The organism is Mesorhizobium sp. M0960 (assembly GCF_040319055.1).
Classification (GTDB): domain Bacteria; phylum Pseudomonadota; class Alphaproteobacteria; order Rhizobiales; family Rhizobiaceae; genus Mesorhizobium.
Map to the genome: position 1 here is coordinate 1 of NZ_JAMYNN010000002.1, position 54895 is coordinate 54895.

At 63.3% G+C, this 54895-nt stretch carries 56 protein-coding genes, 1 tRNA gene and 1 pseudogene (1 of these 58 cut by a window edge); 28 read left to right on the forward strand and 30 right to left on the reverse strand.

The window, feature by feature from the left end:
* Positions 1-589, reverse strand: a pseudogene (locus NKH63_RS04940) (helix-turn-helix domain-containing protein); the annotation flags it as partial.
* A gap of 175 nt (positions 590-764) precedes the next feature.
* Here NKH63_RS04940 and NKH63_RS04945 point away from each other — a divergent pair.
* A complete protein-coding gene (locus NKH63_RS04945; RefSeq protein ID WP_352917651.1) occupies positions 765-1565 on the forward strand; it encodes an SDR family NAD(P)-dependent oxidoreductase in 801 nt (266 codons plus the stop codon).
* A gap of 142 nt (positions 1566-1707) precedes the next feature.
* Here the strand turns inward: NKH63_RS04945 and NKH63_RS04950 are convergent, their stop codons facing one another.
* From NKH63_RS04950 to NKH63_RS04965, 4 genes are read right to left on the reverse strand one after another with little or no spacing between them, the layout of a single operon-like run.
* On the reverse strand, positions 1708-2133 hold the full coding sequence (locus NKH63_RS04950) for a DUF1178 family protein (RefSeq protein WP_352483544.1): 426 nt from the start codon (positions 2131-2133) through the stop codon (positions 1708-1710).
* Positions 2130-2996: a carbon-nitrogen hydrolase family protein gene (locus NKH63_RS04955; RefSeq protein WP_352917652.1), complete on the reverse strand. Its 867-nt coding sequence runs from the start codon at positions 2994-2996 to the stop codon at positions 2130-2132. The genes NKH63_RS04950 and NKH63_RS04955 overlap by 4 nt, the downstream gene beginning before the upstream one ends.
* 10 nt (positions 2997-3006) lie before the next feature.
* The gene (gene grxC, locus NKH63_RS04960) at positions 3007-3276 is read right to left on the reverse strand and encodes a glutaredoxin 3 (RefSeq protein ID WP_023721036.1); all 270 of its coding nucleotides are present in this window, start codon (positions 3274-3276) and stop codon (positions 3007-3009) included.
* 37 nt (positions 3277-3313) lie between these two features.
* Positions 3314-4114, reverse strand: a complete 801-nt coding sequence (locus tag NKH63_RS04965) for a ComF family protein (RefSeq protein WP_352917653.1) — start codon at positions 4112-4114, stop codon at positions 3314-3316.
* 54 nt (positions 4115-4168) lie between these two features.
* On the opposite strand from NKH63_RS04965, the gene NKH63_RS04970 reads away from it, so the two are divergent.
* Positions 4169-5041 (forward strand): methyltransferase domain-containing protein, encoded by an 873-nt coding sequence (locus NKH63_RS04970; protein ID WP_023721038.1) that lies wholly within the window; start codon positions 4169-4171, stop codon positions 5039-5041.
* 52 nt (positions 5042-5093) lie between these two features.
* On the opposite strand, the gene NKH63_RS04975 is transcribed toward NKH63_RS04970, so the two are convergent.
* From NKH63_RS04975 to argJ, 5 genes are all read right to left on the reverse strand, one after another.
* Entirely contained in the window at positions 5094-5273 is a 180-nt protein-coding gene (locus NKH63_RS04975; RefSeq protein ID WP_023721039.1) for a Flp family type IVb pilin, read from the reverse strand.
* Between the two features lie 206 nt (positions 5274-5479).
* Positions 5480-5785, reverse strand: a complete 306-nt coding sequence (locus tag NKH63_RS04980; protein ID WP_023721040.1) for a hypothetical protein — start codon at positions 5783-5785, stop codon at positions 5480-5482.
* Positions 5786-5912: 127 nt separating this feature from the next.
* Positions 5913-6335 carry a (deoxy)nucleoside triphosphate pyrophosphohydrolase gene (locus NKH63_RS04985; RefSeq protein ID WP_352917654.1) on the reverse strand — a complete coding sequence of 141 codons (423 nt, stop codon included), beginning with the start codon at positions 6333-6335 and terminating at the stop codon, positions 5913-5915.
* Entirely contained in the window at positions 6332-7111 is a 780-nt protein-coding gene (locus NKH63_RS04990) for a GNAT family N-acetyltransferase (RefSeq protein ID WP_352917655.1), read from the reverse strand. The genes NKH63_RS04985 and NKH63_RS04990 overlap by 4 nt, the downstream gene beginning before the upstream one ends.
* Positions 7111-8352 carry a bifunctional glutamate N-acetyltransferase/amino-acid acetyltransferase ArgJ gene (gene argJ / locus NKH63_RS04995; protein WP_352483539.1) on the reverse strand — a complete coding sequence of 414 codons (1242 nt, stop codon included), beginning with the start codon at positions 8350-8352 and terminating at the stop codon, positions 7111-7113. The genes NKH63_RS04990 and argJ overlap by 1 nt, the downstream gene beginning before the upstream one ends.
* A gap of 180 nt (positions 8353-8532) precedes the next feature.
* Here argJ and NKH63_RS05000 point away from each other — a divergent pair, with 180 nt between their 5' ends.
* Positions 8533-9759 carry a caspase family protein gene (locus NKH63_RS05000; protein ID WP_352895388.1) on the forward strand — a complete coding sequence of 409 codons (1227 nt, stop codon included), beginning with the start codon at positions 8533-8535 and terminating at the stop codon, positions 9757-9759.
* A gap of 3 nt (positions 9760-9762) precedes the next feature.
* Here NKH63_RS05000 and NKH63_RS05005 read toward each other — a convergent pair whose 3' ends face one another.
* The gene (locus NKH63_RS05005) at positions 9763-9999 is read right to left on the reverse strand and encodes a putative antibiotic biosynthesis monooxygenase (RefSeq protein ID WP_352483537.1); all 237 of its coding nucleotides are present in this window, start codon (positions 9997-9999) and stop codon (positions 9763-9765) included.
* 111 nt (positions 10000-10110) lie between these two features.
* Here NKH63_RS05005 and NKH63_RS05010 point away from each other — a divergent pair, with 111 nt between their 5' ends.
* Positions 10111-10767: a TetR/AcrR family transcriptional regulator gene (locus NKH63_RS05010; RefSeq protein WP_352917805.1), complete on the forward strand. Its 657-nt coding sequence runs from the start codon at positions 10111-10113 to the stop codon at positions 10765-10767.
* 43 nt (positions 10768-10810) lie between these two features.
* Here NKH63_RS05010 and NKH63_RS05015 read toward each other — a convergent pair whose 3' ends face one another.
* Entirely contained in the window at positions 10811-11728 is a 918-nt protein-coding gene (locus NKH63_RS05015; protein ID WP_023721047.1) for a peptidylprolyl isomerase, read from the reverse strand.
* A 253-nt stretch (positions 11729-11981) separates the two neighbouring features.
* Between NKH63_RS05015 and secA the strand changes: the two genes are divergently transcribed.
* Positions 11982-14714: a preprotein translocase subunit SecA gene (gene secA / locus NKH63_RS05020; protein WP_023721048.1), complete on the forward strand. Its 2733-nt coding sequence runs from the start codon at positions 11982-11984 to the stop codon at positions 14712-14714.
* A 280-nt stretch (positions 14715-14994) separates the two neighbouring features.
* Here secA and NKH63_RS05025 read toward each other — a convergent pair whose 3' ends face one another.
* Both NKH63_RS05025 and NKH63_RS05030 read right to left on the reverse strand, forming a co-directional pair.
* Entirely contained in the window at positions 14995-15945 is a 951-nt protein-coding gene (locus NKH63_RS05025; protein ID WP_156948167.1) for a 2-hydroxyacid dehydrogenase, read from the reverse strand.
* Between the two features lie 440 nt (positions 15946-16385).
* Complete coding sequence (locus NKH63_RS05030) at positions 16386-16571, reverse strand: hypothetical protein (RefSeq protein WP_031194557.1); 186 nt, start codon at positions 16569-16571, stop codon at positions 16386-16388.
* A gap of 270 nt (positions 16572-16841) precedes the next feature.
* Here NKH63_RS05030 and NKH63_RS05035 point away from each other — a divergent pair, with 270 nt between their 5' ends.
* From NKH63_RS05035 to NKH63_RS05045, 3 genes are all read left to right on the forward strand, one after another.
* A complete protein-coding gene (locus tag NKH63_RS05035) occupies positions 16842-18242 on the forward strand; it encodes a lipopolysaccharide biosynthesis protein (protein WP_352917806.1) in 1401 nt (466 codons plus the stop codon).
* On the forward strand, positions 18242-19522 hold the full coding sequence (locus NKH63_RS05040; protein ID WP_023721052.1) for a GNAT family N-acetyltransferase: 1281 nt from the start codon (positions 18242-18244) through the stop codon (positions 19520-19522). Before NKH63_RS05035 ends, NKH63_RS05040 begins: the two co-directional genes overlap by 1 nt.
* Positions 19523-19736: 214 nt before the next feature.
* Positions 19737-20345, forward strand: a complete 609-nt coding sequence (locus NKH63_RS05045; protein WP_023721053.1) for a hypothetical protein — start codon at positions 19737-19739, stop codon at positions 20343-20345.
* A 221-nt stretch (positions 20346-20566) separates the two neighbouring features.
* Here NKH63_RS05045 and NKH63_RS05050 read toward each other — a convergent pair whose 3' ends face one another.
* Positions 20567-21304 (reverse strand): SDR family NAD(P)-dependent oxidoreductase, encoded by a 738-nt coding sequence (locus tag NKH63_RS05050; protein ID WP_352483536.1) that lies wholly within the window; start codon positions 21302-21304, stop codon positions 20567-20569.
* A 154-nt stretch (positions 21305-21458) separates the two neighbouring features.
* Positions 21459-22274, reverse strand: coding sequence for an antibiotic biosynthesis monooxygenase (locus tag NKH63_RS05055; protein WP_352483535.1), 816 nt, complete (start codon positions 22272-22274; stop codon positions 21459-21461).
* Positions 22275-22421: 147 nt separating this feature from the next.
* Between NKH63_RS05055 and NKH63_RS05060 the strand changes: the two genes are divergently transcribed.
* The 4 genes from NKH63_RS05060 (at position 22422) to NKH63_RS05075 (ending at position 24726) form a co-directional block, all read left to right on the forward strand.
* Entirely contained in the window at positions 22422-22853 is a 432-nt protein-coding gene (locus NKH63_RS05060) for a winged helix-turn-helix transcriptional regulator (protein WP_023721056.1), read from the forward strand.
* A gap of 388 nt (positions 22854-23241) precedes the next feature.
* Positions 23242-23715 carry a hypothetical protein gene (locus tag NKH63_RS05065; RefSeq protein ID WP_352917656.1) on the forward strand — a complete coding sequence of 158 codons (474 nt, stop codon included), beginning with the start codon at positions 23242-23244 and terminating at the stop codon, positions 23713-23715.
* A complete protein-coding gene (locus tag NKH63_RS05070) occupies positions 23648-24181 on the forward strand; it encodes a hypothetical protein (protein ID WP_352917657.1) in 534 nt (177 codons plus the stop codon). The genes NKH63_RS05065 and NKH63_RS05070 overlap by 68 nt, the downstream gene beginning before the upstream one ends.
* Positions 24181-24726: a hypothetical protein gene (locus NKH63_RS05075; protein WP_352917658.1), complete on the forward strand. Its 546-nt coding sequence runs from the start codon at positions 24181-24183 to the stop codon at positions 24724-24726. Before NKH63_RS05070 ends, NKH63_RS05075 begins: the two co-directional genes overlap by 1 nt.
* Here NKH63_RS05075 and NKH63_RS05080 read toward each other — a convergent pair.
* From NKH63_RS05080 to NKH63_RS05095, 4 genes are all read right to left on the reverse strand, one after another.
* Positions 24719-25978 (reverse strand): hypothetical protein, encoded by a 1260-nt coding sequence (locus tag NKH63_RS05080; RefSeq protein ID WP_352917659.1) that lies wholly within the window; start codon positions 25976-25978, stop codon positions 24719-24721. The two genes, NKH63_RS05075 and NKH63_RS05080, sit on opposite strands and share 8 nt — an antisense overlap.
* A gap of 299 nt (positions 25979-26277) precedes the next feature.
* A tRNA-Leu gene (locus tag NKH63_RS05085) sits at positions 26278-26362 on the reverse strand.
* Between the two features lie 158 nt (positions 26363-26520).
* Positions 26521-27054, reverse strand: coding sequence for a CPBP family glutamic-type intramembrane protease (locus tag NKH63_RS05090; RefSeq protein WP_023721061.1), 534 nt, complete (start codon positions 27052-27054; stop codon positions 26521-26523).
* 358 nt (positions 27055-27412) lie between these two features.
* Complete coding sequence (locus tag NKH63_RS05095; protein ID WP_352917660.1) at positions 27413-29272, reverse strand: ABC transporter ATP-binding protein; 1860 nt, start codon at positions 29270-29272, stop codon at positions 27413-27415.
* A gap of 369 nt (positions 29273-29641) precedes the next feature.
* On the opposite strand from NKH63_RS05095, the gene NKH63_RS05100 reads away from it, so the two are divergent.
* Both NKH63_RS05100 and NKH63_RS05105 read left to right on the forward strand, forming a co-directional pair.
* On the forward strand, positions 29642-30229 hold the full coding sequence (locus NKH63_RS05100) for a YqaA family protein (protein ID WP_352483530.1): 588 nt from the start codon (positions 29642-29644) through the stop codon (positions 30227-30229).
* Between the two features lie 29 nt (positions 30230-30258).
* Positions 30259-30777 carry a disulfide bond formation protein B gene (locus NKH63_RS05105; protein WP_352917661.1) on the forward strand — a complete coding sequence of 173 codons (519 nt, stop codon included), beginning with the start codon at positions 30259-30261 and terminating at the stop codon, positions 30775-30777.
* Between the two features lie 230 nt (positions 30778-31007).
* On the opposite strand, the gene NKH63_RS05110 is transcribed toward NKH63_RS05105, so the two are convergent.
* Positions 31008-31565, reverse strand: coding sequence for an HNH endonuclease (locus tag NKH63_RS05110; RefSeq protein WP_023677956.1), 558 nt, complete (start codon positions 31563-31565; stop codon positions 31008-31010).
* 129 nt (positions 31566-31694) lie between these two features.
* Positions 31695-32336, reverse strand: a complete 642-nt coding sequence (locus NKH63_RS05115) for a DNA-3-methyladenine glycosylase family protein (protein ID WP_023721065.1) — start codon at positions 32334-32336, stop codon at positions 31695-31697.
* Between the two features lie 124 nt (positions 32337-32460).
* Here NKH63_RS05115 and gluQRS point away from each other — a divergent pair, with 124 nt between their 5' ends.
* Positions 32461-33336 carry a tRNA glutamyl-Q(34) synthetase GluQRS gene (gluQRS, locus tag NKH63_RS05120; protein ID WP_023721066.1) on the forward strand — a complete coding sequence of 292 codons (876 nt, stop codon included), beginning with the start codon at positions 32461-32463 and terminating at the stop codon, positions 33334-33336.
* 145 nt (positions 33337-33481) lie between these two features.
* Positions 33482-34372 carry a DMT family transporter gene (locus NKH63_RS05125; RefSeq protein ID WP_023721067.1) on the forward strand — a complete coding sequence of 297 codons (891 nt, stop codon included), beginning with the start codon at positions 33482-33484 and terminating at the stop codon, positions 34370-34372.
* Here NKH63_RS05125 and NKH63_RS05130 read toward each other — a convergent pair.
* Complete coding sequence (locus NKH63_RS05130) at positions 34339-35193, reverse strand: YihY/virulence factor BrkB family protein (protein WP_031194564.1); 855 nt, start codon at positions 35191-35193, stop codon at positions 34339-34341. The genes NKH63_RS05125 and NKH63_RS05130 overlap by 34 nt on opposite strands.
* Before the next feature lie 57 nt (positions 35194-35250).
* On the opposite strand from NKH63_RS05130, the gene NKH63_RS05135 reads away from it, so the two are divergent.
* From NKH63_RS05135 to NKH63_RS05165, 7 genes are all read left to right on the forward strand, one after another.
* Positions 35251-36117: an SDR family oxidoreductase gene (locus NKH63_RS05135; protein ID WP_352483565.1), complete on the forward strand. Its 867-nt coding sequence runs from the start codon at positions 35251-35253 to the stop codon at positions 36115-36117.
* A 23-nt stretch (positions 36118-36140) separates the two neighbouring features.
* Positions 36141-36332: a twin transmembrane helix small protein gene (locus tag NKH63_RS05140; protein WP_023677950.1), complete on the forward strand. Its 192-nt coding sequence runs from the start codon at positions 36141-36143 to the stop codon at positions 36330-36332.
* A gap of 29 nt (positions 36333-36361) precedes the next feature.
* Positions 36362-36943, forward strand: coding sequence for a cob(I)yrinic acid a,c-diamide adenosyltransferase (locus NKH63_RS05145; RefSeq protein WP_023721070.1), 582 nt, complete (start codon positions 36362-36364; stop codon positions 36941-36943).
* Between the two features lie 25 nt (positions 36944-36968).
* Positions 36969-37772: a rhomboid family intramembrane serine protease gene (locus tag NKH63_RS05150; protein ID WP_023721071.1), complete on the forward strand. Its 804-nt coding sequence runs from the start codon at positions 36969-36971 to the stop codon at positions 37770-37772.
* A gap of 207 nt (positions 37773-37979) precedes the next feature.
* A complete protein-coding gene (locus tag NKH63_RS05155; RefSeq protein ID WP_023677947.1) occupies positions 37980-38729 on the forward strand; it encodes an electron transfer flavoprotein subunit beta/FixA family protein in 750 nt (249 codons plus the stop codon).
* 21 nt (positions 38730-38750) lie between these two features.
* On the forward strand, positions 38751-39680 hold the full coding sequence (locus NKH63_RS05160; RefSeq protein WP_352917662.1) for an electron transfer flavoprotein subunit alpha/FixB family protein: 930 nt from the start codon (positions 38751-38753) through the stop codon (positions 39678-39680).
* A 114-nt stretch (positions 39681-39794) separates the two neighbouring features.
* Complete coding sequence (locus NKH63_RS05165) at positions 39795-40673, forward strand: 3-hydroxybutyryl-CoA dehydrogenase (RefSeq protein ID WP_023721073.1); 879 nt, start codon at positions 39795-39797, stop codon at positions 40671-40673.
* A gap of 9 nt (positions 40674-40682) precedes the next feature.
* Here the strand turns inward: NKH63_RS05165 and NKH63_RS05170 are convergent, their stop codons facing one another.
* Positions 40683-41321 (reverse strand): NrsF family protein, encoded by a 639-nt coding sequence (locus NKH63_RS05170; protein WP_352917663.1) that lies wholly within the window; start codon positions 41319-41321, stop codon positions 40683-40685.
* Position 41322: 1 nt separating this feature from the next.
* Positions 41323-41865 carry a sigma-70 family RNA polymerase sigma factor gene (locus NKH63_RS05175; protein WP_352917664.1) on the reverse strand — a complete coding sequence of 181 codons (543 nt, stop codon included), beginning with the start codon at positions 41863-41865 and terminating at the stop codon, positions 41323-41325.
* 202 nt (positions 41866-42067) lie between these two features.
* Here NKH63_RS05175 and NKH63_RS05180 point away from each other — a divergent pair, with 202 nt between their 5' ends.
* The 3 genes from NKH63_RS05180 to NKH63_RS05190 all read left to right on the forward strand — a co-directional run bounded on the left by NKH63_RS05180 (position 42068) and on the right by NKH63_RS05190 (position 45907).
* Positions 42068-43075, forward strand: a complete 1008-nt coding sequence (locus NKH63_RS05180) for an iron ABC transporter substrate-binding protein (protein WP_352717286.1) — start codon at positions 42068-42070, stop codon at positions 43073-43075.
* A gap of 169 nt (positions 43076-43244) precedes the next feature.
* Positions 43245-44828, forward strand: coding sequence for an ABC transporter permease (locus NKH63_RS05185; RefSeq protein ID WP_352917665.1), 1584 nt, complete (start codon positions 43245-43247; stop codon positions 44826-44828).
* Positions 44825-45907: an ABC transporter ATP-binding protein gene (locus NKH63_RS05190; protein ID WP_023721080.1), complete on the forward strand. Its 1083-nt coding sequence runs from the start codon at positions 44825-44827 to the stop codon at positions 45905-45907. Before NKH63_RS05185 ends, NKH63_RS05190 begins: the two co-directional genes overlap by 4 nt.
* Positions 45908-45929: 22 nt before the next feature.
* Here the strand turns inward: NKH63_RS05190 and NKH63_RS05195 are convergent, their stop codons facing one another.
* The 4 genes from NKH63_RS05195 to ugpB form a co-directional block, all read right to left on the reverse strand.
* Entirely contained in the window at positions 45930-46997 is a 1068-nt protein-coding gene (locus tag NKH63_RS05195; RefSeq protein ID WP_023721081.1) for a sn-glycerol-3-phosphate import ATP-binding protein UgpC, read from the reverse strand.
* Positions 46998-47004: 7 nt separating this feature from the next.
* Positions 47005-47853 (reverse strand): sn-glycerol-3-phosphate ABC transporter permease UgpE, encoded by an 849-nt coding sequence (gene ugpE / locus NKH63_RS05200; protein ID WP_352917666.1) that lies wholly within the window; start codon positions 47851-47853, stop codon positions 47005-47007.
* 8 nt (positions 47854-47861) lie between these two features.
* Entirely contained in the window at positions 47862-48746 is an 885-nt protein-coding gene (gene ugpA, locus NKH63_RS05205) for a sn-glycerol-3-phosphate ABC transporter permease UgpA (protein ID WP_352483564.1), read from the reverse strand.
* A 185-nt stretch (positions 48747-48931) separates the two neighbouring features.
* A complete protein-coding gene (gene ugpB / locus NKH63_RS05210) occupies positions 48932-50242 on the reverse strand; it encodes a sn-glycerol-3-phosphate ABC transporter substrate-binding protein UgpB (protein ID WP_352641359.1) in 1311 nt (436 codons plus the stop codon).
* 293 nt (positions 50243-50535) lie between these two features.
* Here ugpB and NKH63_RS05215 point away from each other — a divergent pair, with 293 nt between their 5' ends.
* A complete protein-coding gene (locus NKH63_RS05215) occupies positions 50536-52968 on the forward strand; it encodes a bifunctional diguanylate cyclase/phosphodiesterase (RefSeq protein ID WP_352483520.1) in 2433 nt (810 codons plus the stop codon).
* Between the two features lie 2 nt (positions 52969-52970).
* Here NKH63_RS05215 and tlpA read toward each other — a convergent pair whose 3' ends face one another.
* Entirely contained in the window at positions 52971-53654 is a 684-nt protein-coding gene (tlpA, locus tag NKH63_RS05220) for a thiol:disulfide interchange protein TlpA (protein WP_352483519.1), read from the reverse strand.
* Positions 53655-53689: 35 nt separating this feature from the next.
* Between tlpA and argH the strand changes: the two genes are divergently transcribed.
* Positions 53690-54895: the 5' portion of an argininosuccinate lyase gene (argH, locus tag NKH63_RS05225; protein ID WP_352483518.1), read on the forward strand. The gene runs 195 nt beyond the window's last position; 1206 of the gene's 1401 nt are visible here — the first part of the coding sequence; its start codon is at positions 53690-53692; the stop codon falls past the right edge of the window.

The following is a 54895-nucleotide window of genomic DNA, read 5'->3' on the forward strand; positions in this document are numbered from 1 at the left end:
CCCCCCCCACACGGTTGGCGCCCGCCCCCGCTGGGGGCCGGGGGGGGCGGGCGGCGGCGCGCCCGCCCCGGGCCGCCGGGGCTTGGCGGGCGCGCCCAGGACCGGTCCGCAAGCGGCGGATGGCGATGCCGGCGACAGCCAGCTCGTGGGCGGCCCGCGATGCTGGCGGCAGCGGCGAGGGATCGAAGCCGTCCAGCCTGCGCTCGGCTTCGTCTAGATGACCAATCAGCAGCAGGCGCCGAACTTCGAGGTTGCGCGCATGCGCGGCGTTGACGCGGTCGCCATGCTTTTCAAGCGTCGCCCGCGCGGTGTCGAGTGCCTTGGCCGGCCAGGCGAGGTCGCGCGAGACGAGCGCGATCTCGGCCTCGGCGACGATACACCTCGCGCGGGCCACGGCCTCCCTCGGGCTGAATGCGTGCGCCGCCCTCTTGAGAAGAACCTTCGCCCTATTCAGGTCGCCAAGCTGCGCCATCGCGATACCGCGCAACGCAAGGGCCGGCGCATCGTCGCGCAGCGCAACCCGTTTCAAGGCGCCGAGCGGATCGCCCGCCGCGAGCGCATGCGCCGCGGCCGTGATCAGCGAGTCCATCGGAATCCCGTCACACTTGTCACTCCCATGGCTTCGACATCCGGCGCTAAGTCCATCTCACCAACCAGTCGTATCGAGAATGGCGACTGTAGCCAACCTGAGTTGCGGCGCGCCTGAGTTGCGGCGCGATTGTGCACTGAGCTCGAACACAACGATAAGCACTAGGAGAGACGCAATGAAGATCGAAGGTACAACTATCCTGGTGACTGGAGCCAATCGGGGCATCGGTCGGGCACTGGTCGAGGAAGCCCTGAGCAGAGGCGTAAAGCGCGTCTATGCCGCAACCCGCCAAGCCATGGCTCACCCGGACCGGCGTGTGACGTCCCTGACCATGGATGTAACGAACGCTGCGCAGATCCGGGAGGCCGTCGAGAAAATCGATGCTCTCGATATCCTCATCAACAATGCCGGCGTATCGCCCTTCGACGACCTCAGCGACCGTCGCGTGCTCGAACAACAGCTCGCCGTAAACCTCTTCGGCGCGTATGACGTGACCCAGGCTCTGCTGCCGTTGCTGGCCCGGTCGCGGGGAGCCATCGTCAACATTCTGTCGCTGGCCTCTATTGCTGCCGTGCCGTTCAGTCCGGCTTACTCGATCTCGAAGGCGGCCTCGTTCTCACTGTCACAGTCGTTGCGCACCCTCTTGGCCGGACGGGGTGTCAGCGTCCACAGGGTCCTTCCCGGCCCCGTGGACACGGACATGACACGGGGCCTGGACATCCCGAAGGCCTCTCCGGAGTCTGTTGCGCGAGCGATCCTGGACGGCGTGGAGAACGGCGAGGAGGAAATCTTCCCCGATCCCATGTCGGAATCCGTGGCGGAGGGTTGGCGCAGCAGTGCGGTCAAGGCGCTTGAACGCCAGTTTGCAGCCTATGCGGAAGCAAGCCCGTCAAGTGAAGCAAGCCCGTCAAGCAGTGGGCACGAAAGAAGCAGCGAAACGACTACCCGAGAAGCCCATCCTTGCTGCTCGGCATGAAACTGCAGACGCCTGTGCAGGGGGCGGCAGCACCGCCGCCCTCGACGCCGGCGGTCGGCTGTCGCTGGCGACGGCGCCGACCTTCACGGTCATGGCGCGGCCTGGCGGAGATGCCTCGTTATGTCCCGGGCAAGTTGACGGATCAGTTGCGGTCGTCCGGGAAGCTGGGAATAGGCAAGAACTCGACGCCGTCGTCGGCGAGGCTCTTGGCCTCCTCCAGCGTCGCCTCGCCATAGATGCCGCGCGGATCGCTCTCGCCGAAATGGATTTTGCGCGCTTCCTCGGCAAACTTGTCGCCGACATAATCGGCGTTCTCGCGCACCTTCTCGGCCATGGCCTTCAATTGCGCCAGCGCCTGCTTCTGGGCCTCGCCCATGGCGAGCGCGATCTTTTCCTGGTTGCGCCCGGTCGAGACCGCGGGCGCCATCAGCGCCTTGTCGACCTTACGCGAGCCGCAGGCCGGGCAATCGACGAAACCGCGCTTCTTCTGTGTGTCGAAATCGTCGTTGCTGCGGAACCATGCCTCGAATTCGTGCTCGTGCTCGCAGGTCAGGGAAAAGCGGATCAAGAGGCGGCACCCCTGAGCGGCAGCGCGTCCACCGGACCGGCGTTGACGGCAAAATCGCGTGCGTTCTTGAGGTTCGGTATCTTCTTGCGCGCTGCGACCGACTGCGCCGGGTCGATTTCGGCGACGATCACCGCCGGCTCGTCATGCGCTGCTTCGGCGATGATGCGGCCCCAGGGATCGACGATCAGCGAATGGCCATAGGTTTCGCGACCGTCTTCGTGCACTCCGCCTTGCGCGGCGGCGACGACATAGGCGCCGTTCTCGATGGCGCGCGCCCTGAGCAGCACATGCCAATGCGCTTCGCCGGTCTGGCGGGTGAAGGCGGCGGGCACCGCAAGCAGATCGGCGCCGGCCAGCGCCTCGGCGCGGAACAGCTGCGGGAAGCGCAGATCGTAGCAGACGGCAAAGCCCAGCTTCGCGCCATCGATTTCGGTGACGACAGCCTCCGTGCCCGGCTCATAAGCGGCGGATTCGCGCCAGCTCTCGCCATTGTCGAGATCGACGTCGAACATGTGGATCTTGTCATAGGTGGCAATCGTGGCGCCGTCAGGCCCGAACAGAAGTGCGCGGTTGGCGAGCTTGCCGTCGGCGCGCAGAATGGCGGTCGAGCCGATATGCAGGAAGATGCCGAGTTCGTTGGCCAGCTTCCGCGACGTCGAGACGATGACGTCTTTGTCTTCGGAGGTGAACGAAGCGGCCCGGGCTTGGCTGTCGCGGATCAGCGCGCCGGTCATTTCCGGGGTCTGGATGTAGCTCGCGCCCAGGCCTGCCGCCTCGCGCACCAGCCGTTCCAGATCGACCGCATTGCGCTCCGGGCTGGTTCCCGAACGCATCTGGATCGCCGCCGCCTTGAAACCAGTCATCGTCATGTCCTTACCTGGCCGAGCCGTTGGCGAGCAATCTGTCCAGCCGTCCTTCCGCCTCCAATTCGTGGAGATCGTCGGAGCCGCCGACATGCGTGTCGCCGATGAATATCTGCGGAAAGGTGGAACGGCCGTGAGCCCGGGAGATCATCTCCTGGCGCAGCTCCGGCGAGAAGGAGGCGTCGTGCTCGGTGTAGGCGACACCCTTCCTGTCGAGCAGCCGCTTGGCCGCAGTGCAATAGCCGCACATCATCCGCGTGTAGATCGTCACATCGACCATCGGTCAGCAACCCTGCCTCGTTCCGCTGTCATATAGGCTATATAGGCGCCGATTCGTCGGCCCGAAAGTCCCCCGGCAGCACGCGCGCGAAGGTCAGTACGTCGACTGCGCCGGCACCGCCCTTTTTTAACGCCCTGGCGACCGCACGGACCGTGGCGCCGGTGGTGTAGACATCGTCGATCAACAGCACCCGGCGGCCGGCGATTTCGATCTCCGCTTCATCAGGCACTGTGAATGCGGCGCGCACATTTTCCTCGCGTTCCCGCCGCTCCAGCCCGACCTGCTGGCGCGTGAGTTTGACGCGCTTGATGGCTGATGGCGCGAAGGGCCGATCGCCGAGCTGCGCCACCGCCCGCGCCAGTTCCGCCGACTGGTTGAACTGCCGCCTGAAGAAGCGCCGCCAGTGCAGCGGCACCGGCACGACCACGTCGGCCTCGGCGATGAGCTCGGCACCGGCGCGAAGCATCCAGCGCGCCATCCACGGCGCCAGATCGGTGCGGTCCTGGTATTTCAGCCCTTGCACCATCTGGCGGGCCACGCCGGAATAGGCAACCGCCGCGCGCGCGCGCTCGAATGGCGGCGGGTCGGCTATCGCCTCCGCCGACAGGAACCCCTCACCCATATTGTGGGTGAACGGCGTGCCCATCACCGGGCACCATGGCCGTTCCAGCAGCCTGAGTTTCGGCCAGCAGGCGCCGCACAACACGCCGGGTTGCGAGACATGGCGGCGGCAGCCGGGGCAGACCGGCGGGAACAACAGGCGCGCCGGCCAGCCCAATGCCTTGCGGGCAATGCTCTTGATCGCAATACGCTTGATCTCCGGCATGGGATCGGCCACGTGGTTGGTCCTCCGCATCACTATATCAGAGAGCGAAGCACAAGGACCTGCCCATTGCAGCTTGTAATCGACACCTCGCTCTGGCTGGCGCACAAGCGTCGGGCACTGGCCCGCCCTATCGCCGGGGCGGATTTCCTCATGCGGCGGGCGGCCGAGGATCTTGCCGACCGGCTCGGCGCCGTCGAACGCAAGTTCGGCAAGGCGGCCTCATTGTTTTGCCAGACGCCGGCAGCAGCAGAGGTGCTCGCAGAAAGCGGCAAGGTAGCGGAAAACGTGCGCGTCGAGGCCGACGCCGCTTTCCTCGACGGCCGGCCAGGAGTGGTGGCGCCGTTGGAAACCGTGCCATTCGAGCCGGAAAGCCTCGATCTCGCTGTCTCGCTGCTGTCGCTGCAGGCGATGAACGACATTCCCGGCATGCTGGTGCAGATCCGCCGGGCGCTAAAGCCGGACGGGCTTTTCCTCGGCGCCTTCGCGGGCATAGGCACGCTCTCCGAACTGCGCGAAAGCCTGCTTGCCGCCGAGACCGAGCTCTACGGCGGCGCCAGCCCGCGTGTGATCCCGTTCACCGATGTCCGCGACGCCGGCGTGCTGCTGCAGCGCGCCGGCTTGGCGCTGCCGGTTGCCGACGTCGAGACGATTACGGTGCGCTACGATTCCCTCTTTGGCCTGGTCGCCGACCTGCGCGCAATGGGCGAGACCAGCGCGCTTGTCGACCGCAGCAGACGGCCGGGCACCCGAGCGCTGTTCGCGCGCGCCGCCGAAATCTATGCGGAGCGGTTTTCGGACGCCGATGGCCGCGTCAGGGCGAGTTTCTCGGTGGTCTGGATGTCAGGCTGGGCGCCCGATGCCTCTCAGCAAAAACCGCTGAAGCCGGGCTCCGCAAAAATATCGCTGAAGACGATCCTGGAAAACCCCGGCGGCCCCTGAGCATATCCCTGCGCAAAAGCTAGGCGTAGCCCCTGCGCAACAGCCGAGCGAATCACTGCGCAAATGCGTTGGCAAGCCTGCTGCTGTTGTCGCTGAACAGCCACTCGATCGCACCGGCAGCCTGGCCGATGCCTGTGACAATGGCAAGCGACAGCACGGCCACGATCAAACCATATTCGATAGCCGTCGCACCCCTCTCGTCTTCTAAAAATCGTTGCAGCAAGATTTTCATGGGCGCCCATCCCTCTTGCCGGAACCTAGCGCCGACCCGTTAAGAAAGGTTAACGTGACAGGCTTAACGCGCGGTGAAACAGCTGCATTCCAATGCGTGTCGCGCAAAAGTGTGCAGCGGTTTTGCGATAACGACATGCATCGAAACATAAGCGCGTCGCACGAGGCCGGTCGAACGCGACGCGCTTCAGATATCTGTTGAGGACGTCAGCAGTCACCGCTGCTTCTGCCATCGGCCCGAATGACGCAAACCGAACTGGGCAGCGGCTGCAGCACGCTCTTGCGCAGCGTATAGCTGTCGCGCTGGCCGATCGAGCCGGTGCTCATTGTATCAAGCCCATCGCGGGCAAACTGCGATCGGGTCCGGCTGTCGAGGTAGGGTGTCGCGATCAAGGCCAGAGCCACCGCGGCCGAGCCGAACAAAAGGGCGATGCGCAATATTCCCATGCCAGCATTGGCGGCGCCAGGAAGGCGATCGGGCCAAGGCAAATCCCAGTCCTTGTCGAAGCTCATGCAAATCGCTCCCCAGCGGTGGAATCGGCGTAACCGCTTTGCGTCAATTTTTCACGGCCAGATAAATCTTTCATTAACGCTGCTGATATCGCTTCGCGGAGCTGCCCGGTTTACGGGAGATCGGCCGTTACAGCAGATCGATGAGGAACTGGATCAGCGGGGCATCGGCCGGCGGCATTGGAAAATCGCGCATCTGGCGCGGCCGCACCCATTTCAGCACCTGCCGTTCCTTCGGCTGGGCAATGCCGCGGAAGCGACGGCAGACGAACAGCGGCATCAGCAGGTGAAAATCATCGTAGGAATGGCTGGCAAAGGTGAGTGGTGCCAGGCAAGGGATATCGGTCTCGATGCCGATCTCCTCATACAGTTCGCGGATCAGGCATTGTTCCGGCGTTTCGCCGGGCCCGACCTTGCCGCCCGGAAACTCCCATAGGCCGGCGAGTTGCTTGCCTTCGGGCCGCTGCGCCAAAAGCACGCGCCCGTCGGCATCGACTAGCGCGCAGGCCGCAACCAGGAGCAGGCGCTTGCCGACCGTGTCTGAGCCGCTCATGCGCCTTGTGGCCGGCGATAGTGATAGCGATAGACTTCGTCGAATCCGAGCAAACGGTAAAGCGCCAGCGCCGGCGCGTTGTCCGCCTCGACTTGCAGCCAGGCTTCCCGCGCCCCGCGCAGTCGCGCCCATTTCAGCGCCGATCGGATGAGGTGGCGGCCATGGCCCTGGTTGCGCACCGATCTGTCGGTGGCGATCTCGAACAGCCCGGCAAGGTCGCCGTCATGCACGCAGATCAACGTTGCCAGCGGCTCGCTGCCGTTCTCCAGCGCAAACAGCCCGGCCTCCGGCTGGATGGCGCCAATGATCTCCGACAGGCCGGGCCGTAGCGACACGTCCGAACCGCTCACCTTGAGCGCTGCGCCGATGAAACGGCTGATGTCCTTCAACGGAATCTGGTCCATGGCGTCGTCGAGCATGGCGTCCGCCAGCGGCAGCCGCATGACCAGCGACTCCGCGAATGTGCTCCAGCCCTCGCCGTCGAGGTACTTTGAGAGATCCGGCCCAGACAGCGGCGAGACGCGAAAGGTCAGCGGCCTGCCATAGGCGTCGAAGCGACGGCTGGCGCGGCCGATGCGCTCGGCAATGTGCTGGATGTCGCCCGGATCGAGCGGATTGACCGAATTCAGCCGCTTGGCCGGATGGCCGGCCGTCAGCCGCACGACCCAGGTGCCGTCATAATGGAGGGCGGCCGCCGGCCAGGCGCGAAAGCCAGCCGCCTCGTAGCGGCGCACGATCGCCAACACGCTTGCCGGATGTCTGGAAGCCAATGTCATCAGCTCCGATAATCGCCATTGATGGCGACATATTCCTTGGTGAGATCGCAGGTCCACACCGTCGCCTTGCCGCGGCCGATGCCGATATCGGCGCGGATGCGGATCTCGTCGCGCTTCATATACGCCGAAGTCGCCGCTTCGGAATAGGCGGCGTCGCGCTCGCCCTGATATGCCAGGCGGTTGTCGCCGAACCAGATCGACAGAAGGTCGCGGTCGGCCGGTTCGCCGGCCTTGCCGACGGCCATGACGACACGGCCCCAATTGGCGTCCTCGCCGGCGACTGCCGTCTTGACCAGCGGCGAATTGGCGATCGACAGCGCGATGCGCTTGGCCGAGCGGGCCGATTTGGCCCCGGTGACGGTGACCTCGACCTGCTTGCGGGCGCCCTCGCCGTCGCGCACCACCTGTAGCGCCAGCGACTTCAACACCTTGCCGAGGGCACGGCGGAACGCGCCGAGGCGCGCATCCTTGGGGTCGGAAATCGCCGGCGCGCCACGCCTGGCGGCAGCAGCTGTGGCGAACATCAGCAGCGTGTCGCTGGTCGAGGTGTCGCTGTCGACGGTGACCGCGTTGAAGGTCTTGGCCGTGCCGCGCGACAAGAGATCCTGCAGCGCCGGTGCTGCGATCGGCGCATCGGTGGCGATGAAGGAAAGCATCGTCGCCATGTCGGGCGCGATCATCCCCGCGCCCTTGGCGATGCCGTTGATGGTGACGTCGGCATTGCCGAGCTTGACCGTCGCGGTCGCCAGTTTGGGATAGGTGTCGGTGGTCATGATTGCCTTGGCGGCTTCGGTCCATAATTCCGGCTTGCCGTCCTTGATCAGCCCGGCCAGCAGGTGGCTGAACTTACCAGTATCGAGCGGTTCACCGATGACGCCGGTCGAGGCCAGGAACACCTCGCCTGGCGTGCAGCCGGCCGCCTTCGCCGCCGCCTCGCCCGTGAGTGCGGTCGAAGCGCGGCCCTTCTGGCCGGTAAAGGCATTGGCATTGCCGGAATTGACGACCAGAACGCGCGCCTTGCCCGCCGTGAGGTTTTGCCGGCAGAAGTCGACCGGCGCCGAGGGGCATTTCGACCTGGTGAACACCCCGGCGACGGTGGTGCCGGCGTCGAACACCATGGCCAGCAGATCGGTACGGTTCTTGTATTTTATGCCGGCCTCGGCGGTGGCGATGCGCACGCCCTCGATGGTCGGCATCTTGGCATATTTCTTCGGCGCGAGCGGCGAAACCTGTGCGGACATGGAAGACCCCGGGCGGGAAAATCGCGAAAGGAACGCCGGTTTGCCCGATAGCGCGCGTCGGCGCAAGCCGTTTTCACAGCCGTTACGGGTGCCGGACGCCTGACACTGCCTCATGCCGCAAGCAGGGCTGTTGCAAATTTGTTGGCATCGCTGCGGCCGATAGCGCTATGATCCTGCCCCATGGGCAGGCTTGTGGTCTTGGCACTGGCGTTTCTGGGCTTTCTGCTGCTGCGCGCGGATGCGCAGACGGCGCGGCGCGTGGCGCTTGTGGTCGGCAACGGCAGCTACGCCAAAGCCGGCACGCTGGCCAATCCCGTCAACGATGCGCTCGACATTGCCGACAAGCTGCGCGCTATCGGTTTCGAGGTGATCGAAGGCAACGATCTCGGCAAGCGCGAGCTCGAACGCAAGATCGGCGAATTCTCCGATGCGCTGCAAGGCGCCGGTGCCGGGCTGTTCTACTATGCCGGCCATGGCCTGCAGGTCGACGGGCGCAACTTCATCGTGCCGGTCGACGCCAGGCTGGACATGCCGGTCAAGCTGCAGCTCGAGGCGGTGCCGATCGACGAGGTCCTCGACATCATGGAGCAGCAGACCAAGGTCAGCCTGGTCTTCCTCGATGCCTGCCGCAACAACCCGTTTGCCCGAAGCCTCAGCCGCAGCGCCACGACGCGCTCGGCGACGGCTCTCGCCGGCCTCGCCCAGTTCGAGTCGACACGCGGCTCGTTCATCGCCTTCTCGACGGCGCCCGGCGCCGTCGCAATGGACGGGACGGAGCGCAACTCGCCCTTCGCCGCCGCACTTTTGCGGCATATGGCGGAACCCGGACAAAGCATCAACGACATGATGATCGCGGTGCGCCGCGATGTCGTTTCCGCAACACGCGAGGCGCAGCGTCCCTGGGAGCAGGGATCGCTGCTCGAGCGTTTCGAATTCGTGCCGGGCGGAGACAGTGCCCAGCAACCGAAACCGGCCGTCACCCCGGCGCCCGCGTCTGAGGTCGCAGCGCTCGAACGCTCCGTCGGCGACAAGGGCGCCATCGAGCAGTTTCTGCGCCACGACTATCTGGCGCCTGATGCCAAGGCGATGCGCGAGACCGTCAAGCGGCTTTACGGTGCGTCGGCCACCATCTACGGCACGCGCTACGACAGCGAGGCCATCGTCAAGGTCAAGACCGACTGGTTCGCGCAATGGGCGTCGTGGTCGTTCGGTCTTGAGCCCGGCAGCCTTGAGGTGACGCCGCACGGCAAGGACCGCGCCGATGCGGTTTTCGCCATGACCTACGATTATGTGCCGAAGGACCACTCGGCGCAGCGGCTGACCGGCAAGGCACGGGTCATGCTGGAACTCGTGCTGGCCGACGGCGAGTGGCGCGTTGCGTCGGAAACGTCGCAGGCGCTGGAATGAACATCACCGGACCGCTGGGTTAATGAACCCGCGAAACGCCCGCTGCACGCCCGGAATCAGTCCCCAGATCATGATCGAGACCATCAGCGGCGCGATGACCAGTGTACGCTGCCAGATTTGCCACTCCTTGGTCAGCGGAAAAACCATGTACAAAATGGCAGTGATCAGCGGGTAGACGCCGAGCAGCACCAGCAGGGCGAAGCGCAAGCGCGAAAAACGCGTGGCGACAGTCGAGGTCATTGCTGTTCTCCTTATCGTTACGGAACGTTCCGTTACATATGAAACGGATCGTTTCGTTTCGTCAAGGGGCTGTGTATGATGGCTGCTGAGATCATCGGCAAGGAAGACGAGATGGGCGAACCCACCGATCCCGGGCGCAAATCAGCCGGCGCACGGCGCAGCCCCGAAAGCGCCGATGCCATTCTCGATGCCGCCGAAGCGGTACTGGTCGAAGCCGGCTATTCCGGCTTCTCCATCGAGGCGGTGGCGCGGCGGGCGCGCGCCGGAAAACCGACGATCTATCGCTGGTGGCCAAGCAAGGCCGCTCTGCTGCTCGACGTCTACCAGCGGCAAAAGCGTGTCGACAATCCCGACACCGGGAACCTTGAGCAGGACCTCGTCGGCTTCCTGAAGAGCTTGTTTGCGCACTGGCGCGACACATCGTCGGGCAGCGTGTTCAGATCGCTGATTGCCGAGGCGCAGTCGGACGAAAAAGCGGCCGCCGCCCTTGCCGAATACGCGAGAGGCCGTCGTGTCCACACCGGCCAGATGGTCGAACGCGCCAAGGCAAGGGGAGAGGTGGCAGCCGATGTCGATGCCACTGTCGTCGCCGACCTGATCGCCTCGTACGCCTGGACGCATCTTCTGACGAACCGCCTCGACGAGGACGAAGCGACGCTGCACAGGGCGGTCGGCTATGTCTTGAAAGGCATCGTCGCTGGCGATGCCGGCGATGCCACGGCGGTCCGGCGGCGGCGTCGACGCATCATCGTTCGCCCTACCAAATAGAAGCGACAGGGCGGCAGCGCGCCCTGTCGTAGCTCAATCTGGCCTATTTCGCGCTTTCCAGTGCGTCGACCGTCTTCTTCAGGTTGGCATCGGGGATGTCGACCTTGGCGTTGGCGCGCAGCGACTTGACCAGCGCGAAATACTTGTCGCGGATGACCGCCTGGCGGGCCTGGTCCTTGACCTCGTCGAAGGCCGGCGGCTGCTTGGTGCGCTTGTCCTCGACCTTGATGACGTGCCAGCCGAACTGCGACTGTACCGGCTGCTCGGTGTATTTGCCGACCGCCAGCGCAAACGCCGCCTTGTCGAATTCCGGCACCATCTGGCCAGGCCCGAACCAGCCGAGATCGCCGCCGCTGGTCTTGCCGCTCGGATCGCTGGTGTGCTCGTTGGCAAGCTTCTGGAAATCGGCACCGCCGTCGAGCTGCTTGATGATGGCGTCCGCCTCTTCCTTCGTCTTCACGAGGATGTGACGGGCGTGCACCTCGTTGGTGGGCGGCGTGTTGGCGATTTCCTGGTCGTAGCGGGCGCGGACCTCGGCATCGGTAACTTTGTTGACGACGCCCTTCTCGACCATTTCGCCATGCAGCGCGCGCTGCTGCAGGAATGCCATGCGGCGCTGGAAGTCGGGATCCTTGTCGAGGCCGGTGGTCACCGCCTGGGCCGCCATCACGCGGATTTCGATCGCCGCCGACAGCGCCGCGGCGCGGCGCTGCTCGGGCGGAAGCTGCGCGAACTGCTGCGACAGCTCGCCCTCGGCAAGCCCAAGGTCTGCCTCGGTCAGCGTCTGGCCGTTGATGGTGGCGACCACGGCGTTCGGATCGACCGGCTTGGCCGCCGGGGCGGGTGCCGCCGGCTGGGCAGGGGCGGCTTCCTGCGCCATCAACGGCGACAGCGAGAGGGCCGACAGCCCGAATGCCAGACCAAGGCTGGCGAGCGACGCGCGGCGGAACAATACAGACATTACGATTATCTCCAAAGCGGGGTAGCTAGAGCGGAATGGCTTCCAGACCAGCAGGATTGTGGCGGAATTTGGCGCGGTCGACAGGGCGAGCGCGGCGTTGACATCGAATGAGCCCCCTCTTATCTGTCCAACGACTTTGCGTCCAGAACCGTTTTCCGGGCGCTTTTTGCGTTTGTCCGCGTTCACGCGGATTTGATGGGGGCCGGCCGGCGCCCGTCGCAATGACTTGGAATGCTATCGAAAGGGCCATTGGATGGTCAGTCTCGGCGGTCTCGCCCGTAAGGTTTTCGGCTCCTCCAACGATCGTCGGGTCAAATCGACCCGGCCGCGCGTCGAGGCGATCAATGCCATGGAAAACGAGATGCGGGCGCTTTCCGACGCCGAGCTTCAGGCCCGCACCGACAAATTCCGCCAGGACATCGCCAACGGCGCCAGCCTCGACGACCTTCTGGTGCCGGCCTTCGCTACCGTGCGCGAGGCCGCCCGCCGCGTGCTCGGCATGCGGCCGTTCGACGTGCAGCTGATCGGCGGCATGGTGCTGCACAATGGCGGCATCGCCGAGATGCGCACCGGCGAAGGCAAGACGCTGGTGGCGACGCTGCCGGTCTACCTTAACGCGCTCGCCGGCAATGGCGTCCATGTCGTCACCGTCAACGATTACCTGGCCACGCGCGACTCCGAATGGATGGGCCGCGTCTACAAATTCCTCGGCCTCAAGGTCGGCGTCATCGTCCACGGCCTGTCCGACGAGGAGCGCCGCGTCGCCTACGCCGCCGACGTCACCTACGCCACAAACAACGAGCTCGGCTTCGACTATCTGCGCGACAACATGAAATACGAGCGCGCCCAGATGGTGCAGCGCGGTCACAGCTACGCCATCGTCGACGAAGTCGATTCCATCCTGGTCGACGAAGCCCGCACGCCGCTGATCATTTCCGGTCCGCTCGAGGACCGTTCGGAAATGTACAACACCATCGACACCTTCATCATCCAGCTGCAGCCGCAGGACTACGAGATCGACGAGAAGCAGAAGACCTCGATCTTCACCGAAGAAGGCACCGAGAAGCTGGAGAACATGCTGCGCGATGCCGGCCTGCTCAAGGGCGAGTCGCTCTACGACGTCGAGAATGTCGCCATCGTCCATCACGTCAACAACGCGCTGAAGGCGCACCGGCTGTTCCAGAGGGACAAGGACTATATTGTCCGCAACGGCGAGATCGTCATCATCGACGAGTTCACCGGCCGCATGATGCCCGGCCGCCGCTATTCGGAAGGCCTGCACCAGGCGCTCGAGGCCAAGGAGCATGTGGCGATCCAGCCGGAGAACCAGACGCTCGCCTCGGTCACCTTTCAGAACTATTTCCGCCTCTACAAGAAGCTGGCCGGCATGACCGGCACGGCGCTGACCGAGGCCGAGGAATTCGCCAACATCTACAATCTCGACGTCACCGAGATCCCGACCAACCTGCCGGTCATCCGCATTGACGAGGACGACGAGGTCTACCGGACGGTAGAGGAGAAATACAAGGCGATCGTCAAGGAGATCAAGGAAGCCCGCGCCAAGGGCCAGCCGACGCTGGTCGGCACGACTTCCATCGAGAAGTCGGAGCAACTGGCTGAACGCCTGCGCAAGGAAGGTTTCAAGGATTTCGAGGTGCTGAACGCCCGCCACCACGAGCGCGAGGCGGCGATCGTCGCCCAGGCGGGCAAACCGGGCGCCATCACCATCGCCACCAACATGGCCGGCCGCGGCACCGACATCCAGCTCGGCGGCAATGCCGACATGCGCATTGCCGAGGAGCTTGGCGACATGCCGGCCGGCCCCGAGCGCGAGGCCAGGGAAAAGGACATCCGCGACGACATCGCCCGGCTGAAGGAAAAGGCACTCGCCGCCGGCGGTCTTTATGTGCTCGCCACCGAACGCCATGAATCGCGCCGCATCGACAACCAGTTGCGCGGCCGCTCGGGCCGCCAAGGCGATCCCGGCCGCTCGAAATTCTTCCTGTCGCTGCAGGACGACTTGATGCGCATCTTCGGCTCCGAGCGCATGGACGGCATGCTGCAGAAACTCGGCCTCAAGGAAGACGAGGCAATCATCCATCCGTGGATCAACAAGGCGCTGGAAAAGGCGCAGAAGAAGGTCGAGGCGCGCAACTTCGACATCCGCAAGAACCTGTTGAAATATGACGACGTCTCGAACGACCAGCGCAAGGTGGTGTTCGAGCAGCGCATCGAGCTGATGGACGGCGAAGGCTTGTCCGAGACCATCACCGAGATGCGCGAAGGCGTCATCGAGGAGATCGTCGCCAAGAACATTCCCGAAAACGCCTATGCCGAGCAGTGGAACGTCGCCGGGCTCAAGGCCGAGATCGCCGAATTCCTCAATCTCGATCTGCCGGTCGAGGACTGGGTCAAAGAAGAAGGCATTGCCGAGGACGACATCCGCGAGCGCGTCAGCCAGGCTGCCGAAGCCGCCGCCAAGGAGCGCGCCGAGCGCTTCGGCCCCGACGTGATGACCTATGTCGAGCGCTCCGTGGTGCTGCAGACGCTCGACCATCTGTGGCGCGAGCACATCGTCAATCTCGACCATCTGCGCTCGGTCGTCGGCTTCCGCGGCTATGCCCAGCGCGATCCGCTGCAGGAGTACAAGGGCGAGGCGTTCGAGCTGTTCCAGGCGATGCTGGGCAATCTGCGCCAGGCCGTCACCGCGCAATTGATGCGCGTCGAGCTGGTCCGCCAGGCGGCGGACGCGCCGCCGCCCGAGGCCCCTGACATGTTCGGCAGCCATATCGACGGCAGCACCGGCGAAGACGATTTCGACGGCGGCGAGACGGCCGTGCTGGTCCGCCAGGAAAGCAACGCCATCGTCGCCCCCGAAGACCGCGACCCGAAGAACCCGGCAACCTGGGGCAAGGTCGGCCGCAACGAGGCCTGCCCGTGCGGGTCGGGCAAGAAGTACAAGCACTGTCATGGGGCGTTTGCGTAAGGCTGCGCTTTCCTTCTCCCCGTGATGGGGAGAAGGTGCCCTAAGGCGGGGCGGCACGGACGTCTGCGACTAGCCAATCTCCCCACCTGAGGGGGAGATGGCCGGCAGGCCAGAGGGGGGCGGTGTCCCGCCGACACCAAAATACGCATTTCGAATTTTCTGTATCTCGACCGGCGGTGGTGTTTGAGTTTGAAATCTAATAGCCGGGTGACGCACGCGCTGATGTCCGCGCTTCATGAAGATCGGAACCTGCTAAAGTGGGTAAAGACACTACTTTGATTCAATAACCCCGTTCGAGGTCGATCTTGTTGGACAGAGGCTCTCCTCTGGCGACTTGACCGCAGAGATCGGCGGCCTGGTCGATTCCAGAATCCACCCAGAAGCTCGCGACATGAGGTGTGACGGTCACCTTGGGATGAGTCCACAACGGCGATGAAGCCTCCAGCGGTTCACGCTCAAACACGTCAAGACAAGCACCAGAAAGCTGACCTTCGTCGAGAGCGCGGATCAGGTCGGCTTCGTTGACATGCGCGCCCCTGCCGACATTCACAAGGTAGGCACCTCGCTTCATTTTTCCAAAGGCACTCAAGTTCAGTATCCCACGAGTCTCACCAGTCAGGGGAAGTGAACAGATAACGTAGTCCCGACTTGTGAGTGCGCCCGCAAGCTGGGCACGGCCAAAGTAACTGTGTATGCCAGGAAGCGTCTTTTGATGACGAGACCAGACTGCTGTGTCGTAGCCAAAGTCCGCAAACAGCTTTGCGGCCCAGCCACCGATCCGGCCCGCACCAAGCACAACTATTCTTGTCTCGGAGATCTTCCGCGGCGCGATCGGATTCCACAACTTGCGGGCTTGTAGACTCATGTAATCCGCAACATGCCGTTGCTGGCAGAGAACGCGAAGGACGATGTACTGCACCACTTCCGAAGCCTGCTCACGCGTTGCGAGCCTGATGAGCGGAACACTCTTGGGAAAGCTCTGAAGATCAATACCCTCGACACCGGCTCCCAAATAGACGACGGCGCTTAGCCCCGTCATGGCATCAAAAAAGCCAGGACTGGCGCCCTTGTCGATCAGCACAATATCTATGTCACTTTTGTTCCCGGCGTCTGGCCAAAGCCTGAACTCCAGCTGCGGCACACGGGTTTTCAGCTCAGCAGCCCACACTTGTGCATCAATGTAGTCAGGATACTCATTGACCATCAGAACGGTAATGGGCTCGCCTAACACTTCGCCCCTCCCAGATTCAGGTAATCAGGCATCCACCGGATTACCGTTCTGTTGAGACTGAGGTTTGCGCAAACTGGCACCAGTTGCAAGATCAGACCCCGGCAAAAATGGCGTTGGTGATCCGCCAAAGCCGTGATGTCTGCCCGCTGCTGGCCGAGGATGTCGATTTCGCTTTCTTCAAGGCATAGTTCTCCCCTTGTTTTGCTGAAACGCATGACAACCGGGCCGGTCACGCCGGTGATGGATGGGGCGATGGCCGGAGTTCCGCGATCAGCCGCAGGATGTCGGTGAAGAGTTGCCTCGGGATAGCGACCTCCGCATCTGGAAGGCGACATAACGCCCATGGCTGATAACCTCGGCAACGATCTTGATGAGCTTCTTTGTGAGCTGGTAAGTGGTGCCAGAACATCCTTCCTGGCCTTTAGGTCCGGTTGGCATTCTTAGTTCTCCGCATGGCTAAAGACGACAGCGCCGTTGTCCTTACGAACTTCAACGGACACGATTCCATCGTCACCCTTTCGGGTTTGGAACATGGAGGTTGCATGATCTTTCGCGGTCTTCTCGTCGTCGAAGATCACCTTGTCGACGATGCCCTGCCTTCCATACCAAATGACAGTGTAGACCATTGTTGCTGCCATGCGTTCCGCTAAGCATATAGGCGTTTTCGCATATGGGGCAAACGAGATAGGCGTTTCCGCGTATTTCAAACTGAGACACTAAAGAGCAGGGTGAAGGGTTGCGCGAATGATGAATATGAAGCAGCGCGCCGCCCCTCATCCGCCTGCCGGCACCTTCTCCCCGTGAACGGGGCGAAGGAACACCCACCCAACCGTTTCTTAATGTGTTTTCGCTACACGCATAGCCAGAAAAGAAGCGGAAAACGGAGTGTGATCGGGGTGCGCTTTTCCGCGGCGACGACAGCCGGGCGGTTCTTGCCGCAGCGCCTTGCGCTGCGCATCAGGCCGCTGCTTGGCCTGATCGATGCCGTGCTGTTCACCGCAGGCGAGCGCGGCGAGGCCGGCCGCATGTCGCTGATTGCATTTTCGGTCCGCATCGTCAGCGCCGTCATCGCCTTCGTCAGCCAGGTCTTGATGGCGCGCTGGATGGGGTCGTTCGAGTACGGCATTTTCGTCCTCGTCTGGGTGACCATGGTAATCCTTGGCAATCTCGCCTGCCTCGGTTTCCACACCTCGGTCATCCGCTTCATCCCCGAATATCGCGAGCGCGGCATGCTGGCCGAATTGCGCGGCATCGTGCGGGCCAGCCGGCTGTTCGTGCTGATTGCCTCGACGGTGATCGCCGGTCTCGGCGCGCTCGGCGTCTGGCTGCTGTCGTCCTATATCGAAAACTATTACGTCATGCCGTTCATCCTCGGCATCATCTGCCTGCCGATGATCGCCATGTCCGACCTTCTGCAAGGGCTGGCGCGGGCCAATTCCTGGGCGCTGTTTGCGCTGTCGCCGACATTTCTGGTGCGGCCGCTGCTGATTCTGGCGTTCATGGCGCTGATGCTGCTGGCGGGCTACGCGCCCGATGCCAAAACGGCGATCTTTGCCGCAATCGCCGCCACCTACGCCACCACGCTCGGCCAGCTCATCGGCGTCACCTCGCGGATGGACAGACGGATTCCCGCCGGGCCGATGAAGCTGCATTTCGGCCAATGGTTCATCGTCTCGCTGCCGATCTTCCTGGTCGAGAGCTTCTTCTTCCTGCTCACCAATGCCGACGTGCTGATGGTCGGCGCCTATCTCGAACCCAACGACGTCGCCGTCTATTTCGCCACCGTCAAGACGCTGGCGCTGGTGCATTTCGTCTATTTCGCTGTCAAGGCCGGCGTTGCCCAGCGCTATGCGCAGTTCACCCATGGCGAGCCGCACAAGCTCGCCGCCTTCGCCCGCGAAACCGTGTCGTGGACGTTCTGGCCGTCGCTGGCGATGGCGCTGCTGGTGCTGGCCCTGGGCGAGCCGATGCTGACCTTGTTCGGCCCGGAATTTGCCGCCGGCTATCCGCTGCTGTTCCTTTTGGTGTTCGGCGTCGTCGCCCGGGCCGCCGTCGGCCCTTGCGAAAGCCTGCTCACCATGAGCGGCAACCAGAACATCTGCGCCGCCGTCTACGCCATGACGCTGGCCTTCAACATCGCGCTCAGCGTCGTGCTGATCCCGCTCTTCGGTCTGTGGGGCGCAGCGATGGCCACCGTCTTCGCCATGATCTTCGAGGCCGGCGCGCTGTCCTTCACGGTCTGGCGCAAGCTCGGCATCGCCATGGTCATTTTCGTGCCCGCCAAAGGAGCCGCCTGATGGCTGCCGTCCCCTTGCTCGAGGAAACCAGCGGCGGCCCGGCCGGCGCCATGGTGTCCGGCCTTGCCGGGCTTGCGCGCGAAGCCGATCCCGCCCATGTCGAGATCCTCGCCAACAACCGGCCCGAGCGCAAGCTTGCCATCTATCCGGCCTCCGCCGGCTTCGACCTGGTCGAGGAGCTCGACTATCTCTGCACCCGCACGATCGAGCCGAACGTCTTCTTCAATCCGCGCTTCCTGGCTCCGGCCATGCCGAGGCTCGAGGACCGCGAGGTGCGGCTGGCGGTCATCCGCGACGGCGACCAGTATCGCAACCGGCTGCGCCTGCTGGTGCCGTTCTCGGTCGAGCGGCCGATGGTGCCGCTCGGGATTCCCGTCATGCGCACCTGGTCGAGCCCGTTCGGCCCGATCGGCACGCCGCTGGTCGATCGCGACGATCCGATCGGCGTCATCGAGGATTTCTTCTCGATGCTGTCCAGGCCGCATCTCAAGCTGCCGAAGGTCTTCGTGCTGCCCGACATAAGGCTGGATGGTCCGGTGGCGAGCCTGCTCGCCAGCGTCGCCGAGACGCGCGGCCTGACGCTGGTCACCACCGGCAAGGCCGACCGCCCGGTGCTCGAAAGCGAGCTCGACGGCGAGGCGTATCTGAAGGCTTCGCTGCGCGCCCACCATTATCGCGAGTTTCGCCGCCTGAAGCGCCGCCTCGCCGACCTCGGCCGGCTGGAGCATGTCGTGGCGCGCGGGCCCGACGAGATCCGCCACGCCATCGAAAATTTCCTGACATTGGAGGCCGCCGGCTGGAAAGGCCGCGAGCGCACCGCCATGGCCATCGACCGCTACCGCGCCGCCTTCGCCCGCGAGGCGGTGCACCGGCTGGCCGAGCAGGATCTTTGCCGCATCCATTCGCTGACGCTCGACGGCCGCACCATCGCCTGCCTGGTCGTCTTCGTCGAGGCCGGCGTCGCCTATACCTGGAAGACCGCCTATGACGAGACGCTCGCCGCCTATTCGCCGGGCACGCTGCTGATGATCGAGGTGACCAGGCAGCATCTCGACGACCCCAACATCATGATGACCGATTCCTGCGCGGTGCCCGACCACCCCGTGATGAGCCGGCTGTGGAGCGAACGCAAGCCGATGGGCACGCTGGTGATCGGGCTGACGCCGGACGCCGACCGCCCCGCCCGCCAGGCGGCCTCGCAGCTTCACCTCTACCGCGAGACCCGCAACATGGCGCGCCTGCTGCGCAACCGGATGAGAAGCCTGCTGCGGCGACGGTAGCGCATCGGGTCCAAAGGGGGACCCGGCCCGGCCGACCGTCTCCGCACCATCGACCTGCTCCGGCCTAGGTCGTCAGGGTTAATTCTCCCGATCAGCGGAAAGGATTAGCATCGACGCAGTCCCAACAGGGATGAGGCGATCAATTACGGCCGCGCGTCCAGCATCACTGCCGCCTCGGTCCTGCACGGCCAGAAGAAAAATCTGGGAGGAATGCATGACGAAAACAACTCACCTCAGGCGTCTCGGTATCCTCACATTGGCAGGTCTCGTCGGCGCGTGTCTGAACGCCGCCGCTCCTCGGGCCGCCGAACCCGACAAGGCCGAGATCGATGCCCTGCGTAAATCGCTGTCCAGGTATGAAGACTACAAGGTTGCCATTCGCGAGCTTTATCTGTCGACGGTTGGATGCGTCTTCTACAGCGGCGAAAAGGTAGAGGGAGCGATGGACTACCCGAAGGGCGCGATGGGCATCCATTTCGTCAACGTCACGACTGTCGGCCCGACCGCGGATCCGACGCGCCCCAATGTGCTGATCTATGAGCCGGTCGGCGGCGAATTGCGCCTGGTCGGTGTGGAATGGCTCGTGCCCTTGACGCCGGACACCAAGGAGCCGCCGAAGCTCTTCGGCCAGACATTCATGGGGCCTATGGAGGGGCATTATCCGCTCATCCCGAAGGAGTTCCACCACTACGACCTTCACGCCTGGCTGTTCAAGGAGAACCCGCTCGGAATGTTCAGCCCGACGAACCCGGACGTGAAATGCGACAATTATGCGTTTCCGATGCCGGAGCAGCCGACCAAGATGGTGCCGGGGCCGATGTGATAGCGGCTCGGGCTGCGATCCGCAGCTTGCCAGGAAGGGCTGCCGGATCTCAGACGTTATCCCAGAGGACGCTCCTGGGATAACGCCCAAGTAACCTCTCGAGGTTTCCCGGAAGAAAATGGTGCCCTCAGCCCGGATCGAACCGGCGACGCATCGGCAGCCTAGGGCAATTTCGCCATAGCGCATTCGCTGCGGGGCCGTTGGGCTCGCAGCGCGGTCGCCTATGACTTGGCGGGCATGGCTTGGACGAAAGCCGCCATCTGGCGTTCGAGCGCCTTGAACGCGCTGCCGCGCCAGCTCTCGGCCATGGACGCCGATTTTGGATCGGGGAAAATTTCCTCCTCCCCTCGCGCCATGCCGTCCAGGATACCTTTCGCGACGCTCTCCGCAGAGCTCTTCGGGATGTCGGCGTCTCTGCTCATGTCGGTGTCTATGGGACCGGACAGGACCGCATGAACGCTCACGCCACGAGCGCCGGCGAGAGCACGGAGCGATTGCGTCATGGAGAACGCGGCGGCCTTCGACAGCGAGTAGGACGGAATAATCGGGAAGGGAACGAGGGCCGCTTCCGACAGGATGTTGACCACGGCGCCGCGCGAACTCGTGAGCAGCGGCAGGAATGCGTCGGTTACGCCGTGCACGCCGAGCAGGTTGACGGCGAGGTGTCGCTCGAGCGCAGCACGATCGCCGAGGTCGTCGTAGAGCCCGATGCCAGCATTGTTGATGAGGATATCGAGAGACCCGACCCTTTCGACAGCCGCCTCAATCTGCGCCGTATCGGTCACGTCCAGGATCAGCGGCGTGACACGCCGATCCGCGTGGGCGAGCGGTTTGCGCGCGCCGGCATAGACGCGCTTGGCACCCCGCCTCAATATTTCCTCGACCAGCGCCTTGCCGAGGCCGCGGTTGGCCCCGGTTACCAGAACGGCCTTGTCTGTGACTTCCATCGATTTTGGCACGGCGATCTCTCCTCCTACTTGCATGAATGCAAGCCATTCGTTCTTGCATCATGCAAGTAGGTTATAATTTTCTGTTCCATGCTTGGATGCCGTCCCCCATTGCATTGCTCCAGGGCAGCCGGCACCGGCACCGTCGCCGGGCGAACCCTTGCAATCAGGACCCGACTTCCAATGTCGTGTAGGAGATCGGCGAAGGCCGCTCCAGGAAGGCGCCGGTTATGGCCGAAACGAAATTCTTCGCGTCCGCCGAGCCCAGAAAAGCGTCGCGCTCCTGCTTCGATGCCCAGCGCTCGACGCAGATGGTAACGTTCGGCTCTGCCTCCGAGCGAAAGACGCTGTAGTCGATGCATCCGCTTTGCTTGCGGGCCGCGCCGGCTACGTCCCGCAGGGCATCCCGCACCTTGCTCTCGATGCCGGGCTTCGCCGCTGCCGTCGTCATGACGATCATCTCGGCGCCATCGCTCGCTGTCTTGCGCTCGAGGCCGATGTTCTCGTTTTGCGGCACGACCGTTGGATTGGCGTTCTCTTCGCCCTTGTTGGGCTGCCCCTTGCCCGTCGAAATCAGGTCGCGAAGACTCGCGACATAGAAGCGCCAGGAGTCATGGCAGACGTCGTAGCATTCTTCACTCGGCTTCAGCCCGACATGGGTGAAGCGCAGCTCGGTACCCTTGTCGGTCGGCGCGATCTCGAAGACCACGTCCGTGCCGGTCCACTCGGTCGCATCCTTGACGAAGTTGAAGTAGTTCTGGACGACGTGCCAGACGACCTTCTTGCCGGGCACAAGCTCCGTAACCTTGAAGGTACCGCGGTGGATATCCTTGAAGTGATAGTAGAATATCGCACCGGGCTTGTTGGTATCGCCGTCGATGTCTTCGGACCACCAGGCGCGCGGATTGACAACCGCCGCAAAAACCTCTTCCGGGCTTTGCTCAACGACAAATAACGTCGTGTAATCTTCATCCTTTTTCATGACATATCTCCTGTCTGGATCCGACGGTTGATGGGCACCCAAGTCTCGGGCGATGAAGTGAGCGACGCTCTCTCGAGCTCCATCGCTTGCATCATGCAAGCACAATGCATACTTGCATGATGCAAGTCAACAGGGTATGTTCACGCCATGCTTGGTCGTCTTTATGAAAAACAGAACTGCTCGGCCTCACGCGCCCTGGAGCTGGTCGGCGAGCGCTGGAGCCTGTTGATCCTGCGCGACGCGATGTTCGGCGGCTACACGCGCTTTTCGCAATTCCAGAAGAGCCTGGGGATTGCCACCAACATCCTGGCCAAGCGCCTCGAGGATTTCGTCGAGGCCGGCCTGATGGACCGTCGTCCGGGTGCCGCCGGCGAGCAGGCCGAATACGTCCTGACCCGAAAGGGGCTGGAATTCAAAACGGTCATCATCGCGCTGACCGAGTGGGGCGACAAATGGGTGCGGCCCGGACCCATCTTCTACTGCGACCAATCCGACGGCAGGCCCGTCGAGGTGCAATTGCGCCGCGCCGACAATGGCAAGCGGGCCGATTTCGCCGACGTCGTGGCGGCCCTCCGCTAGGCACGGCGGCGGGTCCGGCCCGCAGCACGATCCAAGACGAAGCTGTTTCGAATTGTGCCATAAATGTTACCGCATAGCTCACCTCTCCAGGTTGCATCTGTGGCTCGGGTCTGGTGGATAGTCCGCGGGAGGAAACATGTCCGTCGGACAGCGATCGACTTTGCGGCAGCGTCTTTTTGCGTTTCTCGTCGCCGGCCTTGGTGGCCTCGCGGCGGCCGCCGCGTCATTCGCAATGACGGTGTATGAAGCATCCAACTCGCGGCCAACTCCAACGGTCGCAGCCGGCGAGCCCATCGACACCGGGCGCTGGGTTATTACGTTTCGCGGTGCCCGAACCGGCTCGGTTCCGCCGACGGGAACCGAGCCGTCCCAGCCGAAGACCTTTTTGATGGTCGAATTCGACCTCGACAACCGCTCGGCGGCGACCAGCAACGCCTTCGCGTCCATGTTTGACATCGACCCGCCGATCACGGACGTGCAGGCGCCGGCCTTCTATCTTGCACGCGACAAATGGATCGCAAGCGGCGTCCATCCCGGCATACCGGAACACATGATCGCCGCCTGGGAGTGGCCGAAGGCGCAGCCGCTGCCGCAGGATCTGCGTCTCGTGGTGGGCAGCCAGATCTACAAGCGGCGTGACAATCTCTACGGCGGATCGGGCTGGTTCGATCGCGATCCGGTCGCGATCGTGGCATTGCCGGTAAAGACCGAAATGGTCGTCGGGCCGGGGCAAAATGAGAACAGGTCTCAAGGAAACCGGCGCAATCATCTTCGCGGCGGCGATCCTCTACGCAATGCAGCGGACTACCCCGCTCTACAGCAACATCACCTCGCCCGTCTCGATTGCTGGCGAGCAGGGTAAGCGCACCGACGCACGCGCCTTCGCGCTGGCCGTCGGCGACGTGCATCTCGCGCGTACCGTAAGGATCGAGCGCTTTGGCCAGACCCGGACCTACACCACTTCCGGGGTCTGGGTCCTGGTCGAGGCCGCCGCCGAAGCAAAACGCGAGAGCCTGACCCTGACCTCCGCCGAATGGCTCGGCCCGAGCGGGTTGCGCTATTCTCTCAGCCAGCGCATTTCCACCATGCCGGCAATGCTGCCGGCAGAGCGGCTGGAGCCGGGACTGCCAAAGCCCGTGCTCATGGCTTTCGAAGTCCCGGAAAACGAACTTGCGGGCGGAACCGTGCTGGTCGCGCCATCGGCATTCACACCGCTGGGTGAAGAGGTCCGGGTGGCAATCACCGAACTTGCGGTGGGCGACATCCCTGGCGCCGTGACGATCCGCCGGAGCGATGGCCCGATGCCTTGGACGCTGGAGACCGAGTGATGGCGGAGGCCATTTCCCGTGCCGAGAGACGCCGCTACTGGCTGAGCCTTGCTGGGCTGGGCTTCGCTCTGCCGGTTGCAGTGCTGGTGCATTCCTGGGAATGCCTGGAGGCATGGCGATCCGGTAGCGACCGCGACCCGATCGCGGTCGACAGGGGTGAGTCGCAGCGCTACGCCGGGGCCGAATGGCGGCTGACAACGCTGTCGCGCCTGCCCGGCGGCTCGGCAGATGAAGCCGTCGTGCTGGCCGAATTCGAGGCGAGGATCGAGGATCCTGGTCTCCTTGCAGAAAGCCCCTGCGCCGTTGTGCTCACAGACGCCGAAGGCCGCCGCTGGCTGCCTGCCTTCCTGACCCGGCCCGTCGTGCGCAAGATGCAGCCCGAGGCAGCCGACAAGCCCCGCTGCGGCGGGCTGGCCTTCCAGGGCACCGGCACGCACGGCACGGCGCGCATGGCCGAGACTTTCGTCATTCCGGCGACGGCAAGCGGCCTTGCGCTGTCGGTCACGCTGGCGAACGCCAGGCCGCGCCATCTGCTCTTCAGGTAGCGACCCTCAGCGGCTGCCGTTGCGCCGCCACCGCAAATTCAAGCACCGCCGCCAGCAGCGCGATCCTCAAGGCGTCGAGCACTATGCCGCCGTCAAGATCGCTCGGACTGCCGATGAACACGCTGGCGAAGCTGAAGACGACCTGCCATGTATCGAGGTCTGGCGCGCCGAGCGTCCGCGTCGCGCCAAACCACAGCCAGGCGCAAAGCCAGCCGATCAGCCGGTAGGCGACGACGAAGGTGAGCAGCGTCGCGAGTCCTGCGCCGAGCGTGAGCTTGAGACAGGCCCAAATCGGCGCATAGCGCGAGCGGTAGCCGCCGAGGAAATGCGTGATGAAGTCGCTCAACCATTTGCGCCAGGTGGACCCGCGCGACGGCGGCGGCGCGGCCGCTGCCGAAGCGGCCGTCAGCTCGTAGCCGTTGATGATCGCCGCCATGACCAGCCAGACCATTGGCAGAAGCGCATAGAAGAACAGGCTTTGCGCCTGTTCCAGGATGCCGGGCTGCCTGAACTCGACCGGCGTGAAGCCTTCGGCAGCGTGAGCGGCGATCGACAGGACAAGCGATCCTGCGCCCATGCTGAGTTCGCTGCGCAACGCACTAGCCCCGATCCAGGTGATGAACTCGTCCTTCCAGATATCGAGCGCATAGAGCCCGATAAAAATCCAGCTTGCATCCGCCGCCCCGACGAGCAGCCGCCAGTAAGGCCTGCGCGCGCCTTTGTTCATGCGCTTCGCGAACCAGCGGACCAACCAGCAGCCGACAATCGACGCAATGAGGCCGCTGGAGCGCAGCAGGCCGAATATGTCGGCGCTTTCTCCCAGCGGAATGCGTTCGAGCGCCAGCCGCGAATATTCTCGCACACTGTCGCCGAGGAATCCCCATGCGGCGTAATAGGCGAAGAAGGGCAAGATGGCGGCCGCGGTCACCGCCAGCAAGTGGTCGGCGGGCTGGGACGTTTTCTCCTGTTTCGCACCGCTTGCCGACATTTGGCGAAGCGAGGCGAGTGCCGGCAGTCCCGGACGCAGGGCGACGAACATCGCCACGATGACCAGAAGCTTCGTCAGCACCACCAGCGAAAGCACAACCATCCCGCCGAGGGGATTGACGAGGCCCACCGTGACTGCCGCGTTGAGCAGGAGGTCGCGCGCTACATAGCCGATGGCGCCGAGAAGCAGCAGTTGCGGCCAGAAGCGGGCAATAAGACCCACGGTAAGGGAAAGAGGCCTGACAATATCGTCGGTCGTTGTCATGCCATGTGCATAGCCGAGCAAGACCGGCGCCTCAATCCACGGAATGTCCGGTTCGGCTATACCAGCTGACCGCGGAGTTGGCGGCGCATCCCTCGTGATGGCGGGGACCGCAGCACGCCCGATTGCGGTGGTGAGGAACGCCCAATTGCGCTTGGGTCTAGTCCGCGCACCGTTCAGCGGAAGCTCGGGCAGCTTGCGGCAACAGGCAAGACGCAACCATTCGATGCCGTCGAGGGCGTCGTGGACGATCCCACCGACGCCCTTGGGTTTAATAAGAAGTGGCGTGGGAATTTAAGAAATGGTGCCCCTAGCCGGGATCGAACCAGCACTCCTTGCGGAACTCGATTTTGAGTCGAGCGCGTCTACCAATTCCGCCATAGGGGCTCAGGCCGGGCGGCCTGGATGGGCGCGGACTATACGGTTGGAGGCCTGTTCGTCAACTGGCCAATTCCCGAGACCCTATCTAGCCCAAGCCCAGGCTTTCGATTTCGTCGATCGGAGGCTTCGGTCCATAGTGGGCATCTCAGCCCGTTTGAACCCTTCTACCTCAACAGCGGCCACAGAATGCCGATGAATGCTGACACCCCATCCATGAGCCAATGCGCCGTCGCCAGCGGCAGGATGCGGCGCACGCGCAGGTACACGAGGGTGATGAATGTCGAATGGGCGATAGGCGCCAAGAGCCGGTAGAGCATGAAGTGTGGGTCGAACGTCAGCGGCATCACGGCGTGCTGAAACGACCAGGAAAACGCTACGACGGCAACGGCAAATCCCGTGCTTCCCGACAAGACTTGGAAACGCGGCAGAAGATAGCCGTTATAGGTGGTCTGCTCCGTAATGCCCCAGACCAACGGAAAGATCAGCACCCCGTAAAGCGCAGGCAAGAGCGGCAAAGGTCCGTATATTTGCAGTGCATCAGGGTTGCCGTAGACCAACAGGCTGCTGGCGATGATCCCACCGTAGATGAAAACGAGGCTCGGGAGGATGAGCGCGACGCCCAACAACAGATCGCGCCCCAAGCGTTTGCGATCGAAGCTGATAAAATCGAGCAGCGTGATGCCCTCGCGCCCGTGCAAGCCACCACAGGAGACCAAGGCAGCCCGCGTCGATCAAACTGCCGTATGCCGGCAGCCAAGCCCCTGCGTCGCGCCAGGGCGTTGCCGAACCGTGCGCTGCATAAATGGCCGCAACCAGGCCCTGCGCGGCAACAGCGAACGCCGAGCGCGCGAACAACATCAAGGCGGGGCCGGACCATGTCAGCACGCCGGCAGATCGCCGCTCGAGAATGGCGGCACGGGAGTTCGGGACTGTGGCTTCGCTCATGATCGGCTTCCGAACGCTACGGTGGAAACGAGTTCAGCCAATTCCGGTTTCTGGAGTGAAAGCAGAATGTGTCGAGCCGGCCATGAGCAAAACATCATCACCGAGGGCGGCTCACATCTCCTCGATGGCGTCGGCAATGTAGCCGCCGGTCTGACGCTTCCACAGTCGGGCATAGAGCCCGTCGCGTTCCAACAGCGCCGATGGTTTTCCCTCCTCGACGATGCGGCCTTTGTCGAGGACGACGATCCGGTCCATCCTGGCAATGGTCGACAGGCGATGGGCGATGGCGATCACGGTCTTGCCCTCCATCAGAACCGCGAGCTTGGACTGGACCGCCGCCTCGGCTTCGCTGTCCAGTGCGGACGTCGCCTCATCGAGAACCAGGATTGGCGCATCCTTGAGCAACACCCGGGCGATCGCGACGCGTTGGCGCTGGCCGCCGGAAAGCTTCACGCCGCGATCGCCGACGAAAGCGTCGTAGCCGGTGCGGCCTTCAGCATCTCTGAGATCGGCGATGAAGCCGTCGGCCTCGGCCAGCAGCGCGGCGTGCTCCAACGCCTCCGGCGGGGCATCGGGCCGGCCGTAGCGGATGTTGTCGCCGACGGAGCGATGCAGCAGCGAGACGTCCTGGGTGACGACGCCGATGCTCTCCCGAAGGCTGGCCTGGGTCACGCTGCGGAGATCCTGTCCATCGATCAGGATCGCGCCGCCCTTCAGCTCGAAGAACCTTAGGAGCAGGCTGACAAGGGTCGACTTGCCGGCCCCGGAGAGGCCGACGAGCCCGACCTTCTCGCCTGCGCGCACGGTGAGCGACAGGTCTTCGATCACCCTTTGGCCCTCGCGGTATTCGAACTGGATGTTCTTGAACTCGACTTCGCCGGCCGTGACGTCGAGCGGGTTGGCGTTCGGCGCGTCTTTTATAGTCGGCGGCGTCGTCACGACCGGCATTGCGTCGCGGATCGTGCCCACCGCCTGGAAAATCTGCTGGCCCATCTGCAGGAAGGCACGGGAGTTGGCATTGAGCCGCTGAACGATGGCGATCGATGCGGCGAACGGGCCAATCGTGACAAAGCCGGCGACAAATCCCCAGAGCCCTATGGCAACGTTGGTGAGAAAGAGCGCAACATTGAGCAGGACGACGCCCATGTCGGTCGTCAGATAGATGCGCCTTTCGCGCTGCTGGGTCTCGATGGCGTTTTCCATGACGGTGCGCATTGCGCCCGCCTCGCTGTCTTCCGCCGCAAACAGCTTGACCATCTGGATGTTGCTGTAGAGGTCGGTCATGGCGCCGACAACAAGGCTGCGCCCCCGCGCCGAGCGGCGCGAGCGTTCGGAATATTGGGGCACCGCCACCACCGCAATGGCGATGTTGGCGGCGATCCAGACGAACACCGGAAGCGCCAGCGGCCAGGATAACGCGCCAAGCAGAACGAGCGAACCGACGAGCTGCACCAGAAACAGCGGTATTCTGTAAAAGGCCACGACGATCTGCTGCTGCACGGCGGATGCGACTTGCGAAATGCGCGACGCAACCTGACCTGCGAAGAGATCGTGGAAGAAGGCAAGGTCCTGGCGTTCCACCGCCTTGTGGCCCTGCCATTGCATCGCCGCCGGCATGCATACGGCCACCGTCTGCGAGTTCAGCGCATTGCCCAGGAAGATGAGCAACGGCAGCACGGGGAAAACCAGCACGCCGAGCACGACCAGCGTCGGCCAGTCCTCGTGCAGGAAAACCGCCGCGCCCTTCGCGCTCACCCCGTCGACGACGAACGAGGCCCCCCAGATCGTCGCAAGGTTGATCCCCTCGATCGCCATCATCAAGACGGTAATGGCCGCAAGAGTGCCGCGGAACATCCTCGCGAAATGCAGGAGCAGCGCAAACGGCCCGCTCGCTGGCAGCGGCCCGGGTGGAATATCCAGCGGACGGATGAGCGTCTCAAAGGGGCGGTAAATGAAATCGGAGAACGTCATGGCGGCGCAAAGGGCGGATGGAAAGACAGGATGTGACAAAAATCGCCGTATTTAAACACGGATCGTGTTCGACGGGAAAACCCACGATTTATTAGATATTGCCTAGACGCACTTCAGGCGGGCAGGTGCTCGATGCCATGGCCTGGTCGTCAACTGGCCAAATCCCGACATCTGGGCTCGCTCAAGCCTCAGCCTTTCGATTTCGTGAAGCAGCTGCCATTGTGCAGCGCGGAAAATCTTTCTAGACAGGCGGCGCATGCATTGAAGCGCACCTTGTCCGACGAGATTGATACGGCGCGCTTCCAAGTCTTGTTTGTACATGTCGTGACCCAAGACCACTACCGGTTTGGGCGTGCATTAGGAGTGCCGATGCTTCGCGGACTTTACGACTGGACCTTGTCGCTGGCGGCCAGCAAATCGGCCGAATGGTGGCTGGCCTTCATCGCCTTCGTCGAGAGCTCGGTGTTCCTGGTGCCGGCCGACGTGCTCTATCTGCCGATGGCGCTTTCGCGGCCGGATCGCGCCTATCGTTACGCGCTGGTCGCCACCGTCGCCTCGGTGCTGGGCGGCATCGCCGGCTGGTTCATCGGGCACTACGCCTATGACGCGGTGGCGCGGCCGATCCTCGAATTTTACGGCAAATATGACGAGTTCGAGGCGATGCGCGTCTCGTCGGGTGTTGGCTTCATCATCCTGATGCTGGTCACCTCCGGCCTCGCCCATCTGCCGCCGATCAAGGTGGTGACAATCCTGTCCGGCGTCATCGGCGTTCCTTTGCTGCTGTTCATCGTGCTGGCAATCGTTGCGCGCGGAGCTCGCTTCCTGTTTCTCGCCTGGCTCTTGCGCCGCTATGGCGAGCCGATCCGCCACTTCATCGAAAAGCGCCTTGGCCACATTGCGGGCGCCGGCGCCGCTGCCCTGATTTTGCTCTATATCGTCGTCAAATACGCCGTCTGAACGGCATCGAACCGAATGGACTGAGTCCGATGACAGCGACCGTGAATGCCGATACCGGACGCCAGCGGCTGCGCACCGCCCTGTTCCTCGCCGTCGCCATGGCCGCCACAGTCGGCTCGGCGCTGGCCTTCCAGTATGTTGGCGGCTACATCCCTTGCAAGCTCTGCCTCGAGCAGCGCACCCCTTACTATGTCGGCGTGCCCTTGATGCTGCTGGCGGTGCTTGCGTCGGCCCTTAAGGCGCCCGCCTGGATAAGTCGTGGCCTGCTGGCCATTGGCGGCCTGCTGATGCTCTACGGCCTCTATCTCAGCGTTTATCACTCCGGCGTCGAATGGGCGTGGTGGCCGGGCCCGACCGATTGCACCGCAGCCGCCGGACCGGTGGACACCGGCGGCAAGGGCGTGCTCGACGCGCTCGACAAATTCGTCCCGCCCTCCTGCGACAAGGCGGCGCTCCGCATCCTCGGCCTGTCCTTGGCCGGCTGGAACGCCATCGCCAGCTTTGTCCTGGCAGTCGTCGCCTTCCGCAGCACCTTTGCCCGCGATTGAGCGGTTCACCCTTGCGCCGACGCGAGATTATTCAAGAATTCGGCAGGCTGAGTCGTATCAAGTGATTATCGAGAACCGGAGCGGAGCGTACTAAAGTACGTGAGCACCAGCCTACGCCAGCCGTAGCCTTAACTACCACACCACGACCGCTCATGAATGCTTCGGCCGGCGAAGGCCGGAAGCGCAGAAAATCGCTTCAGACGGCCAGCCTCCCGAATTATCGGATGATCTCAAGGCTCCAGTTCGACATCCCAGTACAGATAATCCATCCAGCTTTCGTGCAGATGGTTGGGCGGGAACAGCCGGCCGTTATTATGCAAATCATGCACCGTCGGCTGGTAGGGCTTCTGCAGCGGCCACATCTTGGCGTGGGCCGGCATCATGCCGCCCTTCCTCAGATTGCAGGGCGAGCAGGCAGCGACGACATTCTCCCAGGTCGTGGCGCCGCCGCGATGGCGCGGAATGACATGGTCGAACGTCAGATCGTCCGGCGTGCCGCAATATTGGCACTGGAAACGGTCGCGCAGGAAGACGTTGAACCGGGTAAACGCCGGATGCCTCGACGGCTTCACGTAGGCCTTCAGGCTGACGACACTCGGCAGCTTCATCGAAAAGGTCGGCGAAGACACGGCGTGTTCGTATTCGGCGACGATGTTCACCCTCTCGAGGAACACCGCCTTGATGGCATCCTGCCAGGACCAGAGCGACAGGGGGTAATAGCTGAGCGGACGGTAATCCGCATTCAGCACCAGCGCTGGAAGCCCATCCGGAGATACGGCAACCGTCACGTCGTTGACCTCCTTCACCCTAGAACCGGTCGACGCGGATACTGTAAGCCCGACATGACAGGGATGTGAAGCGGATTGTCGATCATGCCGGGTCTCAAAAACGCATGATTTCAATGCTTTTTTGCGGATTCAGGCCGGAGGCGCGGCATCCCTGCCCTTCAATTCGCGATAATAAGCCCAGAAAAGCCGCGATGCGACACCGCGCCACGGGCTCCATGATTCGGCAAGCCGGATCAGCATTTTCTCCGGCGGACGCGGCTCGATGCCGAGTGCATGGCCGACCGCGCTCTGCAACGCAACATCGCGCGCCGGAAAGATATCTGGGTGTCCGGCGGCAAACAAAAGGTAGACTTCAGCCGTCCACGGGCCGATGCCCGGCACCTTGGTCATGGCAGCGATCGCTACCGTCGCATCGAGTTGGCAGAGGTGATCGAGGTCGAGCCCGTCGGCCACCGCCTGGGCGACGGCAATCAGGCCGCGCTGCTTGGGCCGCGACAGCCCGACCTCGCGGAAGACCGCCTCATCGGCGGCTAGTATCGCCTGCGGCGTCAGCGGATCGAGCAGTTTCGTCAGCCGGCCGAAGATGGCATCGGCGCTCGCGCGGGACACTTGTTGCGAAACGACGATCGAGGCAAGGCTCCTGAAGCCCGGCTCCGACAGCCTGAGCGGCACCTCGCCGGCCATGCCGCGCACCTTGTCCAGGCGCGGATCTAGCAGGCACAGCGCGTCCAGGCCTTCTACAATGTCGTCAAGGTTGGCGATGCGTTGCATGTCTGCTTGTTCCAAAATCAAAAGTGCCGCACACGCTTCGTCACGCGTCCCTCTGGACGCGCGACGCTGCCGGCGCAAAGTAGCAATTGGCGAAAGCGCCGCACAACCCGATTGCCGCCGGACAATGACACTGCTGACATTCCGCTTCGCGCCGAGCCCGAATGGCGAATTGCATCTCGGCCACGCCTATTCGGCACTGCTCAACCAGAAAATGGCCAAGGCGGCGGGCGGACGCCTGCTGCTGCGCATCGAGGACATCGACACGACACGCTGCACGCCGGAATTCGAGGCGGGCATTTTTCGCGACCTGAAATGGCTGGGGCTTGGCTGGGAGGAACCGGTGCGCCGCCAGTCCGAGCATTTTGCCGAATATCAGGCTATGCTCGAGCGTCTGATCGAAGAGGAGCTTGTCTATCCAGCCTTCATGAGCAGAAGTGAGATCCGCGCCTTCATCGCCGACAGCGAAAAGCGCGGTCGCGACTGGCCGCGCGACCCGGACGGCGTGCCCCTCTATCCCGCCGCCGACAAGGCGCTGCCGGCCAGCGAGCGTAAGCGGCGCATCGTCGAAGGTGCACCATTTGCCTGGCGGCTAGACGTCGATGCGGCAATGGCGCGGGTCGGCAGGGACCTGACATGGGCCGAATACACGGACGAGACGCTCTCTGGGACGCGTCATGTCGAGGCCCGACCGCAGGATTGGGGCGACGTGATCGTGGCGCGCCGCGAAATCCCGACCAGCTATCATCTCGCCGTCACCTTGGACGACGCGCTGCAGGGCGTCAGCCATGTCGTGCGCGGCCAGGACCTTTATTCCGCGACCAGCGTGCAGCGGCTGCTTCAGCAACTGCTTGGCCTGCCGCAGCCGGCCTATTTCCACCATCGCCTGATCCTCGGCCCGGATGGACGAAAACTGTCGAAGAGTCTTGGCGATACCGGCCTTGCCGCCCAGTGTAAGGCGGGCGCCTCGCCCGACGATGTCAGGCGGCTGGTCGGTCTTTAGACCGGTGAGCCGACGGCCATCAACGGCGCTCCTTCAATTCAAATGACTCTATGGATCAACCGTTTGGTTTTGCTTGCCGGCCCGAACGGCATTAAGCAATCGCCGCAGTCGATCCCTCACCCGAATTCACCGCGGCCTCCGGAAAATGCACAGCCTCAAGCGGTTCATCCCCGCCTCTTTCGTCGTCCTGTGGGCGACCGGCTTCATCGGCGCGCGCTATGCCATGCCGTGGGCCGAGCCTTTTACTTTCCTGGCTGCGCGCTTTGTCCTGGCCGCAATCCTGCTTGTCGCGTTGATGGCCGCGCTTGGTTCGAGCCGCGCCACCCGCGACGAGGCGCTGCACGCAGCCGGCGCCGGCATCCTGATGCATGGGGTCTATCTCGGCGGCGTGTTCTGGGCCATCCACCGGGGCATGCCCGCAGGGCTTTCAGCCCTGATCGTCGGCCTGCAGCCGCTGATCACGGCAGTGCTCGCCGGCCGGCTTCTGGGCGAGGCCATCCTGCCGCGCCACTGGGCCGGTCTCGGCCTCGGGTTGATCGGCGTGGTAATCGTGCTCTGGCCGAAGCTCGGCGCGCTCGGCGGCGGCGTGACCGCCGAAACATTGGGCGCCTCGCTGGTCTCCGTACTCGGCATGAGCGCCGGCACGATCTGGCAGAAGCGTTTCGCCTCCGGCGGCGATCTGGTGGCTGCCACGTTCTGGCAATATGTCGGCGGCGCATCGGTGATGGCTCTGGCCTCGCTCGCCTTCGAGACCCGAACGGTGATCGTCAACGGCGAACTGATCTTCGCCACGGCCTGGCTCGTGCTGGTGCTGTCGATCGGTGCCATCTTCCTGTTGATGGTAATGATCCGCGACGGCGAGATGTCGAAGGTCGCCTCGCTGTTTTACCTCGTGCCGGCCGTCACCGCGGTCATCGCCTGGACATTGTTCGGCGAGCAGCTGAGCCCACTCCAGATCGCCGGCATGGCCATCGCGACGCTCGGCGTCGGGCTGGCGACGGCTCAGCCACCGACGCGGGCGCGCGCCTCCAAATAGCGGCTGATCGCGGCGTTGAGCTCGCCGCCGAGGATGAAGATCGCCGAGACGATGTAGAGGAAGACAACGGCGATCATGATCGAGGCGAGGCCGGCATAGGTCGTCACATAGGACGAGAAATGGTCGAGATAGGCGGCGAAGATGGTCGACCCGATGAGCCAGCCGACCAGCGTGAAGATAATGCCAGGCACGATCGAAACGAACCGGCGCTTGCCGGCCGGCAACCAGAAATGCACGGCGAACAGGCCGCCGATGATGACGACCGAGGCGATGACGTAACGCCAGAGGGTGATCGTGCCCATATAGGGTTTTATCCATTCAAGATGAGATTCGGCCAGCCGCGCCAGCAATGGCGCAAAGACCAGCAGCACGCTGATCGCCAAAAACCCGGCCGTCGCGATCAGCACGAAGATGATGCTCTGCACCCGCCGGTAGATGATGCCGCGCGTTTCTGAGACACGATAGGCGCGGTTGAGCGAGGTGCGCAGCGCCTCGATGCCGTTCGAGGCGAAGTATCCGGCAAGCACGATACCGTAGGTCAACAGGTCGCTGCGCCTGACGGTAAGCACGTTGAGCACTTCGCGCGCGATCGGTTTGGCGATCTGCTCGGGCCATGTGTCGAACACAAGGTGCACGGCGGTGTCGGCGAAAGCCTGCGCGCCGAAAAAACTCGCCAGCGTCGTGGCGAAGATCAGGAAAGGAAAAAGCGCCATCAGCGCGGTGATCGCCAGATGGCTGGCCATTGCCCAGCCGTCGTCGGTGTTGAAATGGCCGAGCGCGTCGTAGAGCACGCGTTTGAGGGCTACGATCTTCCGCAACAAGAACCGCGTTCCCTTCGATTGTCCCGACGCCGCGAATATGGGAAGGGTTTGCGGCAAATGACAACCCTCGGTCAAACCACCATTCCTCCCGAAGAAGAGTTGCGCACCATCATTGTCACCGGTGCCTCTTCCGGAATAGGCGCCTATTGCGCCCATGCTCTTAAGAAGGAAGGCTGGCGGGTGTTCGCAACGGCCCGAAAGCCGGAAGATATCGCTACGCTCGAGGCCGACGGCATCGAGGCCTTTTATCTGGACTACACCGAGCCCGGATCGATCGAGGCGCTGGTGGCGTCGGTGCTGGAGCGGACCGGCGGCCGGCTCGATGCCCTTTTCAACAACGGCGCCTACGGGCAGCCCGGTGCCGTCGAGGACCTGGCGGTCGAAGCTTTGCGGCAGCAGTTCGAGGCCAATGTCTTTGGCTGGCACGATCTCACTCGCCGTGTCGTACCGGTGATGCGCCGCCAGGGCCATGGTCGTCTCGTTCATTGCTCATCGATCCTCGGCCTCGCGCCGCTGCCTTTCCGTGGCGCTTACTCGGCATCGAAGCACGCCGTCGAGGGGCTGATGCTGTCCCTTTATCAAGAACTCCTCGGCAGCGGCATCCATGTTTCGCTGATCGAGCCGGGGGCGGTGAAATCGAAGATCGCCAGCAACAGCCTCCCCTGGTTCCTTGCGAACATCGATCACGAGAACTCAGTCCATCGCCTCGCCTATGCTGTGCAACTCAAACGGCTGCGGGCCGGCGGCAGCACATCGCGGCTGAAGCCCGGGCCAGAGGTGGTTTATGCCGCCTTGCGCCATGCGCTTCTGTCGCGGCGCCCGCGCCCGCATTATGTGGTAACTGTGCCGGCCAGGATCGGCGCGATCCTTAAACGCATCCTGCCGTCTTCGGTACTCTATCGTCTGCTCGCCAAACGCGCCTGAACGCAATCCAACTGGAACACACCATGGCAACTGTCTTCAACATCCTCGCTGTTCTCGTCATGGTCGCCGTGGTGATCGTGCTGATCCGCGGCCTCATCAACATGATGCGCGGCGGCTCCAGCATGACCTCCAACAAGCTGATGCAGACGCGCGTGCTGTTGCAGTTCGTGGCCTTGGTGCTGATAATGCTGGCGGTGTATTTCACCCGTAAGTGACGCACCGGCCGGCAGCCGGGAGGTAACCCGTGGTCAAGCTCAACAAGATCTACACCCGCACCGGCGACGATGGCACCACCGGCCTCGGTTCTGGTGAGCGGCGGCTGAAATCCGACCTTCGCATCGACGCCTACGGCACGGTCGACGAGGCAAATGCCTGCATCGGCATGGCTCGCATCCATACAGCGGCGGTAAATCCGGCGATCGATGCGATGCTCGGCCGCATCCAGAACGATCTTTTCGATCTCGGCGCCGATCTGGCAGTCCCCGATAATGGCAAGCCGCTCGACTACGAGCCGCTGCGCATCATCGCCTCGCAGACCGAGCGCATCGAACAGGACATCGACCTCCTCAACAAGGACCTTGAGCCGCTCAAATCCTTCGTGCTCAACGGCGGTACGCCGGCAGCGGCTGCCCTTCACCTCGCCCGCACGGTGGCCCGCCGCGCCGAGCGCATCATGGTGGCGCTGTCACAAGATCCAGACGAGCACGTCAACCGCGAGGCGATAAGATACATCAACCGTGTCTCGGACTTTCTGTTCGTCGCCGCACGCGCGGTCAATGACAATGGAAATGCCGACGTGCTATGGGTTCCCGGCAAGAACCGCTGAATCCGCCGGAAGCGGGAGAGGCCCGATGTTCATCCCGCTTTACGACACCAACCGGCTGCGGCACATCAAGCTGCAATATGTGACGATCAGCCTGATCGCGCTCAATGTGTTGATCTATTTTGTAACAACACTTGGCGGCGAGGACTTCGCCAACGCCGCGGTATTGGGCCTCGGCTTCATCCCGTCGGTTGTGCATGACAGCGTCGAGCTCGCTCCGCAATTTGTCGTCATTCCGGAGAGCCTGAGCTATCTGACCTATTCCTTCCTGCACGCGGATATCTTCCACCTCGGCGGCAACATGCTGTTCCTGTGGGTGTTCGGCGACAATGTCGAGGATGCGCTCGGCCATGTCCGCTATCTCGTCTTCTACCTGCTTTGCGCCATTGCCGGCGCTTTCTTCCAGGGCTTGGTGGCCTGGGATTCGCAAGTGCCGCTGATCGGCGCGTCGGGCGCCATCGCCGGTGTCGTCGCCGCCTATCTGATCCTTTATCCGCGGGTGAAGGTATGGGTGCTGGTCTTCGCCCGCATCCCGTTGCGCATCCCGGCCTTCATCCCGCTCATCCTGTGGATTCTGTTCCAGATCTTCATGTTTGCCCAGGGTGGCGAGGACCAGGTCTCCTGGGCCTGCCACATCGGCGGCATCATCGCCGGAGCCGTGCTGGTGCTTGTCTTGCGCAGCCGCGGCGTGCCGCTACTCGCCGGCGCCGACGAGGAGCCAGCCGTAGTCGCCGGGCCGGCGCCCATTGCCGTGGAGCCGCCGGCAAGCGATCTGCCGCCCGCCCAGCCGGCGCCGCGCTGGGGCCGGGGAAGCGTTTCCGGGCCGGACTGAACCGATTTGAATGCTTTGCCGAGGATCCGAGTGCGCCCGGGATATTGACGGGCGGGGTCGCCGCAACTACGGAAGCGCCACCCTACTGGCGTGGCGAGACCAGAATTCCGTCCGGAATGTCGGCTTTCGACAACTCTGAAGAGGTGCACGCTGCTATAGCGCGCCCGACGAGCGTGAAGAGACTATCGTGAAAGAGGTGACAGGCAAATGAAGATCCTTGTGCCCGTGAAGCGGGTTGTGGATGCAAACGTCAAGGTCCGGGTGAAGGCGGACGGTTCGGCGGTGGAACTCGCGAACGTCAAGATGGCGATGAACCCGTTCGACGAGATCGCGGTGGAAGAGGCGATCCGGCTGAAGGAAGCGGGCAAGGCCGAAGAGATCATCGTCGTGTCGATCGGGCCGCAACAGGCACAGGAGACCTTGCGCACGGCGCTCGCCATGGGCGCCGACCGCGCCATCCTGGTCAAGACCGACGAGCAGACTGAGCCGCTGGGCGTCGCCAAGGTGCTGAAGGGGGTCGTAGAGGCAGAACAGCCCGGCCTGGTCATTCTCGGCAAGCAGGCGATCGACGATGATTCCAACCAGACCGGCCAGATGCTGGCTGCACTTCTCGGGTGGGCGCAGGGCACCTTCGCCTCCAAGATCGTGCTCGACGGTGACAAGGCCACGGTGACGCGCGAGGTCGATGGCGGCCTGCAGACGCTGGAACTGAAGATGCCGGCAATCGTCACGGCCGATTTGCGGCTGAACCAGCCACGCTACGCGTCGCTGCCCAACATCATGAAGGCCAAGAAGAAGCCGCTCGACGAGAAGAGCCCTGCCGACTACGGCGCCGACGTCAAGCCGCGGCTGAAAGTGATCAAGACCGAGGAGCCGGGCGGCCGCAAGGCGGGCGTTAAGGTCAAGAGCGTCGCCGAACTGGTAGACAAGCTGAAAAACGAAGCCGGCGTGCTGTAAGGCCAGGAAGGGACAACAAAAATGACAATTCTTCTGATTGCCGAACACGACAACGCGACGCTTTCCGACCAGACCGCGAAGGCGCTTTCCGCGGCGCTGCAGATCGGTTCGGACGTGCATGTGCTGGTTGCCGGCAAGGGCGCCAAGCCGGCAGCGGACGCCGCCGCCAAGCTCAAGGGCGTCACCAAGGTGCTGCTCGCCGACGCCGACGAACTGACCGAGCGTCTCGCCGAACCGCTGACGGCGCTCGTCATTTCGCTTGCTGAGCCATACGACACGATCATTGCGCCGGCGACCTCGTCGGGCAAGAACGTCTCGCCGCGGGTCGCGGCCCTGCTCGATGTCGCCCAGATATCGGAAATCATCGAAGTCGTGTCGCCCGACACCTTCAAGCGGCCGATCTATGCCGGCAACGCCATCCAGACCGTGCAGTCGAGCGACGCCAAGAAGGTCATCACCGTGCGCACTGCTTCCTTTCAGGCAGCACCCGAGGGCGGTTCCGCGCCGGTCGAGACGGTTCAGGCGGCAGCCAATCCCGGCCTGTCGAGCTTCGTCGAGAACAAGCTCTCCGAGACCGACCGCCCGGAGCTGACCTCGGCCAGGATCATCATTTCGGGCGGCCGTGCGCTGGGCTCCTCCGAGAAGTTCCAGGAGGTTATCCTGCCGGTCGCAGACAAGCTCGGTGCGGCGGTTGGTGCCTCCCGCGCCGCGGTCGATGCCGGCTATGCGCCGAACGACTGGCAGGTCGGCCAGACCGGCAAGGTGGTGGCGCCCGATCTCTATATTGCCGTCGGCATCTCCGGCGCCATCCAGCACCTTGCCGGCATGAAGGATTCAAAGGTCATCGTCGCCATCAACAAGGACGAGGAAGCGCCGATCTTCCAGGTCGCCGACTACGGCCTCGTCGGCGACCTCTTCGTCATTCTGCCGGAACTGCAAAAGGCGCTTTGACGCCCTCTGCCAAAGCGTATTAAATTCTGCGGGGTGGGGTAGACGAAGTCGCCCCGCCCTTTTAGTTTGCACTGCACAAAAAGCAGGCCGCAAAGGCCTTGACGGGATCGGGTAATGAGCAAGATCGAGACGATCGGCATCATCGGCGCGGGCCAGATGGGTGGCGGCATCGCCCATGTATCGGCGCTGGCGGGCTACAAGGTGCTGGTTTACGACATTTCGCCCGACCGCATCGAAAAGGGCATTGCTACGGTCAGCGGCAACATGGCCCGTCAGGTCGGCTCCGGCAAACTTGAGGAAAAGCTGCGCAACGAGGCGATGGCGCGCATTTCCGCGGCGCCGGCCATGGCCGACCTTGCGGGCGCCGATCTGGTGATCGAAGCGGCGACCGAAGACGAGACAGTCAAACGCAAGATCTATGCTCAGCTCTGCCCGCAGCTCAACCCCGAGGCCATCCTGGCGACGAACACCTCGTCGATCTCGATCACCCGGCTGGCTTCGCAGACCGACCGCCCGGAACGCTTCATCGGCATACATTTCATGAACCCGGTTCCGGTGATGAAGCTGGTCGAGCTGGTGCGCGGCATCGCCACCGAGGACCAGACCTTCGAGGCAGCAAAAACCTATGTGAAGCAGCTCGACAAGACGATCACCGTCTCGGAGGATTTCCCGGCCTTCATCGTCAACCGCATCCTGCTGCCGATGATCAACGAGGCGATCTACACGCTCTATGAAGGTGTAGGCTCGGTCGACGCCATCGATACCGCCATGAAGCTCGGCGCCAACCATCCGATGGGGCCGCTGCAGCTTGCCGACTTCATCGGGCTGGATACCTGCTTGTCGATCATGCAGGTGCTGCATGACGGCCTGTCGGATTCGAAATACCGCCCCTGCCCGCTGCTGGTCAAATATGTCGAGGCCGGTTGGCTCGGCCGCAAGACCGGGCGCGGCTTCTACGACTATCGCGGCGAGCATCCCGTTCCGACGCGCTGATCGCCACCGCTACCAGCGCACGAAAAGCCGTCCGCCGACCGCCCCGAGCGCGGCAAGGCCGGCGATCGCGATCGTATACCAGGTGCCGACGAAAAGCGGCGAATCGTCGAAGCAATGCGCTGCATAGAAGGTCGCCGCCAGCCCGCCGGCAAGCAGGCCCGCGGTCGCACCGGCAAGCACCGGCCTTGTTGGCGCGCCATGGCGCAGCACCGCGAGAAAGACGGCAAGCGGGCCGATGCCGATCAACGGAATGAAGGTCAGGCAGATGACCATGTTCGTGCCGACCAGGCGCGTGCCCCAGTCGGACGCAGGCACGACGAGGAGTTCGAGAATCACGGCCATAATCACCAGCAGCGGCGCGGCGATCACCCAGCTCGCCGCCCGCCCTGTCGATGCACCGGGCGTCGACAGCGCGCGGACGAGGGCAAAGGCGCTGGCGGCTAGAGCAATCGTGAAGACGAATTTGGACAGGAACCGCATCGTGTGCATGGCAAATACGATGTCGGGACGTGGGCCGATCGTCAGCCAGAAAACCGCGGCCGCGATCACGATGGCCGCGCCGGTTGCAAGCAACCAGGCGGCGCCCAGCGGCAGCGCCTTGCTGCGGACATCGGCATCGAGCGCCTTGATAAGATCTTCGGTCCTCATGCTATTCCCGCCCCGCCCCGAACCGTTTGGCAATGGCGGCAAGCCCGCGGTGTAGTGACACCCGCACAGCCGTCTCGCTGATGCCGAATTTCGCCGCCGTCTCGCCGATCGAACGGCCTTCGACCGACACGGCCGAGACGACCGAACGCTGCGCCGGCGGCAGGCAGTCGAGTGCCCGGTTGACGTCACGCTCGCTGACCGTCTCCGATTCCGGCTCGGCAAAGGTCTCGGCGATTTCGTCGATCTCGATCTCGATCCGCCGGCCGCGCCGCCGGAACGCATCGATCAGCTTGAAGCGGGCTATTGCATAAACCCAAGGCAGCACCGGCGCATCATGGCGCCAGGTATGTCGTTTCACATGAATGGCCAGCAAGGCTTCCTGCACGACATCCTCGGGATCGACCCCGCCTTGCACGATCTTGCGCCGGGCAAAGCCACGAACGAGGGCGGCGATCCGGTGCAGAAAGTCGGCATAGGCCCTTTCGTCTCCGGCGATTGCGGCCCGCAGCAGCCGGGAAAGCTCGGCTTCGTCCTTGCCGCTCACAAGAGTTCACTCCCCGATATTCGCGTCTCGGCGCTGATTTGTTACGTGGCCGGCGAAATAATGTCCAAGGCAAATTAGCTGAGCATCACGAAAGTTTGCTCCTTTTGAGCGATTGAGCAGGCCAGCAATGTTGACTGCGCTAGTCATGTATTGATAGGTGCAGCATACCAAGCCAAAGACCATCGAAATCGAGGACGATGCCATGAAATATGCTCTTTCCGCCCTTGCCGGTGCGACAGCACTTGCAATCAGCCTGATCGCCGGCCCGGCGTTAGCCGAGGACGAGGGCATCGTCGTCTACAACGCCCAGCACGAAAACCTGACCAAGGCCTGGGCGGAAGGATTCACCAAGGAAACCGGCATCAAGGTCACCGTCCGGAACGGCGGCGACAGCGATTTCTCCAATCAGATCGTTGCTGAGGGGTCCTCTTCGCCAGCTGATGTGTTCCTGACGGAAAACTCACCGGCCATGGTGCTGGTCGAGACAGCCGGCCTGTTCGCGCCGGTCAACGCCGAGACGCTGGCCCAGGTTCCGCAGGAGTACCAGCCGGCGAGCGGCAAATGGGTCGGCGTTGCCGCGCGCAGCACCGTCTTTGCCTACAACAAGACCAAGCTGACCGCCGACCAGCTGCCCAAATCGCTGCTCGATCTCGCCGATCCGAGCTGGAAGGGCCGTTGGGCCGCTTCGCCCTCCGGCGCGGATTTCCAGGCGATCGTCAGCGCCTTGCTGCAGCTCAAGGGTGAGACTGCCACGGCCGACTGGCTGAAGGCGATGAAAGAGAATTTTACCGCCTACAAGGGCAACAGCACGGTGATGAAGGCGGTCAATGCCGGCGAGGTCGAAGGCGGCGTGATCTATCACTACTACTACTACGGCGATCAGGCCAAGACCGGCGAGAACAGCAAGAATGTCGAGTTGCACTATTTCAAGCACGAGGACCCCGGCGCTTTCGTCTCGGTTTCCGGCGGCGGTGTGCTGGCCACGAGCAAGCACCCGAAGGAAGCCCAGGCTTTCCTGAAATGGGTCACCGGCAAGGGCGGCCAGGACGTGCTGAAAACCGGCGATTCGTTCGAATACGCAGTCGGCAAGGGCGCCGAGTCCAATCCGAAGCTGGTGCCGCTGGCCGATCTGCAGGCGCCGAAAGTCGACCCGACGGCGCTGAACTCGAAAAAGGTGACCGACCTGATGACGGCGGCCGGCTTGCTTTAGCCGGCGTTCGTCCTAAAAGGGCAACCGACTGCGCTCCTGTGGGAATTCGCTTTCCGCGGGAGCGCTCTGTTTTCAAAATGGCATTTGCCCATGACCACAAGCTGCTCGCCACATTGTCGGCCGCCGATCGTTTCCGCCTCCGGGCGGACCCGGCGCAACGTCTGATCTGATGCAGTCTGCGATCGATCTCGCACCTTCAGGCTTGCCGGCCGACACCACGGCCGTGCGGGCACGTCGTTGGTCGGTCTCATGGATTGCGTTGGCTGCCGTCTTTGTCTCGCTTTTCGCGCTGCTGCCGCTTGCCTTCATCGTCTGGGTGGCGGTGCAGACCGGCTGGGAAACGGTGGCGGCGCTGGTGTTCAGGCCGCGCGTCGGCGAGCTTCTGGTCAACACCAGCCTGCTGGTGGTGCTGGCGGTGCCGATCTCGATCGTGCTGTCGGTGGCGCTGGCTTGGCTGACGGAGCGCAGCGATCTGCCGGGTGCCCGCTTATGGGCCTGGCTGTCGGTGGCGCCGCTCGCCATTCCCGCCTTCGTCCACAGTTACGCCTGGATCACCATGGTGCCCAGACTGCACGGCCTGTGGGCCGGCGTGCTTGTGTCCGTCATCGCCTATTTCCCCTTCCTTTATCTGCCGGTGGCGGCGGCATTGCGCCGGCTCGATCCCGCTCTCGAAGATGCAGCGGCAGCCCTCGGGCTCGGCCCGTGGCGGGTGTTTCGGCGTGTCGTACTGCCGCAGCTCAGGCTCGCCATCTGCGGCGGCTCCCTGCTGGTCGGCCTGCACCTCCTGGCCGAATACGGGCTCTACGTGTTCATCCGCTTTGACACCTTCACCACGGCGATCGTCGATCAGTTCCAGTCGACCTTCAACGGCCGGGCCGCCAACATGCTGGCCGGCGTCCTGGTGACCTGCTGTTTCGTGCTGCTCGGGCTGGAGGTGCTGGTGCGCGGCGAGGAACGCTATGCCCGCGTCGGCTCGGGCGCTGCGCGCCACCAGCAGCGCACGAGCCTGGGGCGCGCCACCATCCCTTGCCTGCTGCTGCCCGCTGTCACCACGCTGCTGGCGCTGGGCGTGCCGTTCGTCACCATCGGCCGCTGGCTACTGGCTGGCGGCGCCGATGTCTGGCGGCTCGACGAGATCGGCCTGGCGCTCAGCCAGACACTGTTCCTGGCGATAGCCGGCGCGCTGCTCGCTACCGTCGCGGCAATGCCGATGGCGTGGATTTCGATCCGCGCGCCGGGGCGGCTGCAACGCGTCCTGGAAGGCTGCAACTATATCGTCGGCGCGTTGCCCGGCGTCGTCATCGCGCTGGCGCTGGTCACCATCACCGTGCGTATCGCCATGCCGCTCTACCAGACCTTGTTCACCATCCTGGTCGCCTATGCGCTGATGTTCCTGCCGCGCGCCCTGATAAGCCTCAGGGCGTCAATCGCACAGGCGCCGGTCGAGCTCGAACGCGCCGCCTCCAACCTCGGCCGGTCGCCCCTCAAGGCACTGTGGTCGACGACGATCCGCCTGTCGGCGCCGGGCGCCGCGGCCGGCATGGCATTGGTCGCGCTCGGCATCATGAACGAATTGACCGCAACCCAGATGCTGGCGCCCAACGGCACCCGCACGCTGGCGATGGCGTTCTGGTCCTATAGCGGCGAGATCGACTATGCGTCGGCGGCGCCTTATGCCCTGATCATGGTGGCGATGTCGCTGCCTTTGACCTGGCTGCTCTACGTCCAGTCGAAGCGGATGGCCGGGCGATGAGCTTTCTCGAGCTGAGCGGCATCCACAAGCACTACGGCCCGGTGGCAGCACTTGCCGGCGTCGACCTCAGCGTGGCCAGCGGCAGCCGAACGGCGATCGTCGGGCCATCCGGTTGTGGCAAGACCACCTTGCTGCGGCTGATCGCCGGCTTCGAGGCGCCGGACCAGGGCCGCATCGTGCTCGATGGCGAGGTGCTGGCCGATGGCGACACGGCCGTGCCGGCGCATCGCCGCGGCATCGGGCTGGTGGCGCAGGACGGCGCTCTGTTCCCGCATCTGAGCATCGCCGCCAATATCGGGTTCGGCATGGGCCGTCACGAGGAAAAGCGGAGCGAGCGCATCGCCGAGCTCGCCTATGTCGTCGGGCTGGACAAAGGGATCCTGAAGCGCCGCCCGCACGAACTCTCCGGCGGCCAGCAGCAGCGCGTCGCGCTCGCCCGCGCCATGGCCATGAAGCCGCGGCTGATGCTGCTCGACGAGCCGTTCTCGGCGCTCGACACCGGCCTGCGCGCCTCAATGCGCAAGGCCGTGGCCGAGCTCCTCGAAACGGCCGGCATCACCACCATCCTGGTCACCCATGATCAGGCCGAGGCGCTGTCATTCGCCAGCCAGGTCGCGGTGATGCGCGACGGCAAATTCTCGCAGGTCGGCACGCCGCGCGAGCTCTATTTCAAGCCGAAGGACCGGATGATCGCCGAGTTCCTCGGTGACGCCATCGTCCTGCCGGCCAGGATCGCCGATGGCGTTGCCACCTCGCCGCTCGGCCGCATCGCCGTCGACAGCACGGAGCGGCGCGACGTCGCCCGCATCATGCTACGGCCGGAGCAGGTGCTGCTGAAACGGACATCGCGTGAAGGCATGTCCGGCACGCCGGACATGCTGTTCGGCGAGGTGACGGAATCCGAATTCGCCGGCTCGATGTGCACGATCGCGGTGCGTCTCTTGAACAGCCCCGATCCGCCCGATGCTGCCGCCATCGGCAACACGCCGTTGATCCTGCGCAAGCCGGGCATGGACGCGCCGGCGATCGGCGAGATCGTCCGGCTGACCGTGTCGGGCAAGGCGCATGTGTTTGCCTGAACGGTTTTGCGCAAGGCCGACCTCAATCGACCCGTTTACCGGCCTGATCGAACCAGTGCAGCTTTTCAGACCTGGCCACGACGCGCAATTGGTCGCCTGGCTTGGCGCTGGCGCGGCCTGAGACGCGCACGACGATACGGCTGCCGGCTGCCGCGCAGTGGAGAAAGCTTTCGGCACCGACCGGCTCGACTGCTTCCACTGTCGCCGGCAACGCGAGCGCGCCGGCCGGCGCCTCTGCCGCGAAGGTGATATCGGCATCCTCCGGACGAAAGCCGAGTGTCACCGCCTTGCTTTGTCCAGGCGCCGAGCCAATCACCATCCCGTCCGCCAATACCGAGCCTGGAGAGGCCCCCGTGAGGGCCAGCAGATTCATCGGCGGCGCGCCGATGAAGGAAGCAACGAAGGTCGAGGCCGGCTTCTCGTACACGTCGAGCGGCGCGCCGATCTGCTCGACCAGGCCGGCGTTCATGACGACAAGGATGTCGGCCAGCGTCATCGCCTCAAGTTGGTCGTGGGTGACATAAACCGAGGTGACGCCAAGCGAGCGCTGCAAATTCTTGATCTCGACGCGCATCTGCCCGCGCAATTTCGCATCGAGGTTGGACAGCGGTTCGTCGAACAGGAAGACTTTCGGGTTGCGCACGATGGCACGGCCCATGGCGACACGCTGGCGCTGACCGCCGGAAAGCTCGCGCGGGCGCCGGTCGAGCAGCCCCGAAAGCTCCAGCACCTTGGCAGTCGAGCGTACCCTGCTGTCTATCTCGTCCTTCGGCGTGCCGCGGTTGCGCAGGCCATAGGCCATGTTGTCGTAGACCTTCATATGCGGGTAGAGCGCATAGTTCTGGAACACCATGGCGATGTCGCGCTCGGTCGGGCCAATGGCGTTGACCACCTTGCCGTCGATGGCGACTGTACCGGCCGAAATCGTCTCGAGCCCGGCGATCATCCTCAGCAGCGTGGACTTGCCGCACCCGGAGGGGCCGACCAGCACGCAAAGCTCCTTGTCGGGAATGGCGATGGAAACGCCCTTCACGGCCTCGACGCCGCCGGGATAGATCTTCTTGACATCCTTCAGATCGACGGTCGCCATCGGCTTCTCACTTTTCGGATTCGACCAGGCCGCGCACGAACCAGCGTTGCATCAGCACCACGACCAGGATCGGCGGTACGATGGCCAGCATCGCCGTGACCATGACCAGGTGCCATTGGGTGTCGGCATCGGCGAAGGAAACCATCTTTCGCAGCGCGATGACGATGGTGTTCATGTCGTTGCTGTTGGTGACGAGCAGCGGCCAAAGATACTGCGTCCAGCCGTAGATGAAGAGGATCACGAACAGCGCGGCGATGTTTGTCCGCGACAGCGGTACCAGAATATCGAAAAAGAAGCGCCATGGACCGGCACCGTCGACACGCGCCGCCTCGACCAGTTCGCCCGGGATGGTCATGAAGAACTGGCGAAACAGCAGCGTTGCGGTGGCCGAGGCGATCAGCGGGATGATCAGGCCGGCATAGGTGTCGATCATGCCGAGATCGACCATCACCTTGTAGGTCGGCAGAATGCGCACCTCGACCGGAAGCATCAAGGTGATGAAGATCAGCCAGAAGAAGGTCATGCGCAGCGGAAAGCGGAAGAACACGATCGCGTAGGCCGACAGGATCGAGATGAAGATCTTTCCCACCGCGACGCCGAGCGCCATGATCGTGGTGTTGAGGAGCAGTCTGCCGACGCTGACACCGCCGATACGACCAATGCCGCCGAACAGCGCCTCGCTGTAATTGTTCCATAGCTGGACGCAGGGCAACAGCGGCAGCGGCGGCCTGAGGATCGTTTGCAGCGTGTGCGTCGAGGCAACGAAGGTGTAGTAGATCGGAAAAGCCACGATCAATATGCCAAGGATAAGCACGGCATGGGCGATGACGGTGCGGAGCGGAGATTGGCCGATCATCGCTGCCCTCAGCCGTAATGGACTTTGCGTTCCACATAGCGGAACTGGATGGCTGTGAGCGCGATGACGATGGCCATCAGGATGACCGACTGCGCCGCCGAGTCACCCAGGATCAGATTGACGAAGCCGTCATTGTAGACCTTGTAGACCAGCGTCTCGGTCGTCTTGCCCGGGCCGCCGCCGGTGACGGCATGAACGATGCCGAACGTGTCGAACAGGGCATAGACGGTGTTGACGACCAGCAGGAAAAAGGTTGTCGGCGCAAGCAGCGGGAAGACGATGGTCCAGAAGCGCTTGGTCTCGCCGGCGCCATCCATGGCCGCCGCCTCGATCAGCGTTTTCGGCACCGCCTGCAGGCCGGCGACGAAGAACAGGAAATTGTAGCTGATCTGCTTCCAGGCAGCCGCCGACACCAGCAGGATCATGGCGTGGGTGCCGTTGAGCAGCGGGTCCCATGCGATGCCGAGGCTTCTCAGCAAATAGGCCAACGAGCCGATCGAAGGATTGAACAAGAAAAGCCACAGCATGCCGGCAATCGCCGGCGCGACGGCATAAGGCCATATCAACAGTGTGCGGTAGAGGCCTTTGCCGCGCACGGCCTTCTCGGCCATGACCGCGAGCAGCAGGGCCACAACCATGGCAACGATCGCGGTCGCAAGCGAGAACACCACCGTGACCTTGATCGAGTTGAGGTAGGCCGGATCGGCCAGCACCTTCCGGAAATTGGCAAACCAGACGAACCTGCTCTTCAGCCCGAACGGGTCTTGCCTGAGCATCGACTGGTAAAGCGCCTGACCGGCCGGCCAGTAGAAGAAAACCAGGGTGATGGCGAGTTGTGGCGCCACCAGCAGGTACGGCAGGATCTTGTTGGGAAATACGACGCGTGGAGACAGGCTGATTTCCCTCACTATCCAGGTGTCGCCAACGCGAGCTCGCGTGGGCGATATTTCAACCGACTAACGCATGTCGCCCAAAAGTGCGCAGCGGTTTTGGGATAACGACATGCATAAGAACAAGAGCTTAAAGCGCGTCGCATGTGGCCATTCAAACGCGACGCGCTTTAACCGAGATAATCTCGTCAGTTCTCCAGCGCTTCCTTGATCGCGGCGTTGCCGCGTGTGACCGCATTGTCGAGCGCCTGCTGAGCGGTTTGCTGGCCGGCCAGCATCTTCTCCAACTCCTCATTCTGGATATCACGCACCTGCGGCAGATTCGGCAGGCGCACGCCCTTCGAGTTGTCGGTCGGCGCCTTGCCCGTCATCTGCAGGATGGGTGTCTCGCGGCCGGGGTTTTTGTCATAGAAGCCTGATTTCTTGGTCGCCTCATACGCGGCGAGCGTCACAGGCAGGTATCCCGACTTCTGGTGCAGATATTTCTGCACATCGGTCTTGGACAGATAGGCAAAGAAGGCGGCAACACCCTTATATTCCTCGTCCGACTTGTTGCCGAACACCCACAGGCTGGCACCGCCCGGCGTGGTGTTCTGTGGTGCGCCCTTGGCGTCGCTATCGTAAGGAAGCTGGCCGATGCCATAGTTCATGCCGGACTTGACGATATCGCCGAGGCCGCCCGACGATTCGGTGAAGATGCCGCATTCGCCAGCGAGGAATATCTGCTTGGCTTCGGAGGTGCGACCGCCATACTTGAACGTGCCGTCCTTGGCCAGGTCCGCGAGCGCCTGGAAGTGGTTGACGAAAATTGGCGCATTGATCTTGAGTTCGACATCGCCGCCGGCCAGGCCGTTCTGCTGAGTGGCCCAAGGCACGTCATTCCACGCCGCGAAATTCTCCAGATGGATCCAGGTCAGCCAGGTCGAGGTATAGCCGCAAGGGGCGGCGCCGCTCGTCTTGATCTTCCTGGCAGCTTCCCACACCTCGTTCCAGGTCTTGGGCGGGCTGTTCACGTCGAGGCCTGCCTTCTGGAAAATGTCCTTGTTGTAGTAGAGGATCGGCGACGAGGAGTTGTAAGGGAACGACAGCATGGTGCCGTCCGGCTTCGAATAATAGCCGACGATGCCGGGCAGATACTGGCTCTTGTCAAAGGTCATCCCGGCACTGGTCAGCACATCGGCCGCCGGCTTGATCGCACCCTCGGCCGCCATCATCACGCCGGTGCCGACGTCGAACACCTGGAGGATATCGGGCGCCTGGCCGGCGCGGAAAGCGGCGATGCCGGCATTCAGCGTCTCCGGATAGGTGCCCTTGAACACCGGAACGAGCTCATAGTCGCTCTGGCTGGCGTTGAAATCCTTGGAGATCTTGGCGACGACCTCGGCGTTGGCGCCGGTCATGGCGTGCCACCAGCTGATCTGCGTGACGGCGAAGGCGGAGGTGGTGGAAAGCAGGGTCAAGGTGGCGGCAACACCGGCCGCGAAGCCGAAGAACTTCATGTTTCATCTCCCGTTTGTCATTGGCGAAAGGGGCACTCTCGCAAAGCCAATATGTGGCGCTGATGACAATCGGACAACGGTTTTGTTGCGGGTCAATGAACATCGCTTCCGGCTAAAGTGCGCTCGCTACCGAAAGCGTCGCCAGGAACTACATCACCGCCTTCTCGGCGGAGCGCATCGGTTTTCCCCCGAAAAGGCCCGCCTCATGGCCCGCGGGTTAACCATTCGTTAAAATCTCCAAGAGCTAATCAGTCACACCTCCCCTGTTATTTGGCAGACCGAGTGAACCCAGGATGCTGACGGTCTATAATTGTATTGTAAGTCAGCACGACCTGAGACTGGTCGCACTTGCCGCCCTCGTCTGCGGCATTTCTTGCTTCTCTGCAGTAAATCTCCTTAAGCACGTCGGCCGATCGACCAACCGAAACCGGCTTGTCTGGCTAATGATCGCCGCAACTTCGACCGGGTTCGGCATATGGGCGACGCATTTCATCGCCATGACTGCGTTTACGCCGGGAATACCAAACGCATACAATCCGGGATTATCCGCCTTTTCGCTTGCCGCCGCCGTCATCCTGACCGCGCTTGGGATGTGGGTTGCCACCTTGCGCCGCGGCATCGACCATTTCCTCGTCGGCGGTGCCATTCTCGGTGGTGCCATCGCGACGATGCACTACATCGGCATGGCGGCGTTCGAGGTCGAGGGCCGGATCGTATGGAACCTGCTCCTTGTCGCGATATCGCTTCTGGCCGGCGGGACGCTCGCGGCAATGGCGCTCCTTGTCGTCTTGCGCCGCCCGTCCGCGCTCGCAACACTTGGTGGCGCCGCGCTTTTGACGCTGGCGATTTGCAGCTTGCATTTCATCGCGATGGGCGCGGTGTCGATCATTCCGGATTCCTCGATTGAAATATCCGAACATTCCATCGAGCCCATTTCCCAGGCCTTTGCCGCAGCGGTCGCCAGCCTGGTAATCCTTGTGCTGTCAGGCGCCGCGCTGTGGATCGACCTGCGCTTTCGCCGGCAGAGGCTCGAGGCCGATCGCATGCACGATCTCGCCAATGCCGCGGTCGAAGGGCTGATCGTTTGCGATGGCACACGCATAGTCAGCGCCAATGACAGCATGGCGAAACTGACGGGCACGGCGACAGCCACCCTGAACACGATGCAACTCGGCGAGCTGTTCGATGGACAGAGCGCAGCCGATGTATCCGGCTTCGGCGAACAGGCACAAGAAACGAAATTGAGGGGCAGCGACGGCACGAGAATTCCTGTCGAGCTGATCGCCAGGAAGATCGCCTACTGCGGCAGGCCTCATACGGTGCTTGCCGTTCGCGACATCCGTGAGCGCAAGAAGGCGGAAGAAGAGATCCTCCGTCTCGCGCATTTCGATCCACTTACCGGGCTTGCCAATCGGCGGAGCTTTTCTTCCCGGCTCGAAGCAGAAATCGCTTCGATGGAGCGTGGCAGCAAGGATGGATATCTGGCGCTCCTGCTGCTTGACCTCGACCGATTCAAGCAAGTCAACGACCTCTACGGCCACAGCGCCGGTGACGCCATGCTGCAGAAGCTGGCGCACTGCATTTCCGGCATTCCGCGCCACGGACAGATGCTCGCGCGTCTCGGCGGCGACGAGTTTGCCGTCTTAGCTCCGAACCTCCCCGACCCCCTGGCCGCAGGCCGCATAGCCGAGGACTTGCTGGCGGCGATCCGGGAGGAAAACAGGGTTTCAGTCGGCTCCGGCCTTGTTTCGGCCAGCATCGGCATCGCCTTCTTTCCGCTGGATGCCGAAGATCAGGCCGGCCTGATCGGCCATGCCGACACGGCACTCCATCGCGCCAAGACCGAGGGCAGGGACACGTATCGTTTTTTCGAGATAGCCATGGGCACCGCGGCCCGCGACAAGCGCGTGATGGAGCATGAACTGCGCCAGGCGATCGCCCGCAAGGAGTTCCACCTCGTCTACCAGCCGCAGAAGGAAATCCGCAGCGGCAAGATGATCGGCTTCGAAGCCCTGGTCCGTTGGCAGCATCCGGAGCGGGGCGACATTTCCCCGGCCGTTTTCATCCCCGTGGCCGAGGACAGCGGCGCCATCGCGCAGATCGGCGACTGGGTGCTGACGACGGCTTGTAACGATGCAGTTCGCTGGACAAATCCGCTGATGGTCGCCGTCAACGTCTCCGCCGTGCAGCTTCACAATCCGAACTTCAGCCGCAAGGTGCACGACGCACTGGCGAGATCCGGCCTCGCACCCGGCAGGCTCGAACTGGAGATCACCGAAACGGCCCTAGTGAAGGACATGCCCCGCGCATTGGCAACCTTGAGGCAGGTCAAGGCGCTTGGCGTGCATGTGGCGATGGACGATTTTGGCACCGGATATTCTTCGCTGTCCAACCTTAGCGCCTTTCCCTTCGACAAGATCAAGATCGACGGGTCGTTCATCAAATCGGTCGATAAGAACGGCCAGTTCGCGGCGATCGTCCGCGCCGTGCTGGGGCTTGGACGCGGTCTCGGGCTGCCGGTCCTGGCGGAGGGCATCGAGACGCCGGGCGAATTGCAGTTCCTTGACGCCGAGGCTTGCGAGATCGGGCAAGGCTATTACCTCGGCAAACCGGCTCCGATCGAGACATTCGGCGAGTTGACGGGCGTCACGGCTCCGGCAGTCCGCGCCGCCAGCCGGCGCGGCGCAAGCATCGCCGTGCTCAAGCCGCGCCTGCGCACGGTCTGAGCCTATCCCGGCTGAAGCGCTGCCTCGACCAGACGCTTGGCATCCGGCCCTGACCATTCGGCCGGGCCGTTCATATGGGCGATCAGGCAGCCTTGCCCATCGATCAGCATGGTGACCGGCAGACCGAGCGCCAGGCCGCGCGTCTTGACGTCGTTGAACAGTGCCATGGTGGCATCGCGATAATAGCCGAGCGCCTTGACCCCGGTGTCCTCGAGGAACTTCTTCGGCTTGGTATCGTCGCCGGCATCGACGTTGACTGCAACAACCTGAAACGCGTCGCTGCCCATCTCCTTCTGCAGTGCATCGAGCGCCGGCATTTCGGCGCGGCAAGGTGCGCACCATGTTGCCCACAGATTGAGCAGCACCGTCTTGCCGGCATGATCGGCGATCGTCGTCGGCTTGCCGTCGGGGCCGTTGAAGGCGAGGCTTTTCAGCGATTGCGGCGGATCCGCCGGCAAAAGCGCGGCGACTTGACCGGTAGCGGCCGCGGCGATCTTCTTGGCATGGTCGGTCCTGGCGGCGCAGGCGACGTCGTCCTTGCCGCCGCCGGCGGCCACTTGCGCGGGCGCGTTGTTGCCAGAACCGCTTTCCCTGACATATACCGCGACCGCGCCGGCCAGCACGCCCGCAACCAAAGCGGCGAGGATGAGACGCAAAGCCGGGAAAAATCTATTGCCGTCTGCCATTTTTCAAAAACTGCTCCGGAGCACGGGTTATAGCGATGAGCGACAAGAAGGCCAGCAACCAGATGTGGGGCGGACGTTTTGCCTCGGGTCCGGCCGCAATCATGGAAGCGATCAACGCGTCGATCTCGTTCGACCGCAAACTCTATGCCCAGGACATTCGCGGCTCGATCGCCCATAGCGAGATGCTGGCGCAAACGGGCATTATTTCGGCGGCCGATCAAGAAAAAATCAGTCACGGGCTGAACACGATCCTGGCAGAGATCGGGGCCGGCACATTCGAGTTCTCGACCAGGCTGGAAGACATCCACATGAATGTCGAGGCCCGCCTCGCCGATTTGATCGGCCCTGCCGCCGGCCGCCTGCACACTGCCCGCTCGCGCAACGACCAGGTGGCGGTCGACCTCAGGCTCTGGGTCAAAGACGAGTGCTTTCGTGTCGCCGAGGCGCTGAAAGGCCTGATCACAGCGTTCCTCGCCCGGGCCGAGGAGCATGCGGCAACGGTGATGCCGGGCTTCACCCACATGCAAGCGGCGCAGCCGGTGACCTTCGGCCACCACTGCATGGCCTATGTCGAGATGTTTGCGCGCGACCTGTCGCGCGTCCGCGACGCGATCGAGCGGATGGACGAAAGCCCGCTCGGTGCGGCCGCCCTCGCCGGCACCAGCTTTCCGATCGACCGGCACCAGACGGCAACGGCGCTTGGTTTTCGCGAACCGATGCGCAATTCGCTCGACAGCGTTTCGGACCGCGATTTCGCGCTGGAATTCTTGGGGCTGGCGGCGATCTGTGCGACACATCTGTCGCGGCTGGCCGAAGAGATCATCATCTGGTCGACGCCGCAATTCGGTTTCGTCAGGCTGTCGGATAGCTTCTCGACGGGTTCGTCGATCATGCCGCAGAAGAAGAACCCCGACGCCGCCGAACTGGTGCGCGGCAAGACAGGCCGTGTCACCGGCCATCTGGTCGGCCTGCTGACGGTAATGAAGGGCATGCCGCTGACCTATGGCAAGGACATGCAGGAAGACAAGGAATCCGTCTTCGACGCGGCAGAGACGCTCGACCTGATGCTGGCGGCGATGACCGGCATGATGCGCGACATGACGGTGAACACTGCCGCGATGAAAAAGGCGGCGGGCGCCGGCTATTCGACTGCGACCGACCTCGCCGACTGGCTGGTACGCACGCTCGGCCTGCCGTTCCGCGAGGCGCACCATATCACTGGCCGGGCGGTGGCGCTGGCC

Excerpts from the sequence above, each read along its gene's own strand:
- NKH63_RS05150 (WP_023721071.1), top strand. The coding sequence starts at position 36,969 with ATGTTCATCCCGCTTTACGACACCAACCGGCTGCGGCACATCAAGCTG.
- NKH63_RS05195 (WP_023721081.1), bottom strand. The coding sequence starts at position 46,997 with ATGGCGACCGTCGATCTGAAGGATGTCAAGAAGATCTATCCCGGCGGC.
- NKH63_RS05070 (WP_352917657.1), top strand. The coding sequence starts at position 23,648 with ATGCAGCGGACTACCCCGCTCTACAGCAACATCACCTCGCCCGTCTCG.
- secA (WP_023721048.1), top strand. The coding sequence starts at position 11,982 with ATGGTCAGTCTCGGCGGTCTCGCCCGTAAGGTTTTCGGCTCCTCCAAC.
- grxC (WP_023721036.1), bottom strand. The coding sequence starts at position 3,276 with ATGGTCGATGTGACGATCTACACGCGGATGATGTGCGGCTATTGCACT.
- NKH63_RS05030 (WP_031194557.1), bottom strand. The coding sequence starts at position 16,571 with ATGGTCTACACTGTCATTTGGTATGGAAGGCAGGGCATCGTCGACAAG.
- tlpA (WP_352483519.1), bottom strand. The coding sequence starts at position 53,654 with ATGGCAGACGGCAATAGATTTTTCCCGGCTTTGCGTCTCATCCTCGCC.
- NKH63_RS05155 (WP_023677947.1), top strand. The coding sequence starts at position 37,980 with ATGAAGATCCTTGTGCCCGTGAAGCGGGTTGTGGATGCAAACGTCAAG.
- NKH63_RS05040 (WP_023721052.1), top strand. The coding sequence starts at position 18,242 with ATGGCTGCCGTCCCCTTGCTCGAGGAAACCAGCGGCGGCCCGGCCGGC.
- ugpE (WP_352917666.1), bottom strand. The coding sequence starts at position 47,853 with ATGATCGGCCAATCTCCGCTCCGCACCGTCATCGCCCATGCCGTGCTT.
- NKH63_RS04980 (WP_023721040.1), bottom strand. The coding sequence starts at position 5,785 with ATGAGCTTCGACAAGGACTGGGATTTGCCTTGGCCCGATCGCCTTCCT.
- NKH63_RS05080 (WP_352917659.1), bottom strand. The coding sequence starts at position 25,978 with ATGACAACGACCGACGATATTGTCAGGCCTCTTTCCCTTACCGTGGGT.
- NKH63_RS05215 (WP_352483520.1), top strand. The coding sequence starts at position 50,536 with ATGCTGACGGTCTATAATTGTATTGTAAGTCAGCACGACCTGAGACTG.
- NKH63_RS05190 (WP_023721080.1), top strand. The coding sequence starts at position 44,825 with ATGAGCTTTCTCGAGCTGAGCGGCATCCACAAGCACTACGGCCCGGTG.
- NKH63_RS05115 (WP_023721065.1), bottom strand. The coding sequence starts at position 32,336 with ATGCAACGCATCGCCAACCTTGACGACATTGTAGAAGGCCTGGACGCG.
- NKH63_RS04945 (WP_352917651.1), top strand. The coding sequence starts at position 765 with ATGAAGATCGAAGGTACAACTATCCTGGTGACTGGAGCCAATCGGGGC.
- NKH63_RS04990 (WP_352917655.1), bottom strand. The coding sequence starts at position 7,111 with ATGACATTGGCTTCCAGACATCCGGCAAGCGTGTTGGCGATCGTGCGC.
- NKH63_RS04985 (WP_352917654.1), bottom strand. The coding sequence starts at position 6,335 with ATGAGCGGCTCAGACACGGTCGGCAAGCGCCTGCTCCTGGTTGCGGCC.
- NKH63_RS05055 (WP_352483535.1), bottom strand. The coding sequence starts at position 22,274 with ATGAAAAAGGATGAAGATTACACGACGTTATTTGTCGTTGAGCAAAGC.
- argJ (WP_352483539.1), bottom strand. The coding sequence starts at position 8,352 with ATGTCCGCACAGGTTTCGCCGCTCGCGCCGAAGAAATATGCCAAGATG.
- NKH63_RS05125 (WP_023721067.1), top strand. The coding sequence starts at position 33,482 with ATGCACAGCCTCAAGCGGTTCATCCCCGCCTCTTTCGTCGTCCTGTGG.
- NKH63_RS05075 (WP_352917658.1), top strand. The coding sequence starts at position 24,181 with ATGGCGGAGGCCATTTCCCGTGCCGAGAGACGCCGCTACTGGCTGAGC.
- NKH63_RS05065 (WP_352917656.1), top strand. The coding sequence starts at position 23,242 with ATGGTCGAATTCGACCTCGACAACCGCTCGGCGGCGACCAGCAACGCC.
- NKH63_RS05005 (WP_352483537.1), bottom strand. The coding sequence starts at position 9,999 with ATGACCTCGACTGTCGCCACGCGTTTTTCGCGCTTGCGCTTCGCCCTG.
- NKH63_RS05015 (WP_023721047.1), bottom strand. The coding sequence starts at position 11,728 with ATGTCTGTATTGTTCCGCCGCGCGTCGCTCGCCAGCCTTGGTCTGGCA.
- NKH63_RS05135 (WP_352483565.1), top strand. The coding sequence starts at position 35,251 with ATGACAACCCTCGGTCAAACCACCATTCCTCCCGAAGAAGAGTTGCGC.
- gluQRS (WP_023721066.1), top strand. The coding sequence starts at position 32,461 with ATGACACTGCTGACATTCCGCTTCGCGCCGAGCCCGAATGGCGAATTG.
- NKH63_RS05010 (WP_352917805.1), top strand. The coding sequence starts at position 10,111 with ATGGGCGAACCCACCGATCCCGGGCGCAAATCAGCCGGCGCACGGCGC.
- NKH63_RS05100 (WP_352483530.1), top strand. The coding sequence starts at position 29,642 with ATGCTTCGCGGACTTTACGACTGGACCTTGTCGCTGGCGGCCAGCAAA.
- NKH63_RS04975 (WP_023721039.1), bottom strand. The coding sequence starts at position 5,273 with ATGAAAATCTTGCTGCAACGATTTTTAGAAGACGAGAGGGGTGCGACG.
- NKH63_RS05160 (WP_352917662.1), top strand. The coding sequence starts at position 38,751 with ATGACAATTCTTCTGATTGCCGAACACGACAACGCGACGCTTTCCGAC.
- NKH63_RS05000 (WP_352895388.1), top strand. The coding sequence starts at position 8,533 with ATGGGCAGGCTTGTGGTCTTGGCACTGGCGTTTCTGGGCTTTCTGCTG.
- ugpB (WP_352641359.1), bottom strand. The coding sequence starts at position 50,242 with ATGAAGTTCTTCGGCTTCGCGGCCGGTGTTGCCGCCACCTTGACCCTG.
- NKH63_RS05185 (WP_352917665.1), top strand. The coding sequence starts at position 43,245 with ATGCAGTCTGCGATCGATCTCGCACCTTCAGGCTTGCCGGCCGACACC.
- NKH63_RS04955 (WP_352917652.1), bottom strand. The coding sequence starts at position 2,996 with ATGACTGGTTTCAAGGCGGCGGCGATCCAGATGCGTTCGGGAACCAGC.
- NKH63_RS05105 (WP_352917661.1), top strand. The coding sequence starts at position 30,259 with ATGACAGCGACCGTGAATGCCGATACCGGACGCCAGCGGCTGCGCACC.
- NKH63_RS05060 (WP_023721056.1), top strand. The coding sequence starts at position 22,422 with ATGCTTGGTCGTCTTTATGAAAAACAGAACTGCTCGGCCTCACGCGCC.
- NKH63_RS05180 (WP_352717286.1), top strand. The coding sequence starts at position 42,068 with ATGAAATATGCTCTTTCCGCCCTTGCCGGTGCGACAGCACTTGCAATC.
- NKH63_RS05140 (WP_023677950.1), top strand. The coding sequence starts at position 36,141 with ATGGCAACTGTCTTCAACATCCTCGCTGTTCTCGTCATGGTCGCCGTG.
- NKH63_RS05170 (WP_352917663.1), bottom strand. The coding sequence starts at position 41,321 with ATGAGGACCGAAGATCTTATCAAGGCGCTCGATGCCGATGTCCGCAGC.
- NKH63_RS05095 (WP_352917660.1), bottom strand. The coding sequence starts at position 29,272 with ATGACGTTCTCCGATTTCATTTACCGCCCCTTTGAGACGCTCATCCGT.
- NKH63_RS05165 (WP_023721073.1), top strand. The coding sequence starts at position 39,795 with ATGAGCAAGATCGAGACGATCGGCATCATCGGCGCGGGCCAGATGGGT.
- NKH63_RS05045 (WP_023721053.1), top strand. The coding sequence starts at position 19,737 with ATGACGAAAACAACTCACCTCAGGCGTCTCGGTATCCTCACATTGGCA.